This window comes from Arthrobacter sp. NPDC057009 (genome assembly GCF_042673905.1).
Taxonomy (GTDB): Bacteria; Actinomycetota; Actinomycetes; order Actinomycetales; family Micrococcaceae; genus Arthrobacter.
Genome location: NZ_JBHUSB010000006.1, coordinates 191,273 through 239,485, shown reverse-complemented (window position 1 = coordinate 239,485; position 48,213 = coordinate 191,273). Strand labels below are relative to the sequence as shown.

Here is a 48,213-nt window from a genome sequence, read left to right as displayed (position 1 = left end):
ACCGCCGCCACACACAAAGGTCCGCCCCACGCTTCCAGGAAGCGTGCACTGCCATGCCCCGAACATGTACTTGACAGGACCTATAGCCAGCTAGGTGGAGCTCGATCGCGTAGCCGCAGCGGCGGAACGATGCCTTGGCCCCCTGAGTTGGCTCACGGGTCGTGCTTTCGCGGTAGCGTAGCGCTCTGACCTGCGGTGATGCCATCAGAATGGTGCTTTTCCACGCACTAAGGGGATTTGTTCTAGTGTCACCGTGTGGTGTTCATCAGGAGGGTGCGGACGGCCTCGGGAGCTACGGCAGTGCAGATCGCCGAGTATGTACGCGGCCGGCAGCAGATCGTGGAACACATCGGCTCGGCGCATACGGAGGCCGAACTCGGCATGCTGCTCGAGCGCGCCCGCCTGAGTTGGCTCACGGGTCGTGGTTTCGCGGCGGCGCAGTGCTCTGACCTGCGGTGATGTCGGCGGATTGGTGCTTTTTCACGCACTAAGGGGTTTTGTTTTAGTGTCACCGTGTGGCGTTCATCAGGAGGGTGCGGACGGCCTCGGGAGCGACGGCTGTGCAGATCGCCGAGTATGTGCGGGGCCGGCAGCGGATTGTGGAGCACGTCGGCTCGGCGCATACGGAGGCTGAACTCGGCGTGCTGCTCGAGCGCGCCCGGGAGCTGCTGGAGAACCCTGCCCAGGGTGTCCTCGATCTCGGTGTCGAGCCCGCGCCTTCGGTGAAAGGTCTGGTCGCCCCGGTCGGCGAGCCGGGTCTGTTCGCCGTTCCTGACGCGGCGGCGTCAGCCGGTCGTGACGGTCCCGGACGTGTGGTCGGCACGGACTCGAGGATCCTGTTCGATGCGCTGGCCGGCGTGTTCACCGCGTTGGGGTTTGATGGCCTGGATGACGAGGTGTTCCGGGACCTGGTGATCGCCCGGGTCGTCGAACCGACCTCGCTGCTGGATGCCGGCAGGGTGCTGCGGGACCTGGGCCGGTCCGCGGCCAGTTACGCGACGATGAAGCGCACCTTGGCCCGGGCGGCCGCGGGCAAGTACCGGGACCGGATCGCGACCTGGTGCTTCCAGCACGCCAGCACCAGCGGGGATATTTCGCTGGTTCTCTACGACGTCACCACGCTCTACTTCGAGGCCGAGAAGGAAGACGAGCTGCGGAAGGTCGGGTACTCCAAGGAACGCCGCGTCGATCCGCAGATCGTCGTGGGTCTGCTGGTGGACCGGGGCGGGTTCCCGCTGGAGATCGGCTGCTTCGAAGGCAACAAGGCCGAGACCGCGACCATGATCCCGATCATCAAGCAGTTCCAGGCCCGGCACCAGCTGGCCGACATGGTCGTCGTGGCCGATGCCGGCATGCTCTCCGCGGCCAACCTGCGCGAACTGGATGAGGCGAACCTTCGGTTCATCGTCGGCTCCCGGATGACCAAGGCACCGACCGACCTGGCCTCGCACTTCCGCTGGCACGGCGACGCGTTCACCGACGGGCAGCTGATCGACACCATCACGCCCCGGACCGGCCACACGAAGGAGAACAACCCAGACCTGCGCGCCGAACCCGTCTGCGATCCCGACACGCACCAGGGTTCTTTGGCGGGCGGTATGGGCCTACTCCCGGAAGAGAGCCGTCCGCGACGCCACGACCCTCACCGCCCAGGAGAACCGGGCCCGCGAGGTGATCGAGGGACAGAAGACTGCCCGGACTCCGCGCTTCGTGAAGACCTCCGGCGGGAAACGCAGCCTCGACGAGGCATCACTGACACGCGCCCGGCAGCTGGCCGGCCTGAAAGGCTACGTCACGAACATCCCGGCAACGGCCATGACTGCAACAGAGGTCATCGGCTCCTACCACGACCTCTGGCACGTCGAGCAGTCCTTCCGGATGAGCAAAACAGACCTCAGGGCCAGGCCCATGTTCCACCGCACCCGCGACGCCATCGAGGCACACCTGACCATCGTGTTCACTGCGCTGGCCGTCTCCAGAACCATCCAGAACAGGACAGGACTCGCGGTCGCCAACGTCATCAAACAACTCCGGCCGCTGCGCTCGGCGACCATCGCCATCAACGGCACCACCCAAAGATTCGCCCCCGACATCAACACCGAGCAGCAAGCCGTCCTCGACGCGATCCAAAAGCCAAAAATTCACGCACTAAAGAAATGAGCCAAGTCAGGCGGAACACATCGGCTCGGCGCATACGGAGGCCGAACTCGGCATGCTGCTCGAGCGCGCCCGGGAACTGCTGGCCAACCCTGCCCAGGGCGTCCTCGATCTCGGTATCGAGCCAACGCCTCCGGTGAAAGGCCTCGTTACCCCGGTCGGCGATCCGGGTCTGTTCACCGTTCCCGACGCGGCGACGTCAGCCGGTCGTGACGGTCCCGGACGGGTGGTCGGCACCGACTCCAGGATCCTGTCCGACGCGCTGGCCGGCGTGTTCACAGCGTTGGGGTTTGATGGGCTGGATGATGAGGTGTTCCGCGACCTGGTGATCGCCCGGGTCGTCGAACCGACATCGCTGCTGGACGCCGGCAGAGTTCTGCGGGACCTGGGCCAACCCGCGGCCAGCTACGCAACGATGAAGCGCACCCTCGGCCGGGCCGCAACGGGCAAGTACCGCGACCGGATCGCGACCTGGTGCTTCCAGCACGCCAGCACCAGCGGCGACATTTCCCTGGTCCTCTACGACGTCACCACCCTCTACTTCGAGGCCGAAAAGGAAGACGAGCTGCGGAAGGTCGGGTACTCCAAGGAACGCTGCGTCGATCCCCAGATCGTCGTCGACCTGCTCGTGGACCGCGGCGGGTTCCCGCTGGAGATCGGCTGCTTCGAAGGCAACAAGGCCGAAACCTCGACCATGATCCCGATCATCAAGCAGTTCCAGGCCCGCCACCACCTGGCCGACATGGTCGTCGTGGCCGATGCCGGCATGGTCTCCGCGGGCAATCTGCGCGAACTCGACGAGGCGAACCTGCGGTTCATCGTCGGCTCCCGGATGACGAAGGCACCGACCGGCCTGGCCTCGCACTTCCGCTGGCACGGCGACGCTTTCACCGACGGGCAGCTGATCGACACGATCACACCCAGAACCGGCCACACCAAGGAGAATAACCCCGACCTGCGCGCCGAACCCGTCTGGGACCCCGGTTCATGGCGGGCGGTATGGGCCTACTCCCGGAAGAGAGCGGTCCGAGACGCCACGACCCTCACCGCCCAGGAGAACCGAGCCCGCGAGGTGATCGAGGGACAGAAAGCGGCCCGGACTCCACGCTTCGTGAAGACCTCCGGCGGCAAACGCAGCCTCGACGAGGCATCTCTGACGCGCGCCCGGCAGCTGGCCGGCCTGAAAGGCTACGTAACCAACATCCCGGCAACGGTCATGGCTGCAGGGGAGGTCATCGGTTCCTACCACGACCTGTGGCACGTCGAGCAGTCCTTCCGGATGAGCAAAACAGACCTCAGGGCCAGGCCCATGTTCCACCGCACCCGCGACGCCATCGAGGCACACCTGACGATTGTGTTCACCGCGCTGGCCGTCTCCAGAACCATCCAGAACAGAACCGGACTGGCGGTTGCCAACGTCATTAAGCAACTCCGGCCGCTGCGCTCGGCGACCATCGCCATCAACGGCACCACTCAGAGGTTCGCCCCCGACATCAACACGGAACAGCAAGCCATCCTCGACGCGATCCAGGAGCCAAAATTTCACGCACTAAGGAAATGAGCCAAGTCAGGTCTGATGCCTGCCCCGGGGCATGACTCAAGGCCAGGGGGCGTGCCCGGAGCCTACTGCGGCCAGAATCGCTGTACAGTGAGCGAACTATTCGAGAAACCTCCGAATGGCACACGTGCCTCTTGATCACCGTTTCCTTGGAACTGACGCCGAAGAACGATCCAAGAGCTCACGTTCTAGAAGGGAAAAGAAGTGTGCCTGTGGATCCTGTGCCCGCCAGACGTTGTAGCAAGCGGCGGCTGCCAACCGGCGGCGCAAGCGCTCCGCCGTTGACGTTCCCGCATAAGCGTTGACGGCGCGTGCCCAGCCCATGGAATTATTAGGGCTAACGATTTCTCCACCACCGCCAACCAACCGCTCCGACCAAGGGGTAACGTCGGCACACAGGACAGGGCAGGAGGCGGAGAGTCCCTCAGCGATCACGTGTCCAAAGTTTTCGCCTTTGGTTGGGCAGAACATGACATCGTATTGATTCAGGCGAGACCGAATTTCGTCGTGCGGTATGGCGCCAAGAAAACGTACGCGGACATTCGGAGGGAGACTCGCGACCAAGCTCTTGCAACGCTCGAAATAGCTCAGATCTTCCGGCGGTCCGATTATATCAAGCGAGATATTTGCGTCCACCGACTGTAATCCCTCGAGCAGGGTATGTATGCCCTTTTTAGGCGAGAGTCGCGAAAGGCTAACCGCTCGTAAAGGACCCCCTGTCGGCTGCACAGGATCCAGGGCTCGCTCGGGCAGCAATGTGTCATTCTCACGTATAACAATAGAGACATCCGGTCCGAAGATCGCCCTTATGTCTGCTGCCTCAGCGGGAGCAGAGGCGTGCCACACAACTTTACCGGCTAGCCCAGATAGCTTAAAGGCCTGGATGTAGAACGACTTCTTTTGCTTCTTAAGGGCCAGTGCCCCCGCACTGAATTCCCCCCTTGGCGCTATCGCAAGCCCCTTGGGACTTAGCCAGCCAAGACGAAATAGAGCCTGTGGAACTATTGAGAACCAAGGGTCAAAGAAGCTATTCAAGTAGATAGCAGCAGGCCGCAAACTGCGAACTTTCCTTATTGCTCGAACAAAAGAAGCAATCTTTTCCACTGAGCAGTAATAGACCTGGGCGCCGGAGTGTGACAACCAAACGTCGGGAATCACATCCAAAGGCTGCTTCTGCCCCAAGTCAGTGTTTGTTGTCAGTACATAAGACTCGAACTTTGGAGGCGCTGCATCAAGCATTGCCGCTATTGTACGAATGGGCCCACCGCCGAGATATGCAGGCGGAAAGAATGTATTGAACACAACTATTCTCAAAACGAGCACTCCGTCTTCTTCAGGTATCCGCGCACAAGTTCTAGCCCCATGGCCGATACACCGCATAAGTGATCCGCTCGACTTACGACCTTGATAAAACTCACGTTATTTCCTAGTCAGTTGGATCAACGACATCCACCACAACAGCGATGCGATGATGGTAACGCAGAGGAAGGCAGCCACTGCACCGATCGCATGCCACCATAGAGCACAGACAAGCACCAATGGAATACGGATGACAACAATCACATTACTAATTGCTGCCACCCGCTTCGCAGCCCAAACACTGCGATGCGCCGCGAGCGGGGCGGCCGCCACGGCCACGAACACAGAATCCAGCGCAACGATATAGATGAGCGAAGATGAGTCCTGCCAGGTGGAACCGAGAAGTAACTCACCAAAAAAATGACTGATCAGAACCAATCCACTAGTCAAGACGAGATGCACGCAAACCAATGCCAGAGCACTCTTGCGCACTGCCGCCCGAGAAACTGTTGCAGGATCAGGTGTTGACCTTGCGAGATAGCTGATTAAGAGCGGCTGAACGGTAGAAACAATTAAGTTAGAAGGACCAAGCATGGTGCTCGCACCTCGCATTGCTCCTACAAGAACCGGCCCGCCCACAAGGCTCAGGAGAAAAGTCAGAATGTGGACGGACCCAGACCCTATTAGTGCTTGGCAACCAAAAATCAGGCTCGTCCTCAGCTCCACGGCTTCGCCCTTCCAAGAGGGCAACAATTTATAGCCTTGAATGTATGAAACGAGATACCCGAGAGCCGAGCCGGCAGACGCCCAAATGGCCACCAGAATAAACGGACTTATCAGGTCAAACCAAGTCATCACAACTGCGCAACCAGTGACGAGTAAGAGTATGCAGTCCTGCATTATGGCGGTTTGTCCATCATCCAGGCTTAGACTCAGTGTTTTTGAATAATCGTAAAAACATATGCCATGAATTGCCAAACCCACGATAACCAAATATGGTGAACCGGCGAAAACACCACATAGGCTAATGGGAATGGCGAACACTATCGCCATGAAGGAAATGCGACGGGCGGTCGTCCGCCTCTTTCTATACGAAGGCGAGACGGAAATAATAGTATTAGCACCAGCGTCGCGCACAACAAGCTGAACCAAAAGATAAGCGGCGAACGCAACTCCGAACATGCCCAACTCACCGGTTCCCCCGGATCGTGCGACCATCACAGATAAGGCTAATGACACGGCACTAAAAATACCGTTCGACAACAGAGCCCTAACCACCCTGTGCATATTCCTCAACCATCCACGACTATCTGCGCTTTTAGATTCTGTGCCTTCTTGTGTGCTGGTCATCTAAAACCCGTCCCGCGAGGGGTCCCTCCCACCTGTGCCAAGGGGTCCCTCCCACCTGTGCCAGTTGAACTCCACAACGAACCTCAAAGCAGGATCCTCATGCAGGCGTCAGAACAGAACCAGTCCTACGAGAGCTAAACTCGGATTCCTGCACGCTGATGATGACTATGAGCTGTCGACCGGATGAAATTGACCGTACGCCTGGAAGTATCAGAAACAGAGTATTCCCATGGTGCACTCGCTGCTCCCCTGTCCAAGTGCAGGTCGAGTGTCATCCGAACGGAGTCGATAATGGCTTCGGTACTCAAACCCGTAGTAACTATTCCGCCGGCATCGAGAGCCTCGGGCCGCTCAACTGAATCACGGAGGGTGACAGCCGGAAATCCGAGGATCAGCGATTCTTCACTTATCGTGCCACTGTCGGAGAGCACGAGCTTTGCCGACTGCTGAAGCTTTATATAGTCGTTGAAACCGAAAGGTGGATGGAATTGCAACCCACGTTTTAAGTCTTCAGGTTGGGCTTCCAGGCGCTTTCGTGTACGCGGATGCGTGGAGACGAGCACGGGGAGGTCAAACTCTCGACCAAGTTCATTTAGAGCACATAGAACCTGTTCCAGCCGAACCGGATTGTCTACATTTTCTTCGCGATGTAAGCTGACAAGGAAATAGCCACCCTCGCTCAGATTTTGGCGCGACAATACATCGCTGTCCGCAATCGCCTCAGCATTCCCATCCAATACTTCCTTCATAGGTGATCCCGTCAGCGTGACGCGTGAGGGATGAATACCTTCAGCCAGAAGGTTGCGTCTCGCGTGCTCTGTGTAAACCAAGTTGTAGTCCGAGACATGATCCACAAGTTTTCGGTTCACTTCTTCAGGGACGTTTTCATCGAAACAACGATTGCCCGCTTCCATGTGGTAAACGGGGACTTTCAGGCGGCGTGCGATCAGGGCAGAGATACAGCTGTTTGTGTCGCCCAATACAAGCATGGCATCAGGTTTTTCATCCAACAAAACCTTCTCGGTGGATGCCAGGATGGATCCCAGCACGGCACCTAGGGACGATGTATTGGCTCCGAGAAAGTGGTCAGGACGCCTCAGTCCAAGATCCTCAAAAAATACCTCATTTAATTCATAATCATAGTTCTGACCAGTGTGTACCAGAACATGGTTTGTATATTCATCGAGAAGCCTGATCGTTGCCGCCAAGCGGATTATCTCAGGACGTGTTCCGACGACAGTCATTACCTTCAGCTTGAGGTCTGGATTAGTCATACTTCCTCCGGGAACGTATCCGGAGCTGCCGGATCGAACAGCTCGTTGGACCAGAACATTGTGTATAAAGCGTCCGGACCTGTATTTGTAATGTTATGAGTCCACAGCGTAGGCATATCGATGGCTACAGGTTTATCGCCATTGACCGTGAAGCTCAGCACTTCGTTGGTAAACAGCTTTCTCATCGAGATCTTGGCAGTTCCGGCTAGCACGCTAAAACGCTCAATTTTTCGTCGATGAAAGTGTTGACCTCGAGTTACAGTGGGATGGGTCGTAGAGAAGGATGTTTGCCCGCCACTCCTATGGGAGCGTATGACTTCAAAGAAGGAACCCCTGTCATCCCTCCGTCTATCCAACTGGATTACTCTCTTTTCGGGGCTCAGATGCGACCGATAGGTGTTAAAAAGATCCCGGTCGAAGTCCGTCTCCAGCGACGGAATACTACCATCGCTATAGACAGCGGATATGCGCGTCAACCTCTCCAGCAAATCGCTGACGGATGTTGTCTCGATCAGAGAGTGACTGGACTCGGCATCGCAATCGCCGACGAGCAACTCGGCCGCACTCTGCGCGTGCAGCATTCGCAATTCTCTGTCCTCATGTATTTCAGGGGTTCGGCCATCCGCGAGCATCTGGCAAAAGGTGGCGGTAACGGCGTTGTAAAACGGCCTTCCGTGTTCCCCGAACAGGTTGGGAAGTCTGCAGTCGAAAAATTCAGAGCCGACTTCCGCCGCAGCTGCAGCCAAAATCGATGCTGCCTGCTCCTTTGCAGTTCCGTACGTCGTGCCATTTCCTGCTTGCGTTGAATTAGCAAACACAATCGCTCGCGGTGGGAGTTGACAAGTAGTTATGACGGCCGCGAGCTGCCTGGCGAATAAAATGTTCCCGTCGCGGATCTCTAGGTCAGTCCCTCGATTGACGCCCGCAAGGTGGATGAGGCGATCGGCACCGTCAATGCTTTCTACAGCCTTCGCCAAATCGAACGACGCGCCTAAAGTGACACCAGCCGGCTCCCGGCCGGAGCTCAGGAGCAAGGATCTCGTATGGAACCCTAAGAACCCACCAGAGCCAGTTACGGTCACACGCTTGGCACTCATTATGCTCTCTGCCCTACTCTCTCATTAAGGCCGGCACTCCGCAGTTCGTTGCGAACTTCTGGCAAGGTAAGCAGCAGCTCTTCAATTTCTGGCACAGTAAGCTGGTTAGTGGTGTGGGAGTCGTAATCGTCATAAGCTGACTGCTCGGGGATGCCTTCACTGAAATACAACTTGTAGTTCAGATCCCGGTTATCAGCACGGATCCGGAAGTAATCACCCATGTCCTCTGCGCGAGTTAATTCTTCACGGCTCGCGAGCGCTTCGGATAGCTTCTCTGCATGTCGCGTACCAATCACTTCGACGTCCGGCGTGACTTCAAACAAGTTACAAATGGCTTGGACAAGATCCCCAATTGTTGACGCTGGGGCTTTCTTTACGAACAAGTCCCCCTGAGTTGCATTATGAAAGGCGAAGTCAACGAGGTCAACGGAGTCTGCCAGGGACATCAAGAACCGCGACATACTGGGGTCTGTGACAGTTACCTTCGCGCCTTTCTTAATCTGACGAATAAACAGCGGGATGACGGAGCCTCGCGAGTACATGACGTTCCCGTATCGTACGCAGGAGACGACCGTTTCAGTGTCAGGATTGTTCAATCCGTAAGACTGGGCCACCTTCTCCATGAGAGCCTTACTCATCCCCATCGCGTTGACGGGATAAACCGCTTTGTCCGTACCCAAACAAACCACGGACTTCACGCCATGGGCATCGGCTGCACGAACGACGTTGTCGCTACCGAGAACGTTGGTACGCATGGCTTCCATCGGGAAGAACTCACATGACGGCACTTGCTTTAGTGCGGCTGCATGGAAAATGAAATCTACGTCCCTGGTGGCCCGGTGGATGCTTTCGTAATCCCGGATGTCACCTACGTAGAACTTCAGTCTAGGGTCACCCAACTCATGGCGCATCGCATCCTGTTTAGCCTCATCGCGGCTGAAGATCCTAATCTGCTCCACGTCACTCTGCAATAGTTTTTCGGCAACTGTGTGCCCGAAGGATCCAGTGCCACCGGTGATGAGGAGTTTCTTGCCGGCATAACCATTTCGCATCATAGTAAATATCTCCTGCCGCTGCCGCGTAACACTCGCTTTAGTTGTGGTGAAAGACCACATTGAATTTGTTCACTGTTATCCATGAATTGAACTAGCTAGAAGTTCGGTATTAGCCGCCGGCTTTCAAGGAAGTCTTCAATCGCAGCCCCCACTGCCTGCACCTCTTGCAGAGACAGGGCAGAACCACTAGGCAAAGTTAGTCCCGTCTCGAAGAGTCGTTGTGATGATCCATTTGTTAGGGCGCGCGCTCCCCGAAAGACCGGTTGAAGGTGCATCGGTTTCCATAATGGTCGGCTCTCGATGTTTTGGAGCGCAATGGCCGCACATAATTCGTCCGCACTGAATCCGGCATCATCTGGATCTACCAAAACCGAGGTGAGCCAACAATTGTCGAACTCGTCCCCCACTGCCCCAAAGACTGAAACTCCGGGGACAGATTCAAAAATGCGCTTATAAAATTGACGCACCTCTCGCCGTCGGAGAATCATGTCATCTAGTCGGCGAAGCTGAGCACGTCCAAGCGCCGCCAATAGGTTGCTCAGTCGATAGTTATAACCGACGTCTTGGTGCTCGTAATGAACGACTGGCTGTCGTGCCTGGGTCGCCAAGTATCGTGCGGTGGAAGCCAGCACCGGGTCGTCTGTCAGCAGCATGCCACCGCCAGAAGTAGTCATTATCTTGTTACCGTTGAATGAAAATATGGCAGCCTCGCCCCAAGCACCTGCTGCCTTGCCGCCATGAACAGCACCAAGCGACTCAGCAGCATCAGCGAGCAGAGGGAGTCCGTGCCGAGCCGCAATGGCCGTCAGGGTGGTGTAGTCAACGGCCTTCCCAAGAAGGTCTACAGGAACGATGGCCTTGGCTCGCTCACCACTAGAAGCAAGTGAATCAATCGCTTCCTCGACGAGCGTCGGATCCAAGTTGCCAGTCTCTGGGTCGCAGTCTACGAAGAACGGCTCAGCGCCCGTATATGCAATAGCGTTCGCCGTAGCAGCAAAAGTCATCGTCGATGTAATCACTACATCACCAGGCCCAATTCCTTTAGCCAAAAGTGACAAATGTAGCGCAGCGGTACCTGAACTGAGCGCGACGGCATGCTTTCGGCCGATCCGCTCTGCCATTTCCTCCTCGAACTTTTCCACGTCAGGTCCGAGAGGAGCAATCCAACCCGAGCGTATGGCGCTGAGTACGTACTCTTCCTCCAACAGTCCTACGTCTGGAGAGGACATAAATATTCGTTCAGTCATTTTCATTCCCCAATGAAGTGGCGAGATACGGCTTGTGTGCGTTTACGCCTGGTGCGCAGGCCTGTTCCCAGACCTCGTAGTCAAGTTCTTCGGGCATCAGTGGAGGTACGGCGGTGTGAGTAATCTGCGGGTGGAATGGCCGTTCATCCGACTCGGTCACTCCCAACAGCTCCTCATGGAGTTTCTCTCCTTCGCGGAGGCCAGTGAATACGATCTCAATTTGCCTCCGCGACATGGCAATCATTCGTTGAGCTACGTCCAATATGCGAACGGGTCGACCCATGTCGAGAATCAAGGCTTCGCCCGGCCGACCAATAGCACCGGCTTGAATCACAAGCTGGCATGCCTCCGGAATTGTCATGAAATATCGAGTGACGGCAGCATCCGTCACGGTTACAGGACCACCGGCTTCAATCTGTGCAATGAACGTGGGTAACATGGATCCTCGGCTTCCGATAACGTTTCCAAAACGAACGGATAGGTAAGTCTCCCCCGTCTGCATAGCCGCCCAAGAGGTGAGGCGTTCCGCAACCCGCTTTGAATGTCCTAGGACACTCATTGGGTTTGCCGCCTTGTCTGTGGAGATATTAATAAAAGTCTTAACGCCCGATCGGCAAGCAGCTGACAATACGTTTAGAGTGCCGAGCACGTTGGTTTTCCATGCTTCTTCGGGATACTGCTCCAACATCGGGAGGTGTTTGAGGGCGGCAGCGTGAAAGACAACCTCAGGCTGCCGACGTCTGAAAATGTCATCCAGGCTGTCCGCGTCTCTGATGTCCGCGAGTACAACGTCGTCACTGTCGAGGAGGCCGTGGCCCGAGACCGACATCTGCACTCCGTGAAGACCTGATTCGTCCCTGTCCAGCATTATTAGTTCCCGGGGCGAAAATTTCACCAGTTGACGGCAAAGCTCAGCTCCGATCGAACCACCTGCGCCGGTTACGAGGACTCTCTTCCCAGCTACGTATCCCGCAATGGACTCGACTTCAGTGTTGACTGGATGCCGCCCGATGATGTCTTCGATCGCCACGTCCCGCAGGTCGCCAAGTTTCATCCCACCATCGAGGATTTCGTTCAGTAGTGGCAGGACCATCATTCGAAGGCCAGCCCGGTCCGCTTTGTCGGATACGTCTCGGATAAAGTCTGCGTCTGCCTGTGCAATGCAGAGAACCAGCGCAACGGCTTGGGCTTTTCGGGCAACTTCTACCAAGTCGTCAACGGTCCCCCGAACCGGAACATTGGAGAGCCTAAGGTGGCGCTTGTGCGGGTCATCGTCGATTAAGGCGACCGGTACATACGGGGACGAAGGATCCGTCAGCATACGCCGGACCAGATAGGAACCAGTCTGCCCAGCGCCATAAATAAGTGTGCGTTGAGCAGCGTCGCTTGGCTTGGCCTTCCGTTCCGATGCAAGTCGGCGCAGGTACCGGCTGCCGCCCATCAAGACAAAGGCAACTGGCAGCGCGACCAGCGGCGTACTCCTGGGCAGTCCATGCGATGAAAGTACAAAAAGAGTCACGGCGAAAAGAACGGCAGACACCGTTAAAACCGTTCCCAATAGGGTTTGAGCCTCATGAAAGGCTCCGAACTCATGGCGCCCGCGATACAGTGCCAGCCCCCACCCTGCCAGGGCCTGCACGACAATCGCCAAAATGGCCAGCAGTCCTACAGCCCACCAGGTGACCTGCGCGACAGCAAAATCGTATCTAAACAGCACAGCAAACGTAATCGCAATTACCCATGCCTCGGCGTCAACCGCGTATTGAAGAATACGATAGGCCCAGCGCTCAGCAATTCCGTCGTCTGCGTGACGGCGCGCGGCCGCGTTTGACGTACTCATCAACTTTCCCCCACAACTATGCTTCTGACACGCACCGATGGCGTTTAAGTCAGCCCGAGCCCGCTTCAGCCTCCCATAGGGGATGGCTAGTTCGCGGTCGTCCCGCCGAAAAACGGAACCTCATGCTGGATTATTAAAGCACCTCTGAAGCCCTTGATCGGCACACATCCGTTTTGCGGCTTCACACTCATACCCAACGCCTGGCTGGGCAGGGTTGAGCTTGCCTTAAGAAGCGGAAGGCAGCGGCTTCGCACTACGACACAGTACCCCGTTACACGTCCGTCAGATCGTTCGCACTTCGCATCGATCGAGTGGGAAGGCGGAGAGTTTCGTTCAGTCTTGGCAACGCACACCGCAAAACTCTGGCAGGTAGTATGGACGAGATTCTGCCAAAAACCACCTCCGGAAGGGGCTCGATTTTGGAGCTTAAGGACTACCTTCGCATTCTCCGGCGAAACTGGGTTCTGATCGTCGCATGCACACTTCTCGGGGTCGTGGGCGCCGGAACCGCATCGCTGCTAGTCAAGCCGACCTATATATCGGAAACAAAGCTTTTTGTAGCACTGCAGAATTCGAGCTCGGTCTCGGAACTGCAACAAGGTAACGTCTTCTCGCAGGCACGAGTTGAGTCGTACGTCAAAACCGCGCGTACACCTCTAGTTCTTCAGCCAGTAATTGACAGCCTAGGGTTGAACACAGATCCCCAAGCGCTGGCACGGAAAATCGTTGCGAGCTCCGACGAGAAAACTGTGCTCATCACCATATCCGTCGAAGACGAGTCAGCTGTTCAGGCTGCAGCCATTGCTCAGGCAGTTGGAAGCAGCCTAGTAAATGTCGTAGATGAATTGGAACGGCCTTCAAGCGATGCTCCCTCACCTGTGCGGTTGTCTATAGTCGCTCCAGCGACTGCACCGTCCTCACCTGCATCACCGAACTTGCGCTTGAACTTGCTTATGGGATTGGCCTTCGGGCTACTGACTGGCATCGGATTGGCTGTTCTAAGGGCCCTCCTGGACACCCGGATCCGAGGCGAAGAGGATCTTCGAAGGATCACAAATAGCGCTCTACTAGGAGGCATCAGCTTCGACGCTGACGCTACAAAAAAGCCGCTACTCACCCAAGCCTCCCCTCATAGCCCCCGCGCCGAGTCATTTCGACAGCTCCGGACCAATCTGCAGTTCGCTCATGTGAGCCATGCCTCGAAGGCGGTCCTCGTAACTTCTTCTTTGCCAGGGGAAGGCAAGAGCACGACTGCAACCAATCTCGCGATAGCACTTGCACAGGCCGGCCAGACGGTTGCACTTGTCGACGCTGATCTTCGACGACCAATGGTTGCGGAGTACCTAGGCTTGGAGCGGAATGCGGGACTCACTACCGCGTTGATCGGCCAGGCAGACATTAATGACCTCCTGCAGCAATGGGGAAACGACAATCTATACGTGCTTGCGGCAGGTCAAATCCCGCCGAACCCGAGCGAGCTGCTAGGCACCGACAGAATGAAGCAACTCATAGTGGGATTGGAAGACAGCTTTGATGCGGTGATTATTGATGCGCCGCCGCTGCTTCCCGTCACCGACGCTGCGGTTCTGGCACAGCAAGTGGGCGGTGTGGTCCTTGTGGTCGGCGCCCAGAAGGTAAGAAGCACCGATCTAGAGAAATCTTTGGCTGCACTCGAGTTAATAGATGGCGACTTGCTTGGCGTGGTTCTCAACCGATTGCCGGCTAAAGGTCCGGACTCCTATGCCTACAGCTACTACGGGAACGATAGCGACAAAAGCGGTTCAAGGAGTCAGAGCCTGATGACCGCACGAGGTCCGCGCAAAGACTCAAGTACAGAATTTGATCGCATCTTACGGGGTGGAGAGTTTGTTCCACACCGGGCACGCAAAGAGGCGGATAGGAATCGCAGTGCCCGCTGATGAGAAGGGCACCCCGCATGGTTCACAAGGCTCTGACTCGACACCCGCATTAAATGTAAACGTGAGTCGATCAGGCCCTGTGACAGTCGGCGTTGGAAACTCGCGTATCTCCCGTCGTGGGCTTAGAAATATTGCTGTCGCTGGAGGCGCAACGCTGACACTTTGCATAATTGCTACAGGGTGGCTGGCCCACAAGGGTTTGGTCATTCGCGACAATCTGTCGGCAGCCAGCAATATGACAAGTCAGTTTCGAAGAGAACTTGTTTCCAACGACCCGTCGCGAGCTGTCGAGACTCTCGACAAAATTCGCACCAAGGTTAGCGCAGCAAAGGATGCTGCCTCTGATCCGCTCTGGACAATGGGACGCTGGCTACCCTTCGTCGGTCCAAACTTTGCGGCCGTGACTGAGGTCGCTCTGTCAGTGGATGACGTCGTTAACACGGCGGCAGAACCACTACTACATGTAGCTCTGTCTGACGGCTGGGCCGCATTTGCACCGGTTGACGGCAGGTTCGACCTGAAACATCTCGAGGAGATGTCACCGAGGGTTGTAACCGCATCAAACACGGTTGATCTGACGTACGCGCGCTTGAAGTCTATAGACCAGTCACTGCTCTTGGCCCAGGTTCGGCAACCCCTGACGGAAGCGACTGCTGCCCTCGGCGAAGTCCGTGGTGGCCTTCGTGTCGTGGCAGACACGTCAAGAATTCTCCCCGACATGATGGGCAACGACGGACCGCGGAACTTTCTGGTACTCGTACAAAATAATGCTGAAGTCCGTGCCACCGGGGGATTGCCAGGCGCATTAGCAGTTCTCCGAGTTGAAGATGGCAAGATAGCTCTCGTCGCCCAGTCCAGTGGCTCAGCTATGGGCAAGTTCAACCCGTCGGTTCCTGTCGACAAGGAGCAGACCCGTATTTACACGGAGCGGCTGGGAACATACATAAGCGATGTGAACCTTACACCGGACTTTCCCACCGCGGCTCGTTCTGCTAAGACGATGTGGGAACAACGCCATCACGATGTAATTGATGGAGTTATTGCACTCGACCCTGTCGTCCTGTCGCACATACTCGAAGCTGGCGGTCCGATCGCCATTACCGCTGGTGCCGACGGGCAAGGCCTCCCGGCAACTCTCACGAAAGATAACGTCGTTGCTACGCTTCTTTCAGACGTATACACAAATCTTCCGAGTAACGATTTGCAGGACACTTATTTTGCCGCCGTGTCCCAAAAGGTTTTTGAAAAAGTAGCCTCAGGAAACATCCCTGTTGAAAATTTATTAACGTCGTTCAAAAAGAGTATTGAGGAGAACAGACTCTATATTTGGAGTGCACGCAAGGAAGAGCAGGACGTACTGGGTTCCACAGATGTCGGTGGCTCTGTAGCAGGCAGGAACTCCGGCGGTGCATCCTACGGCGTCTACTTCAATGATGGAACGGGCGCAAAGATGGACTACTTCGTGCACCGAAAGATAGAGCTTGTGCAAGCCTGCCAGCTCGAGGGCGGTGCCACGGGCAAGGTCCGGGTCACGCTGAAGAACACCGTTGCCGCAAATGCTGCGAGCTCGCTTCCGTGGTCCGTGACTGGAGGCGGAGCTTACGGAACCCCCCCAGGAAAGATCGCCACCAACGTCGTCGTCTACGGACCATCACAAGCGCAAATTGAGGGAGCGTTTATGAACGGCATAAAGACACCGGTTGGTTCCTTTATTCATGCCCAGCGCCCGGTCGGGGTCGTAAGAACCCTCCTGGCACCCGGCCAGTCAACAACCGTGGAGTTCGATTTCTCAAAGATCGTGCAAGATGAGGAGCCCACGTTGCGGGTTACACCAACCACTCAAGACCCGGTCGGCCTGATTAGTATCGTCGAAAGTGACGAACATTGTAACGAGAAGTAACCAATATATGGACGGAACTTCCAGTTGGAATCGCCGCTCTTTCACTGATAGTCTTAGTTGCGGGTCGGCCGCTGTCTCACGTGCCGAGAATGCTTCATCCGCATAAAGGCCTAACCATACAACTCTTCCGGGGGGAACTATCCATGAAAAAGACCCTTGCTATTTTGGCCATCGCGGCCTCGCTTGCTGGCGCCGGTGTTACGGCTGCGAACGCATATGTGACACCAGAAACAGCCACTGTTTCTGACCCTGTAGTAGCTCCAGGCGAAACGTTCATTTTCAGTGGGTCCGGAATGAATTCCAACGAACGCGTCGACGTCGTTGCCTCGAACGAGGGTGGTCCCGCTGCTGCTGGAGGATCCACCGGAATCGGAGCGGCGAGCGTGCCGACCGGTGTGATTGTGCTTTCTGCTGTTGTCAACCTCTCCACGACAGCTGACGCAAGTGGTCGCTTCTCCGTTCCTGTGGCACTGACGGAGCCCGGAACATACACCGTAACGGGCACCGGTGCCACGTCGGGAACTCGGGTGTCAGCAGTTGTTACCGTTACTGCCACGGGTGACCTTGGCGGAGGCACGGGCACGGGCACCGGCACGGGCTTGGCAAACACAGGCGGAGACGCCTTGGCTAACACAGGCACTGATGCAAGCCTTTTGCTTTGGGGTGCCGCAGGTATCGCCGCTTTGGGTCTTGGCGCCGGCGGCGTAATCCTGGCTCGTCGTCGCGTAAAGCTCGAAGCATAGGACCAGAACTTATCGCCGTAGGGGTCGGGATCCGTGGATCCCGACCCCTACTGTTTCTCTAACATGTTGTCTTAGCACTGCATGTGTCAGTCGAGCCGTTGTGCTGGCCTGATCGATTGAAAAATTCAGCGTTATGCCTGGCAGTTGCTGGCAACGTAACGCGCTTAGTACTAATCAACCCTTAGGGCTCTGAAATTACGCTTTGGGAGCGACAATGCGCATTTCCGTTATTGGATGCGGGTACCTCGGTGCCGTACACGCAGCAGCAATGGCAAAATTGGGCCATGACGTCATTGGAGTCGACAGTGACCTGCGGAAAATCGAGGAACTTCAAGCGGGTCGCGCACCCTTCTTCGAGCCCGGACTGCCTGAGCTGCTCGAGGAGGCCCAAGCTTCAGGCCGTCTGAGTTTCACATCGGAAATGTCTGCCGTCTCCACGGCAGCACTTCACTTCGTCTGTGTTGGGACACCACAGCGCAGAGGCGAAAATGCAGCAGACCTGACGTATGTGAACGCGGCTTTCAGTGACCTGACTCCCTACTTGTCAGAGGGGGCCATCGTAGTCGGTAAATCAACTGTTCCTGTCGGTACTGCCGGCCGTTTGGCCGCATCGCTTGCGGAAGCGGCTCCGCATGCAACAGTTGCATGGAACCCTGAATTTCTTCGTGAAGGCCATGCGGTCAGTGACACGCTCAACCCTGATCGATTCGTTTATGGCGTCCCGGCCGGGCACCAAGGGCTAGCAGCTGTGTCTGCCTTGGATGAAGTCTACTCTGCATCGCTGGCTGGCGGCACGCCACGGGTTGTAGTTGACTACGCAACAGCTGAGCTTGTGAAAACTGCAGCGAATTCTTTCCTAGCTACCAAAATTTCGTTCATCAACGCCATGGCAGAGTTGTGCGAAGCTTCGGGAGCCGACGTCACACTGCTCGCCGATGCAATCGGAATGGATGAACGCATCGGCCGTAAGTTTCTCAATGCAGGAGTTGGCTTCGGCGGTGGGTGTCTTCCCAAGGATATTCGAGCTTTCATGGCTCGCGCCGGCGAGTTGGGGGCCGACCAGGCGCTGACGTTCCTGAGGGAAGTGGACGCAATTAATATGCGCCGGCGCTCGCGCGTAGTCGAGTTAACCCGAGCCCTTCTTGACGGGACGCTGATTGGGAAACGAATAACGGTCCTAGGAGCCGCGTTCAAGCCCGAAAGTGATGACGTTCGCGATTCACCTGCATTGAGTGTTGCGGCCCAACTCCAATTACAGGGTGCGACCGTCACTGTAACGGATCCACAGGCACTCAAAAACGCCGCTCAGCGCTTTCCCGAGTTAGTCTTCGAGCAAGATACCGAGCTCGCGCTGACTAATGCTGAGGCGGTTTTGCTCCTGACGGAGTGGCGTGAATACCGGGATCTTGACCCAATTGCTGTTGGAGGTGTTGTTAAAGAGAAAGTGATCTTGGACGGGCGCAACATACTCCAACCAACCATATGGCGGGAAGCTGGGTGGACCTACAAAGGCATTGGCCGTCCCTGATCGACGCCAACAGCTCCCCATTGACTTCAATCACGTCCCTTAACGCTAGTCCTGCGACTCATCCAGGACTTCCATGCCAGCTGTCAGCACTAACTCTCAACGGAGCCAAGCCAGAGCTGCTCATCACTTGGGGTGTGCATAGGAATCGGCGCCGGCGGCTCTGGCCTCATGGTCGAGCCTGGTCGCCCTTCAGCTCCAGTGTTTGCTCAAAGCCTATCGAAAATGGTCCTCCAGTAGCCGCTTTGTACCTCAGGTCATCATCAGCACGTTGCTCCTGCCCGCGTTGATCTCCTCCTCGGCCACGTACTGGATGGGTGGCGCACCACCATCGGCAGCGACTTACGCAACGCTGTCCTGGCGGTCGGACATGCATGTCCAAACCGGCGGCCTGAACAACTGTTTGGCGAACTATTACCCAGATCATGAACGACCTGACAATTGACGTGCGGAAAGCGAAATTCTGCGTGCAGATTTCGGCACGTGAAGGGGCTCCCGTAGCGTTTTCCTCATGGGGAAATGGAGGCGAACCGACGTTGCGGGATCTGCGCGTGCCCTGTTGACTCTGTACCTGGCCGCCCTTGCGTTCGTGGCGTTCTGGCCCAGCCCGGTGGATCGGCCGATCGCCGGCCGCCTTCAGGTGCTGCTGTATGCCCTCCACCGGGTTGGTGTGCCCGAGCTCATCAACTACAACTTCGTGGAATTCGCGTCCAACATTTTGATGTTCGCGCCGATTGGTGCCCTCGCAGCTTTGGCGTTCCCGGCGTTTCATCGGGGGCAGATCGTTCTGAGCGCATTCTTGGCTTCCTGCTGTATGGAGCTGGGACAGAGACTCTTCCTGCGCGACAGGTTTCCGAGCGCTATGGACATCGTGGCCAATACGGCTGGGGCCTTGCTGGGGGTTTGGGTGCTGGGGGTCGTTGAGCAGTGGGTCCGGGACGGCGGTTTCGACAGGGTCAGGCGGCGCTGATTTCGACAGGCTGATTTCGATACGCTCAATCAGCTTCGGCCTCGAATACGGTGAGTACTCAACCCAGCGCCGGCGGCAAAAACAGGTATCCGCCACTCTGGGGCGCCGCAAGCGTGCACTCTACTTTGAGTGAATGAAGTTTGAAATCCGCCAGTTCATCCGCCGATTCATCGAGCGGAACATCATTGCCGATGACCCGGCGCCCCAGCGGTCCTGGCTCGGCCAGCAGGACATGCCCCACCAGGAGCGCCGCGCGGACGTTCCCCTTTCCGGGCTGCCCGTTGCTCCACTGGCCCCGCTGCCCGGACGGCACAGCGGGCAACCACATCTGGTCCCCTTTGGCCGGATCAGGGCACATCGTGGAGCACCTGTCCATCGCGCCGCCGGCTCACCCGATGTGAAGTGAAGGATTTGAGCCGGCGTTGCGGTCCCATGCCACAAAACATTTGATTTGAGTTCTCTTATGTAAAAGACACTCCCCGGTAACCAGCGGCGAATCATCGGAGGGAAATAACAATCAGGGGGAAACAGTATGTTGCCGACGGCAGACGACGGTGTTGGGGTGCGCGGTAACACCCGCAACACCACCTCCGAAAGCAAGCCGCTGGTTTCGGACTTTGACCACGTACCACTCGTTGGGCGTGACCGGATCGTTGACAGAATCGCGGAAGCCGTCGGGCCAGGTGCCCGAGGGGTTTTGCTGGCCGGCGATCCCGGCACAGGGAAGACCGCTCTGCTGGAGCATCTCCGCCGAACGCTCAGCCACGAGCTGTACCTGGTGCAGGTGCGCGGCAGCAGCATCGGCGCACGGACCGCGAATGGTGCCCTGCGGTTCCTGCTCGATGCCGCGGAAGGCGACGAGCCGAAACATCCCGTGTTCGTTTTTCAGAAGCTGTCACAGCTGCTGCACTCGCGTTCCCAGGGCAGGCCGGTGATCCTGCTGGTTGACAACGCGCATCTGCTTGATGCCCAGGCCGCCGCGGTTATCGGACTGCTGGCCAGAAGCGGGCAGGCCCGGCTCGTCGCTGCCTGCAACGGCATCTCCACGCTATCCGGGGATCTTGTGGGTCTCTGGAAAGACGGACTCCTTGATCTTCAGGAAATCGGACCATTCACGCCGGCTGATGCTGAAGCGTGGATTGCAGCTGCCCTCAACGCGAACGTGTCCCAGCTCGCGGTAAGGGCCCTCTGGGACCACAGTGGCGGGAACCCGCTCATCCTGCGGACGCTAGTCGCGGAACAGATCCGGGCGGGAACCCTCCTGAACAGGGACGGCACGTTCGTTCTTGCCGCTGCCGTCGTCCTGGACGGCCAGCCACTGTCCGACGTCGTGCGAGCACGGTTGAGTAGGCTGTCCGTCGGGGAGCGCAACGTGCTTGAGCTCCTGGCTTTGTCAGGCGGGCTGTCCCCGGAAATGCTGAGGGGCGTCGCAGCGCCGGGCGATGTCGATTCCCTCCTGGAACGCGGACTCGCCGACCGCATGCCTACCCGGGCTCTCATCAGGGTGAAGAACCCCGTGGTGGCCGAGGTGGTCCGCCGGGAGGTCCCTCCCGGGCGGAGCATGCAACTCCAGAGACTGCTGGACAATTCATTGGACCTCTCCGCTGCTGCGCCGGTCCGGATCAGGGCCTACGCTTCCTGGAAGCTGAACTCCGGTTTGGCACTTGAACCTGAACTTGCGCTTCGGGCTGCCGAAGCGGCGAACCGGAGCGGGGACGGCGAATCAGCCTTGCAGTTCCTTAGGGCTCTTACTGACCGTCGCCTGAACCACAGGGCGGTCCTGGGCGAAGCTTTCGCGCTCCTGCAGCTGAACCGGCCAGCTGAGGCGGACGAAGTACTGGATGCCTTCAGTCGCGGCCCCTTGAAGCTCCTGCCTGTCACCTCAATGGCGGAATTTTTGTTGGAACGCGCCTCGCTGGCCTGCACACAAAAGGACGCTCCTGCTGAGGCGGACACCCATTTGCAGGAGCTTTGCTCACGGCTCGGCCGGAGTGAACTGCTCCAGTCTGTAGCACCGGAAATATTGTGCAGCCTCAAGGATCGGCTGACGCTCGCGGTAGCCACCGTGTGCAGCTATCAGGGCCGATACACCGAGTCCATTCCCGCCCTGACTAGCCTGTACGTGAACGGACGCGGCGCATCTGAGGAACTCAGACTGCGGGCCGGGGGCTTGCTGTCCGAGGCACTGGCGATGATCGGCAGGCAGGATGACGCCGTCCGGGTGGCGGAAGAAGTCACCGAAAAGATGAGCGTTGCAGAGGTTCCCGAACGTTTGCACGCCGAATTGCGGCAGCGCTTCATGGTCGTGTACCTGACGGCCGGCATGTGGAGCAGCTGCGCGGAGGTCATGAGCTACAGTCCCCGCCTGCGGACAACACCGGGACTGTGGCTGCACGAGCTTGATGTCCTGGGCAGCGGGCTGATGCCCTCGTACGAGGGCAGGGCAGACCATGCTCTCCAAGTGCTCCACCCCGCCATCGTCCAGCTTCGGTGCCTGGGCCAGGACGCCGCACTCGGGGTGGCACTGGCGGCGGCCGCCTACGCGCATGCAGTCCAGGGAAGCCTCACAGCGTCCAGGGAGTGCCTGCAGGAACTGAAGATTTTGCCCTTGAGGAATGCCTGGACTTTCCGTGGACCAGTTGAATATTTCGCCACCCTTGCCGTTGCTGTTGCGGCGCCCGGCCCAGAGTCCATGGCCGGTTTGCTGCGGCATGCCGATCAGGAACACCTGGACGGCCGGGTCTCATACGAGCTGTTTTACCTGAACGCCGCCGTGCGGCTGGGTGAACTGGCTGCTGCTCCCCGATTGCTGGCTGTAGCGCGTCGCTGCCAGGGGGCTTTCGCTGAAGCGTCCAGAATTCTGGCCACCGGCATCATGGCCGAGAACCCCGAGCTCCTTCTGGCGGCCGGAGAGCTGGCTAAGGACTTTGGCAACGAACGCTTCTGCCGGGATGCCGCCCTCGCTGCCCACGACGTCGCCGTCCGCACCACAAACAGGACCGCGGCGCGGCGCGCACTCAATGTGGCGGCCGAGAGCGAGCGAAAACTGAACGCGGAGTCTCCGAACCTCACAGCAGCCGGAAGGCTGGACTGTCTCACCGTTCGTGAGCGGGAAATTGTCCGGATGGTGGCTGGCGGGGCAAGCAACCGGGAGATTGCCCAGCAACTGCATGTTTCCGTGCGCACAGTGGAAGGCCATCTGTACCAGACTTACATGAAACTCCAGATCTCGGGCCGGGATTCCCTCTACCAGGTGCACCAGGAAGCTGCGCGTGCCGGCGCGGGTGGTTGAGTGATGACCATGCTCAGTCTGGTGGGCCGGTCCGCCGCCATCGAGTCTGTGATCGCGAGTGTGACTGAACCCGCCCGCTGCGGCTCCCTGGTCATCGGCGAAACCGGAATGGGCAAGACGGCCGTGGCTCAGGCGGTCGCCAACGCCCTCAGTGCAGAGCGGCCGGTATTCCGCATAAGCGGTACGCCCGCCCTGTCAAAGATGCCGTTCAATGTGCTGGCACCGTTCCTGGGGGGCCTGGAAGCCGGCAGGGAACCAACCCAAGAGGAGGTTTTCCGGGCAGTTTGCGGCTACTTTCGGGGCCAGCGGACAGAGTTCGGCCAAATACCCCTCATTCTCGTTGACGACGCTCACGACGTGGACGCGGACTCACGGGCTATCCTCGCCCGCGTGGTGGTCACTGACACTGCCCGGATCGTAGCTCTCTCGCCCCGCTCATCCATGCCGCTTGAGTTCATGGAACTGTGGACGGACGGATTCCTGGGCCGCTGCGACCTCCATCCGCTGACACCTGATGAAATCCACAGCCTCTGTGAGACATGGCTTCAGGGAAAGGTACTGCGGAGCGTCAGTGCCCTGCTTGCTGAGATTTCGAAGGGCAACCCCCTGTTTGTCCAGGCCCTGCTGAGACATAGCCGTGCGGACGGGAGCCTGTTCGAGCGCAACGGCGTCTGGCTTCTGGCCACGGCTCCATCCTCCGAACTTCCGTTTCTTGAACGGCTGAGAAGCGAACTGAGGCGTCTGTGCAGTGACGAATTTGAGGTCCTGGAAGCCGTAGCCCTGGCGGAGCCCCTGCCCGTGGACGTCCTCATACGCGCAGGCATGGGGAACGTGCTGGACGATCTGAGACTGCAGGAACTGATCACAGTCTCGGCAGACGTCCCCCGGTCCGTGCTTCTTGCCAATCCGCTCTACTCGGAGGTGCTCCGCAGAACGGTGCCGCCCGCCCGCAGTTCCGAATTGAGGCAAAAGTATGGAGAACCGGCAGAGGACATGCCGAATGACCGGCTGATCCGTCACGTCACGTGGGCTCTGGACTGCGGCGCTCCGCTTTCCGACGATGTGCTGATCCGGGCTGCCCGCGCAGGCAACGAAGAGTTCGACTTTGAGTTTTCGCTGAGGGCCGCGGCCGCTGTGCAGGGCGCCGACCGTCGGGATGAGAATCTGCTGGAGACGGCCATCGCACACACGCACCTGGGGCATCATCTCGTGGCCCGGGACCGGCTGGAGCACGTCCTGCACGAGTCAATAAACCTGCCAGTCTTGGCCAGGGCGGCGCTCTGGATCTGCCGCATGCGGATGCCGGGTAGCGACTCCGGGCAGCCGCGCAGGCGGAGTATCTTGCTGCAGGGCACCGCCGAGAGAATTGCCGGGCTTCGCACCGGCGGGGCGGGTGACAGTGAAATTGACGTCCTAACGGGCCTGATGGACCTCCTTCACCACATGGCGGAGGGCAAGTCGCAGCAGGTGGAGGAAGCGCTGGCCAGAATGGCCTGGCAAACGCCCGGAACCGACGTCCGAACGCGGGCTGCCTCCCTCACCCTTCTTGGTAACCTGCTCAATGAGTCCGGACGCTTTACCGCCGGCCGCACCGCCACGTCGTCGGCCCTCAGCCTGGTCGAGGACAATCCAGCGGAACTGCGAATGGAATTCGACTATGTCTTCTTCCATCACGTCACCGGTCTTGTCCTGGGAGGCAGCTGGGGAGAAGCGGCGGCCCGCCTGGCAGACTACCGGCGGATCTGCTCCCGGAACCTGATCTACTCTGGCGCGGTGCTCCAGCTGCTTGAAGGGATCCTTGCCGTCCGGCAGGGCCAGGTGTATTCGGGACTTGAACAGCTCCACCCGGCGCTCGAGGGCATCCGGCTTGGACGATACTCCGAATTTCTGCCCTTCGGACTGGGAACGATGGCCTACGCAGCCGCGCTCAGCGGCAAGCCAGCCTTGGTTGATGAGTGCATTGAGTCTTTTCCCCGGGAAAGCCCCTGCAACGATAAGGGCCTCTATCTTGTGGGGGAAGCATACTCGTTGGCTGCCATGGCGGTCATCGGAAGAGGGGACGATGCCGTTCAGCAGCTTGCCAAACTTGCCCGGCAGGCGAATGCCGACGGCTTGCTGGCCGTGGAACGGGAAGCCCTGGCCCTGGCAGTATGCACCGGCGACGCCGGCTCCGCAGACCGGCTGGCCGAGCTGACAGCGATGCTGGAAGGGCCGATGTCCGAAGTTCTCCGCCGCTATTCCTGTGCCATCAAGACGCACGACCCCGAAGCCATGGCCGAAACAGCCGAGAGCGCACGGCGCGCAGGGTTGCACCTGCTGGCCGTGAGCAGCATGGAACAGGCTGTCGCAATGCTTAGTGCAGACGCCGACCGCGCCCAACGCAGCGAGGCACAGATGCTGCTGCGGCACTACAGGTCGCTGCTGGATGGACCTGTAGTGCTCAGCAGCCATGAATCATCCCGCGCCAGCCGTTTAACGCCACGCGAGCAGGAGATCGTGGAGCTGGTGCAGGGTGGCCGGTGCACCCGTGACATCGCCCGCACTCTTTCTCTGTCCGTGCGGACCGTGGAAGGCCATCTCTACAGGATCTTCGCCAAACTTGGCGTGAGCAGCCGGGCGGACCTTCTGGTTCTGGACGCCTGGCCGCGCCTTGCACAGGACGATTCGCCCTCCGCACGGGGTCGGTAAGCAAGCAAGTAGTGATCGTTCCCCAGTGAGTATGGCCTCCCAACACCTCGAGTAGCCGACGCCGGAATCAGAGTCTTGCCTACTCGTGCAGCGCTGGACACTGAATTTTAGGCTCGAGGCATTCAAGGAGGGTAACGCAGTGAAAACCCTGGTTATTGGTGCAAACGGATTTGTCGGTCGAAGCTTCTGCCGCGTCCTGGGGCCGGAACACGAGGTGATTGTGGGCGCGCGGGCACAGGGAGAAGGCCGAGGCAGGTCCCAGTATGTCGATCTGCTGCAGCCATCATCAATCGCTGCCGCCCTTGCCCATGTTCAGCCCGACGTCATCATCAACTGCGCGGGGGTCATGACCGCGGACGGGACCGCAACGAATACTGCAATGACAGGAAACCTGCTCCACGAAGTCCTGAAGTCCGGGCGTGATCTGCACAGTGTGGTGGTCTGCGGGTCCGCGTCGGTCTATGGCTCCGTTGAGCCGGACGAGCTTCCGGTGCACGAGTCGAACCAGTTGCGGGCGGTCAGCGTCTATGGACGGGACAAAGTAGGTGAGGAGTGCATCGGACGTCTCTACCGCTACAGCTTCGGCATACCTGTGGTGACCGCCCGGATTTTCAATCCCATAGGTGCGGGCATGCCGGGACGGCAATTGCTGCCCAGCATTTGCCGCCAGCTACAGCAGTGGAAGGCAGGCCGCAGGGAGCGCCTGGAAGTAACCCGGCTGGATGCCGCACGCGATTACTTTTCCGCAGTTGACGTCGCCCGGGGACTGGCTGCCCTTGCTTACGGCCAGCCGCGCGAATTCGCCTACAACATCGGCTCAGGAAAGAGAACCTCGAACGGAGCCCTCCTTCAACGCCTCTTCACGCTTGCGGGACTGGACTGCGCTCCCCCGGTCCGGCAGTCCAGCAGCACCCCTCAACTACCCCTCGCGAGCCAGGCAGCCACACAAGCCATCAACTCCGAATTCGGGTGGACACCTGAAGCAGCACTCGACGACAGCATCTTGGAGGTGCTCGATGAAACAGTCCGATAACCACATGCCCCTCCCTGTGCCGGGAATGTTGGAACGGGAAGTGGCATGACTGACGGCAGGCCCGCTGCCACTGTCCGGTTGAGGGATCTGGCTGGCCAGGTGGCGCGGCGCTGGATGCTGGTGGTGTCCAGCATCGCCCTTGCTACCGGTGCCTGCCTTGGGGCCAGCACTTTCGTGCAGAAGGAATACACTGCGGTGGCGTCCCTTGCCGTATCCCCGCTAACCACCAATCCGTTCTCGTCCGCCGCGGTCAATCAGCAGATCAACATCGTGACCGAGCGCGCCATCCTGGAATCCAGCGAAGTTGCACGGATGGCATCCAAAAAACTTGGGCCGGGCACCGCCGCGCCCCACCTCCTGCTCAACCAGGTTGACGTGGCAGCACCCTCGGGCTCACAGGTGCTCGAGGTCAGTGTCACGGCACCGGATCCGCAGGAGGCGGCGGACTACGCCAATGCGATGGCGGCAGCTTACCTCCAGTTCCGTGCCGAAGGGGCTGCCGCGGTGGCCTCCGGGTACGTGAAGGCTTTTGACCGGGAGATCGGCCAGCTCACGGCCATCAAGAATCCCACGCCCGGCCAGGCACAGCAACTGTCCGATGCCGTCCAGCAGCGGCAGAACTTCATCCTTGTCGCAGACAGCCCGGGACGGATCATCGGCGTCGCCCACGCACCCTCTGACCCATCCTCATTGGGCCAACGCACTTTCCTCATCGCCGGGCTGGCCGGAGGGCTCCTCCTGGGAATCGTTGCCGCCCTCCTGCGGGAGCGCCTCGACACGAGGGTCCGGACAAGCAGGAGGCTCAGCGAAGCTTGCGCCGTGCCTGCCTTGAAGGTGGCAGAAGAGGGCGACGCCGAAGGGATGCGCTGGGTGCTCCGGCAACTCAGGGCGGCTCCCGCTGAAAGCCCGGGCGGCCCGATGATCGTCAGCACGATGCCCGTTACGGGCAAAGGCCGGTCCCCGCGGGGCTTCGTCAACGGACTGGCCGAGGTGGCGCGCACGGCCGGGCTCGCCATCCTGGTGCTGCGGCCGGCGGACATCGATCCTGCAAAGGTGGACCAGGGCTGGCCGGGCGGGATGCCTGACACCTGGGCCCATCTGGATCTTGTCATTCTGGAGTCCGACCACCGGCTCAAAGGTGCGCGCCGTGCACGCCTTGCCGACCACCTCGACGCGGCGGTGGTGCTCGCCACTGCCAAGAGCAGCCTGAAGGACCTGCGGCATCTGCATTCCGATCTGGGCGAGAGCAAGGCCCGGCGGGTTCCCGTGCTGCTGGGGAAAAGATTCAACGACGGCGGGACCCAGGACCGTGAGACGGGCTCGCTCATCACTCTTCCCACCCCGACGACGGCGGATGAGGAAGCTGCCGAAAGAAAGGAACCAGCGTGAAAATTCTCTTTGTGACATCGCCCGGAGGGCATTTAGGGCAGATCATTCCCCTCCAAGACTGGTGGAAGGAGCACAGCCGCTCCTGGGTCACCTTCAAGCAGACCGACGCCGAAAGGGCACTTTCGGAGGAGGATGTGACGTGGGCCTTTTTCCCCACAACGCGGAACATACCGAACGCCCTGCGGAACCTGCGCCTTGCCCTTCCCACCCTGCGCCGGATCAAGCCTGACGTCCTCGTCTCCATCGGCGCGGGAGTCAGTGTCCCGTTCTTCATCATTGCGCGGTTCCTGGGCATCCGGACGGTATTCATCGAATGCATCGACCGCATCACTCTCCCCACCCTCAGCGGGAAACTTTGCTATCCGCTCTCCGACCTCTTCTGCATCCAGTGGGAGGAGCAGCGCCGCTTCTACCCGGAATCCGTCAACATAGGACCAGTGCTATGAATTTCTACGGAACACCCAGGATTGTGGTTTCAGTGGGGACGGACTACCACACCTTCGACCGGCTGGTGACGTGGATGGACGGATGGCTGGAGCAGCAGTCCGCTCCCCCCAGCTGCCTGGTGCAGCACGGCGCCAGCCGCCCTCCGCATTGCGCGCCGGGGGTGACCATGGTCTCGCACGAGGAAATTCTGGACCTTTACGCCGGGGCCGAAATAATAGTGGTTCAGGGCGGCCCGGGTTCCATCATCGACGCCCTCTCGACGGGGCACGTTCCCATCGCAGTTCCGCGACGCGCGGCGCTGCATGAGGTGGTTGACGACCATCAGGTCGAATTTGCCCGGCAGATGGAGCGGCAAGGCCAGGCTGTTGTGGCTGAGACGAAGGAATCCCTGTGGGCTGAACTTGAGCATGCCATGCGGGAGCCCCGGGACTTCTGTACCGCTCCGCGGCCCTCCGGCTCCGCTGAGGCTGCCCTCAGGCTGGGACGGGCCGTCGAAGAAATTCAGAAAGCCCCCGCCGGCATCGTTTCGATGCGACGAATCCGGCAGCTGCTGGCGCACCACTGATTTCCCCACCGTTTTCCTGGTGCCTCCTCGCGGTGACCTCAATGGAGAGGACCGCGAGGAGGCACTGTCATTTAGAAGCGGAATGTGATCCGGCCCAGCCGGTGCAGCAGCGCGAGGGCGCCGGCATAGATGGCTCCGCCGAAGCCGACCGTTAGCAGCAGGCCCTCCAACGACGGTCCAAAATGGAGGCGTGCCAGCAGACCGCCCGCTCCGAATACGCACAGGGCCAAGGCCGCGGGCAACAAGAGGGAGCGCCACGGGGCTGCGATTTTCATGACGGTGCCCACCTGGAAGGCAGCCAGCGAGCAATCGACCAGAACGGCGGCTGCCCACGCGGTGGCTGCGCCGGCAATTCCCCAGACCGGTATCAACGTGAGGTTGAGGGGCACGGCGACGGCGAGGGCTGCCGTCTTGTTCAGCAGTTGCCAGCTGCTGTGGCCCCCCATGAGCAACACGCTTTGGACGCCACCGGCCGAAACAGAGAGCAGCATGGCCGCGCCGATGATGATCAGGGCTGGCGCACCGGAGTCGAAGCCCGGACCGAAGACGGACATGACAGCGGGTCCGAAAGTTATCAGCAGCAGGTAGAAGGGCCATGCCCCCAGAATGAGCAGGCGTGTTGCTACGGAAAACACCTGGCGGGCGCGGGCCGCATCACCGGTGGCGAGAGTGGAACTGATGACAGGGCCCGTGACCATGCGGACGCTGTGGTCCAGCATGACTCCCAGGCGAACACACCTGTTCACGGCTCCATAGATTCCACCGGCGGCCGGCCCCAGCAGGATGAAGACCGCAATCACGTCAACCCACTCCAGCAGGACCTCCACCACGGAACTCGCACCACGGGCCCCGGAAAATGCCCAGAACCCCCGCACCGTCTCCATGCCCTCGGCCTTCATGCGGTCCGCCGTTTGTCCGGTCCAGGAGCGATGCATCTCGCGCCGGAGCGCCACAACGCCAAAGACTCCGGCCGCCAGAATCGGGACGGTCCAGGCCGTGACCAGGTGCGTCAGGCCGGCTCCGAACGCCAGGACCAGCAGAATGCCCGCAAGCCTCAAAGAAGGCAGCACAACGTTTTGCAAAACGGTGAAGGTGACCACCGCATGGAAACCGCGGAGGGCCCCAAAAACAGCGGTGAGGAGCGCACTGACGGGCAGGTAGAGCGCAGCCAGCCGAACGCCGTCGGACACCCAGCCGTCAGCTCCTCCCGGCAACACCTCCTGCATGTCCGCTGCCAGCCACAGAAGTCCGCCCACCAGCAACGATGCGGCGGCCACCGGGATGCACGCCGTCGCGAGTACGCGTCCTACAATCCGCTGCCGCCCGAGCGCCAGTGCGGCCGAAACCGTCCGTACCAGCCCGGTGTCCGCGCCGAAGGTGGCAACCGCCGTGGCGATGGCGAAATATGCCACCAGCTGGAAAAAGATGCCGGCGCCCGATTCGCCGAGGGTGTTGCTCACCACCAGGGTGGTGCCGAAGGCGACGGCGGCGCCGAACAGCACGCAGCAGAACGTTACGGCCCCTGTTTTCAGGAGCCGTTCGCCGGCCTTCCCATGGGCGGGGGCGGAAGTGCCCCCTGTCCGGACGCTCATGCCAGTGTCTCGCTGAAGGGCCGTGCCCTCAGCAGGACCGCCAGCGTCAGGGCCACGACGGTCAGCTGCAGCACGTCGAAACTGTAGAAGGCGGCAATCGCGGCTGCCGCGACCGGGACGCTGTGCAGCCAGAGTCCTGTGTTGCCACGGGCATGCCACGTCCGGAAGATTCCGCTGAGAAGGAAAATCGCAAACAAGCCGAGGCCAACGAACCCGTAGGAAAACATGAGCATCCAGATCTGGCCCTGGGTTCCGAGTGATACGCCGATGCTTTCTTCGAGGCGTGGTGCTCCGTAACCCAGCAGCGGGGACTTCAGGGTAGCCTCGAGGGTCTCGGCGTAAAGGCTGAAGCGGCCGCCGGTGCTGTCGCTGTACTTTTGGCGGCCGAGTATCTGCTCCAGCGTGCCGGTGGCTACCAGGGCAAAGTAGGCGGTTCCTGCGACGGTTCCGAGCGCGGCGACCCGCAGAAGGTGTCCCCGGCATCCCATCCGCACCAGGACATAGGCAATGGCCACACACAGCCCAACCAGCATTCCGCGGTTTCCGGTAGCCAGCGCCGGGATGACGGATGCCGCCAGCAGCAACAGGATCGCGGCACGTCCCCACGTTGACCGGAATGTACCCAGCGCCGCGATGGCCACCGGCGTCATGACCACGAATGCCACGCCCCAGCTGTTGCTGTAGGGAAACGGCGCGGCAGGCCTCTCGTAGGGCTCGGGCGCGCCCCACGGTCGCTGGATTTCGGCCATCCGGGGAAAAACCAGGTCATGGACGAGGGGATTGGATGTCAACGCTGGCGGCAGCAACGCGCCCACCGGCGTTGAAAGCCGGACCTCAGGTGCCTGGGTGGCGATGAGGCCCAGGACAACCACTGTGGCCCAGACGCAAAGCGTTCCGCCAATGATCTTCCGTGCGTTGAGCGTTTCGCGGGCGTTGATGTAGTAGAGCATGAAGATGCCTACGGCCAGGAGATTCCCGTACCGCTGGGCAAAACCGACGAGGCTCATGGCTGAGGGCAAGCTGACGGCGGCAGCAGCAGCCCAGAGCAGAAAGGCGAACCAGGGCAGGATGCCGGGAACCAGGTCAAGCCGCCGTCGAAGCACCATCAGGGTAGCCATGACGGCGGCAACGGTCATGGGCGCGAACGGGGCCGCCCCCAGCAGCCACCACACGGGGAAACCGGCCAGCAACACGTACATTGGCCATGCAGGAAGGGCGGCATCACCGCGATCGGTGAGGGTTGCTGGCAGCCGGACCCGTTCCTGAAGGCTCACAGGCCACGTCCCCGGCGCTCCACCACACTCAGCATCAAGCTGGCCGGGACCAGGCGCAATCCGACCAGGACCGCAGCGTAGGCACGGAGCTGCCTGACGTCCCTGCTCCATGCCCGCCACGCCCAGGTGACTGCTTCCTTGGTGTTGCCGGCTGCGGCATGCGCAAACGATATCTGTCCGGCTATCCGCGCGGTTCCCCGGGAAGTGCCCTCAAACTCGGGAAATTTGGCCAGCAGGTAGGTCAATCCGGCAGCAATGTTTTCCCAGCGGCCCGAAAAGAAGGATGCCCGGTCCCAGTGCACGATCACCAACGGTTCCAGGACTGACAGTACCGGCCCATGGCGGGTGGCCCGGAGCAACAGGTCATAGTCTTCCCCGTACGAGGCGGGCAGGTTCTCATCCACCAGGCCTGTATGGCCTTCCAGCAGGTGAGCACGGCGGTACACCAGGCTGGAGGGATGCACTGCCGTCACACGCGACTCCAGAAAGTCCGCCATGTGCACGGCGGCCGGCGGGATCCGGTCATGGGAATCCGTCCGCGTGCGGATGGTGATTCCGGTGGCCAGCGCGACGGCCTCGGGATGTGCGGCCCACAGCCCCATCTGCCGGGAGAGTTTCGCCGGGCACCATTCGTCGTCGTCATCGCAGAAGGCCACACACTCTCCCCGTGCCGCCAGGATTCCGGTGTTCCTGCCGCCGGCGAGGCCGGGCGTCCGGGCGTTCCTCAGGGTCCTGAGTATTCGCAGCGGCCGGGAAGGTCGAAAATACCGGGAAGGCAGGTCCCCCAGCGGGTCGATGTCGATGCCGTCGAACACCACAATGACCTCCACGGCACCGGCGTAGTCCTGCGCCAGGATGGAACGCACTGCCCGCCGCAGCAGCTCGGGGCGGCCGCAGGTGGCAATCACCACGGTGATCGTCGGGTGATGCTCCAGGGTTTTCATGCGTTTGTCCTCCGATCTGCACCGCTGAGAGCCATGAACTTCCGTTGCACAGACGCAATCACCACGGCCAGGTTCAGAAGGAACAGGCCGCCGTAGGCCCCGATGAAGAGGACCGGATTTCCCCAGGCGAGGAAGACCCAGCAGAGAGTCCCCATGTCGGTGGGCAGCAGCAGCCAGGACCGGAACGTCCCGGTGGGAGCCTCGGCGGGAGTTTCCAGGGTTTTGAGGAGCTGCTCGGCCAGGATCTGGCTCATGAAGTGGCCCACGCTTGTCAGGGTGTAGGCCAGCGGAAGCCAGGCGCTCCACTCCGGCAGCAGGCCTCCCTGCACGATCCCCACCAGCACCGCGAGATGTATCGCGGGTACGCGGACGGAGTCCACCAGGTGGTCCAGCCATTCTCCGGCGAGGCTGGTGGTTCCGGTCAGCCTGGCCACCTGGCCGTCCGCTGAATCCAGGACATAGCCCGCTGCCAGGAGCGCCGCTATGGCGGCACCCAGCCAGGGTGATGCCGGGGCAGCGGCTATCAGCCCGACGGCGGCAGCTGAGAATGCAGCGCTGATCATCGTGATTCCGTTGGCTGAGATGCCCCGGCTCGCCGCGGCGGCCGCCGCGTAGCGGGCCAGTCTCCTGTTGACCCAGCGCGTGTAGGCCGGCACGCCGTGGCCAGGTTTTTGGGCGGTGTGCAGCAGATACAGCGCATGGCTGTAAACGGGGGTTTTAACTGTGGTCATGGCTTCAGGACAGCCGTTGCGGTGAGCTCAAAGCTGTGGTCGGGTGTGGATCTGAAGTTGGAGTGGACTTCGGCACTGAGCACGTTGACTCCTGTTGTTAGGGCAGAACCCGGCAGTGTGATCCGTACCGGATTTGCGGTGGCGAAGGTGGTCCGCGGAGCGGCTGTGGCGAAGCTGTTGTTGGTGATGGTCCCGGCAGGCATGTTGACCCGTGTCACTTCGGTTCCGTTCAGATAAAGCACCACGCCGTCATCCGCCCGCGTCACGATATTTACTTCAGCTACGGTGCCTGGATCGGCCACCGTAAAGGCCTTGCGGTAATGGCTCGACAACGGCCGCGTTCCCTCGGCCACGAGCTCCGTGGCTATGGATGGGCTGCCCCAGCCCAGCGGGGCGTTGCCGTTGTTCCAGGCCGAATCGTCGAAGCCGGTGGTTCTCCAGGCGGGATCCGGAGCTTCGAGGGCAAAGCGGTATTTCCACTCCGCACCCGCCTGCACCAGTTGAATCGAGGCTGCGGGCTGCGGTGCCGTGGCCACTGCCGTGCTCGCTGAGTAGTTTGAGGCCGCATCGGCAGCCCGCACAAAGTAGCGGGCATTTGCCAGCGCCGGCACCTGGACCGTGGTTTGGGTAGTGGTGGCAATCACCCGGTCCTCGAGGATGACGTGGTAGATGCTGGGCGACCCCGAGGACGCGGTCCAGCTGAGCGTGTCCGTGGTTCCGTCCGTAGTGACAGTGAGGCCCGATGGCGTGCCGGGTGCGGTGGCGTCCCGCGGCGGGAAGATTACGAAGCCGCCGGACCATTGATTCGCTCCGCTGGCAGTGACGGAGGATTCGAAGTCTCCGCCGGTCCAGATCTTGCCGAGGCTGTCGATGAAGATTCCCCAGGCGCCGTAGCCACCCCTGCCCTTAAGAACGGGATTGAAATCGGGGATGTAGTCCCCGGTGGCCGCATCCCAGGCCCCGACCAGGTTGATGCGGTCAGCGCTGGTCCACTGGGTGCCGACATTGCTCCACGTGAAGGCGTTCGAGTAGTTCCAGTCATCGCAGTGGCAGCCGCCATAGACAACCCCGCCGCCTTCGGCTATGCGCTGGAAGTCCCCGCCGGCTTTCGTGATGTTTCCGGACATGCGGGCCAATGTCTGCGTGTCAAAGCTGAATAGGTTGTGTTGGGAACCACCCAGCCAGACCCTGTTGCCGGCTTCCTGGATAGCCAACTGGAAATCCGTGCCGGACGTCGTCGACGGGGTCCAGGTCCAGGGTGCCAGCGGTGCTCCCGCAACCGTCCGGACCGCGGCGGCACGGTAAGCAGTCGCATTGTTCGACATGGAGAAGTAACCGGACGCATACAGCCGTTCGCCGTTCGCGGCCGCGTCGATGGCCACCACCGTGCCGTTGAAGGCAGGATTCCAGCCCGCATCGGGCGTCGCATCCGTCGCCCGGACGCGGGCGCCGGCACGGGCGTAGACAGGGTTGGCCGCGGTGCCGCCGGTCAGATGGGTGAAGGCCCCGCCCAGGTAAAGCCAGCCATTTCTTACGGACAATCCGCGGACCTGCACAGTTGCGCCGGTCAGGCGGTTCTCCAGCTGCAGGCGCCAGGCAGCATCAGTTGAACCGGAGACCGGGTCCAGCGCCGCCACCCCCACGGCCGGGGCTCCGTTGACCGTGGTGAACTCACCCCCGACCACCAGCTTGCCGTTTGGAAGAACGGCAAGCGACTTGACCTGGCCGTTAAGGACCGGCCGGAAGGTGCTCACCCATTCGCCGGTGTTCACGTTGAACCCGGCAACATAGGACTGCTCCACCCTGTTGAGTCCGGCGGCATTCCGCTGGACATACCGGAAGTTACCGCCGACAAAGACGGTGTTGCCGATCTGGGCAAAGTCCTGAACTTCCGTGTTCATCTCCCCTCCACGCCCGTTGGCCAGCCCCGTCACTCCCCACACAGTCGGCTGGGCGCCGTTCTGCGGAAGAGGCCGCTGCGAAAACCCTGGCGTCCCGGCGTCTCCGACAGGGGTGAAGGTGATATCTGCCTGCGTCAGCCTGGGCCGGAGGTACATCTGGGTGAAGGGACGGGCGTTGCCCGCGGTGGCGGTGGCAGACCACACATGGCTGGATGCATCGGCTGTGCCTCGAATGTTGCTGCCGAAGGCCCAGCCTTTCGTCCAGTTCTGGGCCGCTGCCTCGGACGTCACCACCCGGTTGAAGTTTTGATCAGTGCCGAAGCTGCTGGTCAGGCCACCACTGAAATTCCCGGCACCGAACGTGAAGGACGCAACCCGGTGCTCAGCGCCGAACGTCCAGACCCAGCGGTCCATGTTGGTGACCCTGAACCTGGCCTCCTGCCAGTTGAGGCCGTCCGGGGACGTGGCCCGGCGGAGACGGAAGCCGTCCGGCAGCAGATCCGGTGCCTGCCCGTTCAGGAGGCCGTCAATCACGGTGGCGGAAAGCTGACGGGGTGTAAATGCGCCCGTTCCCGTCACTGTCGTGCGCACCTGCGCGGTGGTTCCCACGCCCTGGTAGATCTCTTTCCACCCTTCCCGGCCCCGGCCAATCAGGACCCAGCCGCCGCCGTCGGTCGCCTGGTCGCAAAAGAACTGCTCCGGCGCCGGCATCCGCGGCGTCAGGAGCCAGTAAATCCCGGAGGGCGCACTGGGGGCGGTTTGCTTGATCTCCCAGCAGGACGCAGCGGCGCGCAGCTGGGTTGTTCCGTCCCGGATTATCGGTTCGTCGGCCGCCGCAGCCGGGGGCAGGGATGAGAGCAAGGTGATGGGAAGCAGGACGGCCGCCATTGCAGCGGCTAATACCTTGGCGCGGTTCATGGTGCGCAGCCGGAGCAGTCTGGCGTTTTGCATCGGATCTGCCTTTCCCAACACGTCAGCATGCAGCCACGTCGGGGAAGCTGTGGGCCACCACGACCCACTTCCCGTCGTGTTGCTGAATATCAAAAATGTTGATGGCGGTCCGGGTCCCGGGCGGGGCGGCAGCCAGAACAACGGCGCCAGCGGTATCGCGGATTTCAACCCCGCTTGAGTCCAAACAGCTGGAGAACCTGTGGGTGGGGACCCGGTCCAGAAGGAGCACTTCCACCTTCCCGGTTCCGGTGACCTTGACTGAACCGGTCTGCACCCACTCGTTGTGTTGGAATTCGTGGAATCGGGCCTGCAGCTCCCCCAAGGCCGAGCCGCGGGCAACGGCCGCGAAGTCCGGCATGACAGGTTCCGGTTTCTCGACGCCCGGCGGCGTAACCGGGGCCGAGACCTTGCCGGCGGCCGTTTCGAATGCGGCACTCGCCCGTCTCAGCTCCGCTATCGGAGCCGCCGGCAGCTCTGCTTTCGGGGCCGCCGGCAGCTCTGCTTTCGGGGCTGCCGGCTTTTGTTCCGCCAGAGCGGGATCGAGCTGCGGTTTGGCCGCCCCAGGCTGGGTGTCCTGTCTGCCGGCGTGATCGGCAGCGGGGACAGCCCCGCCTGGGACAACCGGGAGGGCGTCGCCGAGGAGAACCTGGTGATCGGACACAGCCGCGTCAGCCATGGGCTGGTCTTCCGGAACCGCTGGGCCGGAAGAAGCCGCAACCAGACCAACGAGGACGGCGGTTACCGAGGCTGCACCAATTCCACCGCCTATCCGCAGCCGGCGGCGAGACCCATGACCTGCGGTGCCACCGCGCGGTGTCCGCGGCGAGCCTGATGATGATCGACGTGTTTTCACTTCTGAAACCTTTCGGGGACTATCTCGAGAACGGGCCGGTGTGGTCAGCCTGTGGCGTGCAGGCTGTGGGGTGCGGTCATGGCTTCAGGACAGCTGTGGCGGTGAGCTCGAAGCTGTGGTCGGGTGTGGATCTGAAGTTGGAGTGGACTTCGGCGGTGAGAACATTGACTCCTGCGGCCAGGGCAGAGCCCGGCAGTGTTAACCGAACCGGGTTTGCGGTGGCCACATTGGTGCGGGGAGCCGCTGTGGCGAAGCTGTTGTTGGTGATGGTCCCGGCAGGCATGTTGACCCGTGTCACTTCGGTTCCGTTCAGATAAAGCACCACGCCGTCGTCTGCGCGCGTGACGATATTCACTTCGGCCACGGTGCCGGGATCGGCCACGGTGAAGGTCTTGCGGTAGTGGCTCGACAGCGGCCGTGTCCCCTCGGCTGTCAGCTGGGTGGCGATCCCGGTGCTGCCCCAGCCCAGCGGGGCGGTGCCGTTGTTCCAGGCTGAATCGTCGAAGCTGGTGGTTCTCCAGGCGGGGTCCGGAGCCTCGAGGGCAAAGCGGTATTTCCACTCCGCCCCGGCCTGCACCAGCTGGACCGGGGGCCGCGGTGGCGTAACGACGGCGGTGCTGGCTGAGTAGTTTGAGGCCGCATCGGCAGCCCGCACGAAGTAGCGGGCATCGGCCAGCGCCGGCACCTGGACTGTGGTTTGGGTGGTGGTGGCAATCACGCGGTCACCGCGGATGACGTGGTAGACGCTGGGCTGCCCGGGGGACGCGGTCCAGCTGAGCGTGTCCGTGGTTCCGTCCGTGCTGGCTGTAAGGCCGGTCGGCGTGCCGGGTGCAGCGCTGTCCCGCGGCGGGAAGTTCACGAACCCGCCGGACCATTGGCCCGCTCCTGTGGCAGTGACTGAGGATTCGAAGTCTCCGCCGGTCCAGACCTTGCCCAGGCTGTCCACGAAGATTCCCCAGGCGCCGTAGCCAACGCGGCCTTTCATGACCGGGTTGAAGTCGGGGATGTAGTCGCCGCTGGCCGCATCCCAGGCGCCGACCAGGTTGATGCGGTCAGCGCTGGTCCACTCCGTGCCTACATTGCTCCACGTGAACGCGTTCGAGTAGTTCCAGTGGCCGCAGTGGCAGCCGCCATAAACAACTCCGCCGCCTTCGGCCACGCGCTGGAAGTCACCGCCGTTTCTGGTGATGTTTCCCGACAGGCGGGCGAACGTCTGCGGGTCAAAGCTGAAGAGGCTGTGTTCGGAACCGCCCAGCCATACCCGGTTGCCGGCCTCCTGGATCCCCAGCTGGAAGTCCCGGCCTGTATTCGTCGACGGGGTCCAGGTCCAGGGTGCCAGCGGTGCGCCCGCAACGGTTTGGACCGCTGCAGCACGGTAGGCCGTTGCGTTGTTCGACATGGAAAAATAGCCGGATGCGTAGAGCCGTTCGCCGTTGGCAGCGGCATCAACCGCCACCACGGTGCCGTTGAAGGCGGGGTTCCAGCCCGCGTCGGGCGTCCCGTCCGTCACCCGCACCCGGGCGCCGGCACGGGCGTAGACGGGGTTGGCCGCGGTGCCGCCGGTCAGATGGGTGAAGGCCCCGCCAAGGTAAAGCCAGTCGTTCCTCACGGACAGCCCGCGCACTTGGACCACCGCCCCGGTGATGCGGTTTTCCAGCTGGAGCCGCCACCCCGGGTCAGTTGCACCGGTTACCGGATCCAGGGCGGCGATGCCCACGGCCGGGGCCCCGTTGATCATGGTGAACTCACCACCGACCACCAGCTTGCCGTTGGGCAGGCTCGCCAGGGACTTGACCTGGCCGTTAAGGACCGGCCGGAAGGTGCTCACCCATTCGCCGGTGTTGACGTCGAACCCGGCAACATAGGACTGCTCCACCCTGTCCAGCCCTGCGGAGTTCCGCTGGACATAACGGAAGTTGCCGCCAACATAGACGGTGTTGCCGATCTGGGCGAAGTCCTGTGCTTCGGTGTTCATTTCTCCCGTGCGCCCGTTGGCCAGGCCGGTCACGCCCCACACCGTGGGCTGGGCGCCGTTCTGCGGAAGCGGGCGCTGCGAAAACCCCGGCGCCCCGGCATCGTCGGGGGCGGCAAACGTGATGTCCGCCTGCGTCAGCTTCGGCCGGAGGTACATCTGGGTGAAGGGTCGGGCGTTGCCGGTGGTGGCAGTGGCAGACCACACATAGCTGGATGCATCGGTGGTGCCTCGGATGTTGCTGCCGAAGGCCCAGCCCTGGGTCCAGTTCTGGGCTTCCGCCTCGGACGTCACCACCCGGTTGAAGAGCTGGTCAGTGCCAAAGCTCCTGGTCAGGCCTCCACTGAAATTTCCGAGGCCAAAGGTGAACGACGCAACCCGGTGCTCGGCGCTGAACGTCCAGACCCAGCGGTCCATATTTACGACCTTGAATCTGGCCTCCTGCCAGTTGAGGCCGTCCGGGGACGTGGCCCGCCGGAGACGGAAGCCGTCCGGCAGCAGATCCGGAGCCTGCCCGTTCAGCAGCCCGTCAATCACGGTGGCGGAAAGCTGTCGGGGCTCAAAGGCGCCAGTACCCGTCACCGTCGTCCGTACCTGCGCGGTGGTTCCAACGCCCTGGTAAATTTCCTTCCACGCTTCCCGGCCACGGCCAATCAGGACCCAGCCGCCGCCGTCGGTTTCCTGGTCGCAAAAGAACTGCTCCGGCGCCGGCATCCGCGGCGTCAGGAGCCAGTAGATCCCTGATGGCGCACTGGGGGCGGTTTGCTTGATTTCCCAGCAGGACGCTGCCGCACGCAGCTGGGTTGTTCCGTCCCGGACTATCGCCTCGTCGGTTGCCGCTGCCATGGGCAGCGATGACAGCAGGGAAACAGGAAGCAATGCCGCGGCCAGTATCGCGGCCAGGACCCTGGCGCGGTTCCGGGCGCGCGGCGTCCCCGGCGAGCCTGATGATGATCGACGTGTTTTCATTCCGGAACCTTTCAGGCGGTTTCCAAGTCGCGGTTCGGTCACGGTAGGCCCCGGTTGCGAGACCGTTCAAGGCACTTTGGGCCGTTTCAGCGAGGTCCCGTGCCGGATCGAAAAAGACAGGTAAATGGGCTTCCGAGTCCAAGTAGCTCTCCGAACATGCGAGTAATTGGCAGGGCACGTTTCACGTATGGAAGCTCCGGATTCGGGTTGGGGACACTCGTGAAGGCAGCCCTCCCGCCGCATAGCTTTTTCCCACTGGATTAGACGGAAGTGGAAGCTGACGCCGCCAGGTGCCAATGGAGAAATGCCTCCGAGTCGGCAGGCGGCGCGCCCTCTGTCCGCCCCTTCCCTGCTTTCACAGACATTCCTACGAATCGAAGGTTTACGTCATGACTGCTATGGGCACAGGCACCCGAAAAATCGGCGGGGAGCTGCCGCAAAGTCCCGCATCCCCCGGCCTGCATCCGGACAACGGAGTCGTGGCGGAGGACCTGCAGGAGCCGCTTGGAATACGGGGACAGAACTGGGTGCGCCAACACCGCATGGCCCTGACCGTGGCTGATCTTTGCTGCATTGCCGCGGCCACCGGGCTGGCGGCCGCGGCCTTCCCGCAGCCGGACACCGGATACCTGGGCGCCGCCGTCGCCGGCCTCTGGCTTCTTGGCCTGGCGGCATACAGGAGCAGGGACTTCCGGGTCCTGGGAACGGGCACCGAGGAGTATAGGCGCGTGGTCACTGCCTCGCTGATCACCTTCGGCGTCCTCTCCATCCTGTGCCAGCTGCTGGTGACCGGAGTGGAGCAGGACTTTTTTGTACTGGCCTACGCCTCCGGGCTTGCCGCTCTTCTGTGCGGACGCCTGGCGTTGCGGCGTTGGCTCGCCAGGCAGAGGACCCAGGGCCGGTGCCTCTCGCGAGTGGTGGTGCTCGGAGAACAGGACAACGTGGAGTACGTCATTGGGCAGATCCGGAAAAAGTCCGCGGGCGCATACCTGGTGGTGGGCGCCGCCCTCGTTTCTGAGCAGGACACCCTCAGCGTGGACGGCCAGCAGGTGCCGGTTGTCTCCGACGTCCGGTCCCTGATCCCTGTGCTCAAGAGCATCGCACCCGATGCCGTCATAGTTGCCGGGCCCGTGCCAGGGGGCAGCGAATTTGTCCGGGACCTCGGTTGGCGCCTGGAGGAAAGCGGCACTGAACTGGTCCTTGCCACCGGCCTGGACAATATTGGGGCACCGCGCATCTACGTCCGCCCGGTTGAGGGACTGCCTCTGATGCACATCAACGTGCCGAGCTACTGGGGACTCAAGCACGTGGCCAAACGGCTCATGGACATCGTGCTCTCCGGCTGCGCCCTGCTGGTGCTGCTTCCTGTTTTTGCCGCGCTGGCCTGGCTGGTTACCTACGACAGCCGCGGCCCCGCGATCTTCCGGCAGGAGCGGGTTGGACACCGGGGCCGGACGTTCATCATGTACAAGTTCCGCTCGATGGTCCAGACCGCGGAATCGGACCTGTCCGGTTTGGTTGACCGCAGCGAAGGTGCCGGCCTGCTGTTCAAGTTGCACGAGGATCCGCGCGTCACCCGGGTGGGCAAGTGGCTCCGGCGCCATTCACTTGATGAGCTTCCGCAGCTGTGGAACGTCTTCAAGGGGGACATGAGCCTCGTTGGGCCGCGCCCTCCCCTGCAGTCCGAGGTTGCGGCCTATGAAAGCGCCGTCCATCGCCGGCTGTACGTCAGGCCCGGACTGACCGGAATGTGGCAGATCAACGGACGCTCCGACCTGAGCTGGAAGGACAGCGTGCGGCTGGACCTCTACTACGTGGAGAACTGGTCCCTCGCCGGAGACCTGCTGATCATGCTCCGGACGGTCAAGGAGCTCGTGAAGCCTCACGGGGCGTACTAAGACGGCCCCCACTCCATAAAAATCAGCCCGGAAGGAACACCTCGATGACGGCGAAAATCGGGTACGCGGCAGGAGCCTACGACCTCTTCCATATCGGCCACCTCAACCTTTTGAAGCATGCCAGAAGCCAGTGCGATTACCTGATAGCGGGTGTGGTGGACGACGACCTTGTAGAACTGACCAAAGGAAAACGCCCGGTGATCCCGTTGGCTGAACGCCTGGAAATCGTGGACAGCATCAAGTTCGTTGATGAAGCGCGGCCGGAAATCTACGCCGACAAACTGGAGACGTGGCGTGAGGTGGGCTTCCACATCTTTTTCAAGGGAGACGACTGGAAGGGCACGCCGCAGGGAATGACCCTGGAGCGGCGGTTTGGCGCCGTCGGGGTGGAAGTCCTCTATTTTCCCTACAGTCTCCAGACCTCGAGCACCCTGCTGCGACGAGCCCTGGACGCCCTTGCCGAGCAGGATCCAGGGGGAAGGGCGTCGTTTGAGGCGGGGTGAGGCCGCTCAATCACCCTTTGAACTGCGGCTCCCGCTTTTCCTGGAACGCCTTGAAACCCTCCGCGTAGTCCTCCGTCTTGCAGAGGCGCGCCTGCTCAGCGTTCTCTTCCTTCATCGACGTCCACAGCCCAAGGCGCTGGTCGCGGATGTGCGCCACCAGCTCCTTGCTGGCCTTGAACGCACCCGTCGCACCGGTGGCCACGCGGGCCACAATGGCACGGGTTGAATCGAGCAGCTCCTCGGCAGGAAGGGCCCGGCTGAACATCCCCTGCGCCACGGCTTCAGATCCCGAGATCAGCTCCGCCGTGTAGATCAGGTCAAGCGTCCGGTGCATGCCCAGCCGCTCGGTGAAGTACCAGTGCCCGCCGGAATCCAGCGTGGCACCGAGCTTGGCGAAGGGCGAGCCGAACTTCGCGTTCTCCGCCACGTACACCACGTCGGTGGCCAGCAGCAGACCCAGCCCCACGCCCAGGCAGGCGCCCTGCGCCGCCGCGAACGTCGGCGCAGGGAACGCGCTCATCTTCTCCAGCAGCGGCTGCACCAGCCCGCCCAGGTACGCCTCGGCGTCGTCGTTCTCCGGCGTGACGCCGGAAATGTCCCGGCCCGCGCAGAAAGCGCGCCCCTCTCCCCTGAGCAGCAGTGCCCGCACCTCGCCGCGGGAGGCGGCGGCAACGGCGTCGTCGTACGCTTGGGACAGCTCCGCCAGCGCCTGCTCGTCCAGAGAGTTCAGCTTCTGCGGGGCATTGAGGACAACTTCGGCGACGCCGCCGGCGATGGAGAGGGAGATCATGGGTGCTCCTAGCGTTGAGACCAAATATTCAGAAGGGGCTAAACGTCGAAGTCGACCGTGACTTCCTTGCTGGTGGGGTGGGACTGGCAGGTCAGGACGTAGCCCTTGTCCAGCTCATCCTGCTCCAGCGCGTAGTTTTCGTCCATGGTCACGGAACCAGTGACCACCTTGGCGCGGCAGGTGCCGCACACTCCCCCGGCGCACGCGAACGGCACGTCCGGGCGGACCCGCAGCGCGGCGTTGAGGATGGACTCGCGGGCATGCGTGGGGCTGGCGACATCGCCCTGCAAGCCGTCCAGCTTGAACGTGATCTTGTACGTCTCCTGCGACTCGTCCTCGATGACGGGACGGCCGGCATTGCCCTCCGGCCGGTCCGGCTTCCCGGAGGTGAACAGCTCGAACCGGACGTGCTCCGGCTTCACCCCGCGCTCGGCCAGCGTGTCCCGGCACAGCTGCACCAGCTCGAACGGCCCGCACAGGAACCACTCGTCCACGTCGTCCGCGTGGATGGCGGTGCCCAGCAGCTTCTGCAGCTTCTCGGCGTCGATCCGCCCGCTCAGCAGCGGCGCGATCCGCTGCTCCCGGGACAGCACATGGTGCAGCGCCAGGCGCTGCGGATACTTGTCCTTCAGGTCCGCCAGCTCCTCCAGGAACATCACGTCCATGGCGGCCTTGTTGGCGTAGATCAGGTCGAACCGGGTGTCCGGGTTGGCGGCCAACAGCGTCCGGGCGATAGCAATCACCGGCGTGATGCCCGAGCCCGCAGCGATCGCCACGAAGTTCCCCGGCTCCCCCGCCAGCTCCTCGGGATGGTTCATGGAGTTCATGACATTCTGCTCCACGGTGTTGCCGTCCCGGCCGTGCTTGGAAACGAACGCGCCCATGGGGCTCATCACGTCCAGCGTGTCCCCCGCCTTCAGCCCGGCGTTGGCCCACGTGGAGAACAGCCCGCCCAGGTCCTTCTTGATGGCCACCCGGATCTCGCTGCTGCCGTCCGCGAAGCTGCGCGGCTCGGCACAGATGGAGTAGCTGCGGCGGATCTCCTTCGGCTCGCCGGTCTCGTCCGGGAGCGTGGTGCGCAGAGCCACGTACTGGCCCGGCAGGTAGTCGAACTGCCCGGCCAGCTCGGCCGGCACCGCGAAGGTCACCTCGATGGCGTCCTCCGTCAGGCGGCGCACCTCCGCGACGGTCAGGGAATGGAAGGTCGGACGACGGCGGCCGGCGGCCTCTGCCGATTCGGCTGCGGTCTGGCGGACAACGGGCATGGGCTTTTTCCTTACAGGACTTTGAAGTAGTCGAACGGTTCCCTGCAGTCCTGGCACACGTAGAGCGCCTTGCAGGAGGTGGAACCGAAGCGGGTGAGTTCCTTGGTGTTCAGCGACGAGCACTGCGGGCACTTCACGGCCAGGCTCAGGCGGACCGGTCCGTTGTGGCCGAGGGTTGCTTTGCCGGTGGGCGGTGCGATGCCGTACTCCTTCAGCTTGGCCTTGCCGGAATCGGTCATCCAGTCCGTGGTCCACGCCGGGCTCAACACCAGCTCCACGTGCACGCTGGGATAGCCCTCCTTGTGAAAGACAGCCTTCAGGTCATCCCGGATGGCGTCCATCGCCGGGCAGCCGGAATATGTGGGCGTGATGGTGACCTGGACAGCGGGCACCGGCCCGCCGTCGTCGAACAGCTTTACCTCCCGCAGGATGCCCAGGTCCTCGATGGTGAGCACCGGGATCTCCGGATCGCAGACGGTGGCGGCGATGTCCCACGCCTTCTGCCGGGCGGTTTCCCCGGTCCTGGTCTGGAAGTCCGAGATGTACATGGCAGTCACCAGCTTGCTCCGGGATGCTCGCGGGCCAGCACCTGCATCTCGGCGAGCAGGTAGCCCAGGTGTTCCGAGTGCCTGCCCTGGCGGCCGCCGCCCGGCGCTGCCGGGACGTCCGGGACTTCCAGTTCGGCCTCCGCGAGGACCGCTCCGGTGAGGCGGTCAAAGTCCGCCTTCAGGCTGGAAGGTTCGACGGCGGCACCGGACTCCGCGAGCCGGTGCGTCAGCTCATCGTCCACGAAGAGCTCGCCGACGTAGGGCCAGATGAGCTTCAGGCCGCGGATCATCCGTGTTCTGGATTCTTCCGTTCCGCCGGCCAGGCGGAGGACCCACTGGGTGCTGTGGTCGCGGTGGTAGTCCACTTCCTTCACGGCCTTGGCGGCGATGGCAGCCAGTGTTGCATCCGTGGACTCGGTGAGCCGGCGGTAAAGCTCGAACTGGTAGTAGCTCACCACGAACTGCCGGGCGATGGTGACGGCGAAGTCCCCGTTGGGCTGCTCGAACAGGTGCGCGGAGCGGAACTCGTGCTCGCGGCGGAAGTAGGCGAGGTCGTCCTCGGATTTTTCCCAGGCGCCGCCGGCGTAGCTGAGGAAGCTGCGGGCGTGGCCCAGCTGGTCCAGGGCGATGTTGCCCAGGGCCACGTCCTCCTCCAGCTCGGGGGCGCGGGAGATCCAGTGGCCCAGGCGCTGGGCCAGGACCAGGGCGTCGTCGCCGAGGCGCAGCGCGTACTCGGCCACGTCCTCGGTGGGCTTGGCCAGGCCGGTGCGGACCTCGAGTGCGATGTCCTCCGGGCGGAGTGCGTTGCCCGGGGTGATGCGGGTGGCGCTGGCGCTTCCGTCGCCGCTGGCGCCTGCGCCGGCGACGCCGACGGAGATGTCGCCGTGGCCTTCTGTGTGCGTTGTCTCCGGGGTGGTCACAGGTGCTTCACGCCTTCGCTCTTGGTGTAGTACGTGGCATGCCGGTAATCCTTGCCCTGGGGCGACTCGAAGAACGCGCCCTTGGCGTCCGGGTCGCTGCTGGCGATGGCGTCGGCCGGGACCACCCAGATGGATACGCCTTCGTTGCGGCGGGTGTAGAGGTCGCGGGCATTACGCAGCGCCATCGCGGCGTCCGGCGCGTGCAGGCTGCCGGCGTGCACGTGGGACAGCCCGCGGCTGGACCGCACGAAGACCTCCCACAGCGGCCATGCGCTGCGGTGCAGCGGGGCCTCGACAGGCTCAACCGCCGGGCTTGCGGACTTCTCGGGCTCAGGCACCGGGGCCACGGGGCTGTTCTCAGTCACCGGTTTTTCGCCAGGGAATTCTGGGTTGCCATGGGGGCTCATGCTGCGTATTCCTTCGTCGTCTTTGACTGTTTTGCTGCGTAGGCGGCCGCTGCCTCCCGGACCCAGGCACCGTCGTCGTGCGCCTGCCGGCGGCGCTCAAGCCGCTGTGAATTACAGGGGCCGCGGCCGGCCAAAACTTCCTTGAATTCATTCCAGTCCAGCGGGCCGTGTTCCCACTTTTTGGTGTCCTCGTTGTAGCGGACCTGGTCATCCGGGAGGGTGAGGCCCAGCACCTTGACCTGCTCCACCATCATGCCGACGAACCGTGAGCGCAGCTCGTCGTTGCTGAAGCGCTTGATGTTCCAAGCCATGGACTGCTTGGAGTTGGGGGAATCGTCGTCCGGCGGGCCGAACATCATCAGGGAGGGGGCGTACCAGCGGTTCACCGCGTCCTGCGCCATCTGCTTCTGCGCGGGAGTTCCGTTGGAGAGTTCCAGCAGGATCTCGAAGCCCTGGCGCTGGTGGAAGGACTCTTCCTTGCAGATGCGCACCATGGCCCGGCCGTAGGGACCGTACGAGGCGCGGCACAGCGGCACCTGGTTGCAGATCGCGGCGCCGTCCACCAGCCAGCCGATGGCCCCCATGTCCGCCCAGGTGAGGGCCGGGTAGTTGAAGATCGAGGAGTAGCGGGCCTTGCCGGCGATGAGGTCGTCCATCATCTGGTCCCGTGACTGGCCGAGGGTTTCGGCGGCCGAGTAGAGGTAGAGCCCGTGGCCGGCCTCGTCCTGGACCTTGGCCATGAGGATCGCCTTGCGCTTCAGGCTGGGGGCGCGGGTGATCCAGTTGGCCTCCGGCTGCATGCCGATGATCTCCGAGTGCGCGTGCTGCGAGATCTGGCGCAGGAGCGTCTTGCGGTAGGCAGCGGGCATCCAGTCGCGCGGCTCGATCCGGGAATCCTCGGCGATCACGCGGTCAAAGTACGCCTGACCCTCGGCCTCCAGCTGGTCCTGTGCCGTGCCAGCGCCTTCTGTGTTTTGCGCCGCCGCGGCGGGGGCTGCCGGCTGGCCAGGCACTGACTGCAGGTTCTGCGCTGCCATGGTTGCTCCTATGCATTCACGTCCGTACGGAACCTCGGTCCGCACCGGAAAGATTATTTACCGACCGTTCGTTCAGGATATGCGGAAGAAAAGTGCAGCGTCAAGCAAGGGACACAGAAAAGCGGGGGGGGGGTGGGGGGGAAGGAGCGGCGCCGGGGGGGCGGGGACGGTAAAAAAAAAAAAAAAACCACACAAAAAAACCCCCAAAACAAAAAACAAATACAATAAAACAAACCAAAAAAAAAAAAACAGAAACAAAAATTAACGAAAAAAAAAATAAATTGAATAAAAAATATATTTTAACACCCAA

Annotated in this window: 36 protein-coding genes and 1 pseudogene; 17 read left to right on the top strand and 20 right to left on the bottom strand. The window is 61.5% G+C overall.

All coding sequences use genetic code 11. From position 1 onward, the window contains the following. The first annotated feature begins 255 nt into the window (after positions 1 to 255). The 3 genes and pseudogenes from ACFTR6_RS09090 (at position 256) to ACFTR6_RS09080 (ending at position 3,718) form a co-directional block, all read left to right on the top strand. Positions 256 to 459, top strand: coding sequence for a hypothetical protein (locus ACFTR6_RS09090; RefSeq protein ID WP_377957664.1), 204 nt, complete (start codon positions 256 to 258; stop codon positions 457 to 459). 56 nt (positions 460 to 515) lie between these two features. Further along, a pseudogene (locus tag ACFTR6_RS09085) lies at positions 516 to 2,160 on the top strand (IS1634 family transposase). A 19-nt stretch (positions 2,161 to 2,179) separates the two neighbouring features. After that, positions 2,180 to 3,718 (top strand): IS1634 family transposase, encoded by a 1,539-nt coding sequence (locus tag ACFTR6_RS09080; protein WP_377957672.1) that lies wholly within the window; start codon positions 2,180 to 2,182, stop codon positions 3,716 to 3,718. A 135-nt stretch (positions 3,719 to 3,853) separates the two neighbouring features. On the opposite strand, the gene ACFTR6_RS09075 is transcribed toward ACFTR6_RS09080, so the two are convergent. The 7 genes from ACFTR6_RS09075 to ACFTR6_RS09045 all read right to left on the bottom strand — a co-directional run bounded on the left by ACFTR6_RS09075 (position 3,854) and on the right by ACFTR6_RS09045 (position 12,877). Continuing rightward, a complete protein-coding gene (locus tag ACFTR6_RS09075; protein ID WP_377957663.1) occupies positions 3,854 to 4,954 on the bottom strand; it encodes a glycosyltransferase family 4 protein in 1,101 nt (366 codons plus the stop codon). A 180-nt stretch (positions 4,955 to 5,134) separates the two neighbouring features. Next, positions 5,135 to 6,364, bottom strand: a complete 1,230-nt coding sequence (locus ACFTR6_RS09070) for a hypothetical protein (protein ID WP_377957662.1) — start codon at positions 6,362 to 6,364, stop codon at positions 5,135 to 5,137. A 134-nt stretch (positions 6,365 to 6,498) separates the two neighbouring features. After that, entirely contained in the window at positions 6,499 to 7,638 is a 1,140-nt protein-coding gene (gene wecB / locus ACFTR6_RS09065) for a non-hydrolyzing UDP-N-acetylglucosamine 2-epimerase (RefSeq protein WP_377957661.1), read from the bottom strand. Then, on the bottom strand, positions 7,635 to 8,735 hold the full coding sequence (locus ACFTR6_RS09060) for an NAD-dependent epimerase/dehydratase family protein (RefSeq protein ID WP_377957660.1): 1,101 nt from the start codon (positions 8,733 to 8,735) through the stop codon (positions 7,635 to 7,637). The genes wecB and ACFTR6_RS09060 overlap by 4 nt, the downstream gene beginning before the upstream one ends. Next, positions 8,735 to 9,850 (bottom strand): polysaccharide biosynthesis protein, encoded by a 1,116-nt coding sequence (locus ACFTR6_RS09055; protein ID WP_377957659.1) that lies wholly within the window; start codon positions 9,848 to 9,850, stop codon positions 8,735 to 8,737. The genes ACFTR6_RS09060 and ACFTR6_RS09055 overlap by 1 nt, the downstream gene beginning before the upstream one ends. Before the next feature lie 35 nt (positions 9,851 to 9,885). Then, entirely contained in the window at positions 9,886 to 11,043 is a 1,158-nt protein-coding gene (locus ACFTR6_RS09050) for a DegT/DnrJ/EryC1/StrS family aminotransferase (RefSeq protein WP_377957658.1), read from the bottom strand. Continuing rightward, on the bottom strand, positions 11,030 to 12,877 hold the full coding sequence (locus ACFTR6_RS09045) for a polysaccharide biosynthesis protein (RefSeq protein ID WP_377957657.1): 1,848 nt from the start codon (positions 12,875 to 12,877) through the stop codon (positions 11,030 to 11,032). The genes ACFTR6_RS09050 and ACFTR6_RS09045 overlap by 14 nt, the downstream gene beginning before the upstream one ends. Positions 12,878 to 13,251: 374 nt before the next feature. Here ACFTR6_RS09045 and ACFTR6_RS09040 point away from each other — a divergent pair, with 374 nt between their 5' ends. From ACFTR6_RS09040 to ACFTR6_RS08985, 12 genes are all read left to right on the top strand, one after another. Then, entirely contained in the window at positions 13,252 to 14,796 is a 1,545-nt protein-coding gene (locus ACFTR6_RS09040; protein ID WP_377957656.1) for a polysaccharide biosynthesis tyrosine autokinase, read from the top strand. A 400-nt stretch (positions 14,797 to 15,196) separates the two neighbouring features. Continuing rightward, the gene (locus tag ACFTR6_RS09035; protein ID WP_377957655.1) at positions 15,197 to 16,696 is read left to right on the top strand and encodes a DUF4012 domain-containing protein; all 1,500 of its coding nucleotides are present in this window, start codon (positions 15,197 to 15,199) and stop codon (positions 16,694 to 16,696) included. Positions 16,697 to 16,839: 143 nt separating this feature from the next. Beyond that, on the top strand, positions 16,840 to 17,439 hold the full coding sequence (locus ACFTR6_RS09030; protein ID WP_377957654.1) for an LPXTG cell wall anchor domain-containing protein: 600 nt from the start codon (positions 16,840 to 16,842) through the stop codon (positions 17,437 to 17,439). Between the two features lie 214 nt (positions 17,440 to 17,653). Beyond that, positions 17,654 to 18,967 carry a UDP-glucose dehydrogenase family protein gene (locus ACFTR6_RS09025; protein ID WP_377957653.1) on the top strand — a complete coding sequence of 438 codons (1,314 nt, stop codon included), beginning with the start codon at positions 17,654 to 17,656 and terminating at the stop codon, positions 18,965 to 18,967. Positions 18,968 to 19,523: 556 nt separating this feature from the next. Then, positions 19,524 to 19,934, top strand: coding sequence for a VanZ family protein (locus ACFTR6_RS09020; protein ID WP_377957652.1), 411 nt, complete (start codon positions 19,524 to 19,526; stop codon positions 19,932 to 19,934). Positions 19,935 to 20,067: 133 nt separating this feature from the next. Beyond that, positions 20,068 to 20,340: a hypothetical protein gene (locus ACFTR6_RS09015; RefSeq protein WP_377957651.1), complete on the top strand. Its 273-nt coding sequence runs from the start codon at positions 20,068 to 20,070 to the stop codon at positions 20,338 to 20,340. A gap of 126 nt (positions 20,341 to 20,466) precedes the next feature. Further along, positions 20,467 to 23,226, top strand: coding sequence for an AAA family ATPase (locus ACFTR6_RS09010; RefSeq protein ID WP_377957650.1), 2,760 nt, complete (start codon positions 20,467 to 20,469; stop codon positions 23,224 to 23,226). Positions 23,227 to 23,229: 3 nt separating this feature from the next. Beyond that, positions 23,230 to 25,914, top strand: a complete 2,685-nt coding sequence (locus tag ACFTR6_RS09005; RefSeq protein WP_377957649.1) for a LuxR C-terminal-related transcriptional regulator — start codon at positions 23,230 to 23,232, stop codon at positions 25,912 to 25,914. Positions 25,915 to 26,053: 139 nt separating this feature from the next. After that, complete coding sequence (locus tag ACFTR6_RS09000; RefSeq protein WP_377957648.1) at positions 26,054 to 26,947, top strand: NAD-dependent epimerase/dehydratase family protein; 894 nt, start codon at positions 26,054 to 26,056, stop codon at positions 26,945 to 26,947. Between the two features lie 45 nt (positions 26,948 to 26,992). Then, on the top strand, positions 26,993 to 28,336 hold the full coding sequence (locus tag ACFTR6_RS08995; protein WP_377957647.1) for a Wzz/FepE/Etk N-terminal domain-containing protein: 1,344 nt from the start codon (positions 26,993 to 26,995) through the stop codon (positions 28,334 to 28,336). Continuing rightward, positions 28,333 to 28,782, top strand: a complete 450-nt coding sequence (locus tag ACFTR6_RS08990; RefSeq protein WP_377957646.1) for a UDP-N-acetylglucosamine--LPS N-acetylglucosamine transferase — start codon at positions 28,333 to 28,335, stop codon at positions 28,780 to 28,782. Before ACFTR6_RS08995 ends, ACFTR6_RS08990 begins: the two co-directional genes overlap by 4 nt. Further along, a complete protein-coding gene (locus ACFTR6_RS08985; RefSeq protein WP_377957645.1) occupies positions 28,779 to 29,348 on the top strand; it encodes a glycosyltransferase in 570 nt (189 codons plus the stop codon). Before ACFTR6_RS08990 ends, ACFTR6_RS08985 begins: the two co-directional genes overlap by 4 nt. A gap of 71 nt (positions 29,349 to 29,419) precedes the next feature. Here the strand turns inward: ACFTR6_RS08985 and ACFTR6_RS08980 are convergent, their stop codons facing one another. The 7 genes from ACFTR6_RS08980 to ACFTR6_RS08950 all read right to left on the bottom strand — a co-directional run bounded on the left by ACFTR6_RS08980 (position 29,420) and on the right by ACFTR6_RS08950 (position 40,535). Continuing rightward, complete coding sequence (locus ACFTR6_RS08980; RefSeq protein ID WP_377957644.1) at positions 29,420 to 30,940, bottom strand: polysaccharide biosynthesis C-terminal domain-containing protein; 1,521 nt, start codon at positions 30,938 to 30,940, stop codon at positions 29,420 to 29,422. After that, positions 30,937 to 32,214: an O-antigen ligase family protein gene (locus ACFTR6_RS08975; protein ID WP_377957643.1), complete on the bottom strand. Its 1,278-nt coding sequence runs from the start codon at positions 32,212 to 32,214 to the stop codon at positions 30,937 to 30,939. The genes ACFTR6_RS08980 and ACFTR6_RS08975 overlap by 4 nt, the downstream gene beginning before the upstream one ends. Beyond that, positions 32,211 to 33,158, bottom strand: a complete 948-nt coding sequence (locus ACFTR6_RS08970; RefSeq protein ID WP_377957642.1) for a glycosyltransferase family 2 protein — start codon at positions 33,156 to 33,158, stop codon at positions 32,211 to 32,213. The genes ACFTR6_RS08975 and ACFTR6_RS08970 overlap by 4 nt, the downstream gene beginning before the upstream one ends. Then, on the bottom strand, positions 33,155 to 33,889 hold the full coding sequence (locus ACFTR6_RS08965) for a CDP-alcohol phosphatidyltransferase family protein (RefSeq protein ID WP_377957641.1): 735 nt from the start codon (positions 33,887 to 33,889) through the stop codon (positions 33,155 to 33,157). The genes ACFTR6_RS08970 and ACFTR6_RS08965 overlap by 4 nt, the downstream gene beginning before the upstream one ends. Continuing rightward, positions 33,886 to 36,741 carry a fibrinogen-like YCDxxxxGGGW domain-containing protein gene (locus ACFTR6_RS08960; protein ID WP_377957640.1) on the bottom strand — a complete coding sequence of 952 codons (2,856 nt, stop codon included), beginning with the start codon at positions 36,739 to 36,741 and terminating at the stop codon, positions 33,886 to 33,888. Before ACFTR6_RS08960 ends, ACFTR6_RS08965 begins: the two co-directional genes overlap by 4 nt. Before the next feature lie 22 nt (positions 36,742 to 36,763). After that, complete coding sequence (locus ACFTR6_RS08955; RefSeq protein WP_377957638.1) at positions 36,764 to 37,417, bottom strand: hypothetical protein; 654 nt, start codon at positions 37,415 to 37,417, stop codon at positions 36,764 to 36,766. A gap of 253 nt (positions 37,418 to 37,670) precedes the next feature. Further along, the gene (locus ACFTR6_RS08950; protein ID WP_377957637.1) at positions 37,671 to 40,535 is read right to left on the bottom strand and encodes a fibrinogen-like YCDxxxxGGGW domain-containing protein; all 2,865 of its coding nucleotides are present in this window, start codon (positions 40,533 to 40,535) and stop codon (positions 37,671 to 37,673) included. Between the two features lie 389 nt (positions 40,536 to 40,924). Here ACFTR6_RS08950 and ACFTR6_RS08945 point away from each other — a divergent pair, with 389 nt between their 5' ends. Beyond that, the gene (locus ACFTR6_RS08945; protein ID WP_377957636.1) at positions 40,925 to 42,433 is read left to right on the top strand and encodes a sugar transferase; all 1,509 of its coding nucleotides are present in this window, start codon (positions 40,925 to 40,927) and stop codon (positions 42,431 to 42,433) included. Between the two features lie 44 nt (positions 42,434 to 42,477). Further along, positions 42,478 to 42,936 carry an adenylyltransferase/cytidyltransferase family protein gene (locus tag ACFTR6_RS08940; protein WP_377957635.1) on the top strand — a complete coding sequence of 153 codons (459 nt, stop codon included), beginning with the start codon at positions 42,478 to 42,480 and terminating at the stop codon, positions 42,934 to 42,936. 10 nt (positions 42,937 to 42,946) lie between these two features. Here ACFTR6_RS08940 and ACFTR6_RS08935 read toward each other — a convergent pair whose 3' ends face one another. From ACFTR6_RS08935 to paaA, 6 genes are read right to left on the bottom strand one after another with little or no spacing between them, the layout of a single operon-like run. Further along, a complete protein-coding gene (locus ACFTR6_RS08935; protein ID WP_377957634.1) occupies positions 42,947 to 43,726 on the bottom strand; it encodes an enoyl-CoA hydratase/isomerase family protein in 780 nt (259 codons plus the stop codon). Positions 43,727 to 43,764: 38 nt separating this feature from the next. After that, on the bottom strand, positions 43,765 to 44,991 hold the full coding sequence (paaE, locus tag ACFTR6_RS08930) for a 1,2-phenylacetyl-CoA epoxidase subunit PaaE (RefSeq protein ID WP_377957633.1): 1,227 nt from the start codon (positions 44,989 to 44,991) through the stop codon (positions 43,765 to 43,767). A gap of 11 nt (positions 44,992 to 45,002) precedes the next feature. Further along, positions 45,003 to 45,539 (bottom strand): 1,2-phenylacetyl-CoA epoxidase subunit PaaD, encoded by a 537-nt coding sequence (gene paaD / locus ACFTR6_RS08925; RefSeq protein WP_377957671.1) that lies wholly within the window; start codon positions 45,537 to 45,539, stop codon positions 45,003 to 45,005. 5 nt (positions 45,540 to 45,544) lie between these two features. Beyond that, complete coding sequence (paaC, locus tag ACFTR6_RS08920; protein ID WP_377957632.1) at positions 45,545 to 46,459, bottom strand: 1,2-phenylacetyl-CoA epoxidase subunit PaaC; 915 nt, start codon at positions 46,457 to 46,459, stop codon at positions 45,545 to 45,547. Beyond that, a complete protein-coding gene (paaB, locus tag ACFTR6_RS08915; RefSeq protein ID WP_076800801.1) occupies positions 46,456 to 46,866 on the bottom strand; it encodes a 1,2-phenylacetyl-CoA epoxidase subunit PaaB in 411 nt (136 codons plus the stop codon). Before paaB ends, paaC begins: the two co-directional genes overlap by 4 nt. After that, positions 46,863 to 47,903 carry a 1,2-phenylacetyl-CoA epoxidase subunit PaaA gene (gene paaA / locus ACFTR6_RS08910; protein ID WP_377957631.1) on the bottom strand — a complete coding sequence of 347 codons (1,041 nt, stop codon included), beginning with the start codon at positions 47,901 to 47,903 and terminating at the stop codon, positions 46,863 to 46,865. The genes paaB and paaA overlap by 4 nt, the downstream gene beginning before the upstream one ends. Positions 47,904 to 48,213 lie beyond the last annotated feature (310 nt).

Coding starts and splice junctions, on each gene's coding strand:
- ACFTR6_RS09075 (WP_377957663.1), bottom strand. CDS start 4,954: ATGCTTGATGCAGCGCCTCCAAAGTTCGAGTCTTATGTACTGACAACA.
- ACFTR6_RS09070 (WP_377957662.1), bottom strand. CDS start 6,364: ATGACCAGCACACAAGAAGGCACAGAATCTAAAAGCGCAGATAGTCGT.
- wecB (WP_377957661.1), bottom strand. CDS start 7,638: ATGACTAATCCAGACCTCAAGCTGAAGGTAATGACTGTCGTCGGAACA.
- ACFTR6_RS09060 (WP_377957660.1), bottom strand. CDS start 8,735: ATGAGTGCCAAGCGTGTGACCGTAACTGGCTCTGGTGGGTTCTTAGGG.
- ACFTR6_RS09055 (WP_377957659.1), bottom strand. CDS start 9,850: ATGTGGTCTTTCACCACAACTAAAGCGAGTGTTACGCGGCAGCGGCAG.
- ACFTR6_RS09050 (WP_377957658.1), bottom strand. CDS start 11,043: ATGAAAATGACTGAACGAATATTTATGTCCTCTCCAGACGTAGGACTG.
- ACFTR6_RS09045 (WP_377957657.1), bottom strand. CDS start 12,877: ATGAGTACGTCAAACGCGGCCGCGCGCCGTCACGCAGACGACGGAATT.
- ACFTR6_RS09040 (WP_377957656.1), top strand. CDS start 13,252: ATGGACGAGATTCTGCCAAAAACCACCTCCGGAAGGGGCTCGATTTTG.
- ACFTR6_RS09030 (WP_377957654.1), top strand. CDS start 16,840: ATGAAAAAGACCCTTGCTATTTTGGCCATCGCGGCCTCGCTTGCTGGC.
- ACFTR6_RS09025 (WP_377957653.1), top strand. CDS start 17,654: ATGCGCATTTCCGTTATTGGATGCGGGTACCTCGGTGCCGTACACGCA.
- ACFTR6_RS09015 (WP_377957651.1), top strand. CDS start 20,068: ATGAAGTTTGAAATCCGCCAGTTCATCCGCCGATTCATCGAGCGGAAC.
- ACFTR6_RS09010 (WP_377957650.1), top strand. CDS start 20,467: ATGTTGCCGACGGCAGACGACGGTGTTGGGGTGCGCGGTAACACCCGC.
- ACFTR6_RS09005 (WP_377957649.1), top strand. CDS start 23,230: ATGACCATGCTCAGTCTGGTGGGCCGGTCCGCCGCCATCGAGTCTGTG.
- ACFTR6_RS08995 (WP_377957647.1), top strand. CDS start 26,993: ATGACTGACGGCAGGCCCGCTGCCACTGTCCGGTTGAGGGATCTGGCT.
- ACFTR6_RS08985 (WP_377957645.1), top strand. CDS start 28,779: ATGAATTTCTACGGAACACCCAGGATTGTGGTTTCAGTGGGGACGGAC.
- ACFTR6_RS08980 (WP_377957644.1), bottom strand. CDS start 30,940: ATGAGCGTCCGGACAGGGGGCACTTCCGCCCCCGCCCATGGGAAGGCC.
- ACFTR6_RS08970 (WP_377957642.1), bottom strand. CDS start 33,158: ATGAAAACCCTGGAGCATCACCCGACGATCACCGTGGTGATTGCCACC.
- ACFTR6_RS08965 (WP_377957641.1), bottom strand. CDS start 33,889: ATGACCACAGTTAAAACCCCCGTTTACAGCCATGCGCTGTATCTGCTG.
- ACFTR6_RS08960 (WP_377957640.1), bottom strand. CDS start 36,741: ATGCAAAACGCCAGACTGCTCCGGCTGCGCACCATGAACCGCGCCAAG.
- ACFTR6_RS08955 (WP_377957638.1), bottom strand. CDS start 37,417: ATGGCTGACGCGGCTGTGTCCGATCACCAGGTTCTCCTCGGCGACGCC.
- ACFTR6_RS08950 (WP_377957637.1), bottom strand. CDS start 40,535: ATGAAAACACGTCGATCATCATCAGGCTCGCCGGGGACGCCGCGCGCC.
- ACFTR6_RS08945 (WP_377957636.1), top strand. CDS start 40,925: ATGACTGCTATGGGCACAGGCACCCGAAAAATCGGCGGGGAGCTGCCG.
- ACFTR6_RS08940 (WP_377957635.1), top strand. CDS start 42,478: ATGACGGCGAAAATCGGGTACGCGGCAGGAGCCTACGACCTCTTCCAT.
- ACFTR6_RS08935 (WP_377957634.1), bottom strand. CDS start 43,726: ATGATCTCCCTCTCCATCGCCGGCGGCGTCGCCGAAGTTGTCCTCAAT.
- paaE (WP_377957633.1), bottom strand. CDS start 44,991: ATGCCCGTTGTCCGCCAGACCGCAGCCGAATCGGCAGAGGCCGCCGGC.
- paaD (WP_377957671.1), bottom strand. CDS start 45,539: ATGTACATCTCGGACTTCCAGACCAGGACCGGGGAAACCGCCCGGCAG.
- paaB (WP_076800801.1), bottom strand. CDS start 46,866: ATGAGCCCCCATGGCAACCCAGAATTCCCTGGCGAAAAACCGGTGACT.
- paaA (WP_377957631.1), bottom strand. CDS start 47,903: ATGGCAGCGCAGAACCTGCAGTCAGTGCCTGGCCAGCCGGCAGCCCCC.